This window comes from Streptomyces sp. NPDC021749, from assembly GCF_040640655.1.
Classification (GTDB): Bacteria; Actinomycetota; Actinomycetes; order Streptomycetales; family Streptomycetaceae; genus Streptomyces.
The window spans coordinates 1-57671 of record NZ_JBFACE010000026.1; the positions used below are offsets into that span (position 1 = coordinate 1).

General features: G+C 69.0%; 49 protein-coding genes (1 of these 49 running past the window's edge). 30 read left to right on the forward strand and 19 right to left on the reverse strand.

The window, feature by feature from the left end; all coding sequences use genetic code 11:
• Positions 1 to 607: 607 nt before the first annotated feature.
• Both AB0G35_RS23875 and AB0G35_RS23880 read left to right on the forward strand, forming a co-directional pair.
• A complete protein-coding gene (locus tag AB0G35_RS23875) occupies positions 608 to 1801 on the forward strand; it encodes a hypothetical protein (protein ID WP_360952945.1) in 1194 nt (397 codons plus the stop codon).
• 102 nt (positions 1802 to 1903) lie between these two features.
• A complete protein-coding gene (locus AB0G35_RS23880; RefSeq protein ID WP_360952948.1) occupies positions 1904 to 4645 on the forward strand; it encodes a Helicase associated domain protein in 2742 nt (913 codons plus the stop codon).
• Positions 4646 to 5677: 1032 nt separating this feature from the next.
• Here the strand turns inward: AB0G35_RS23880 and AB0G35_RS23885 are convergent.
• The 3 genes from AB0G35_RS23885 to AB0G35_RS23895 form a co-directional block, all read right to left on the reverse strand.
• Positions 5678 to 6457, reverse strand: coding sequence for a hypothetical protein (locus tag AB0G35_RS23885; protein ID WP_360952951.1), 780 nt, complete (start codon positions 6455 to 6457; stop codon positions 5678 to 5680).
• 39 nt (positions 6458 to 6496) lie between these two features.
• Entirely contained in the window at positions 6497 to 6691 is a 195-nt protein-coding gene (locus AB0G35_RS23890) for a hypothetical protein (protein WP_360952954.1), read from the reverse strand.
• A gap of 89 nt (positions 6692 to 6780) precedes the next feature.
• Entirely contained in the window at positions 6781 to 8187 is a 1407-nt protein-coding gene (locus AB0G35_RS23895; protein ID WP_360952957.1) for a hypothetical protein, read from the reverse strand.
• Positions 8188 to 8293: 106 nt separating this feature from the next.
• Between AB0G35_RS23895 and AB0G35_RS23900 the strand changes: the two genes are divergently transcribed.
• Positions 8294 to 9193, forward strand: coding sequence for a hypothetical protein (locus AB0G35_RS23900; protein WP_360952960.1), 900 nt, complete (start codon positions 8294 to 8296; stop codon positions 9191 to 9193).
• Between the two features lie 562 nt (positions 9194 to 9755).
• Here the strand turns inward: AB0G35_RS23900 and AB0G35_RS23905 are convergent.
• Positions 9756 to 9923, reverse strand: a complete 168-nt coding sequence (locus AB0G35_RS23905; RefSeq protein WP_360952963.1) for a hypothetical protein — start codon at positions 9921 to 9923, stop codon at positions 9756 to 9758.
• A 243-nt stretch (positions 9924 to 10166) separates the two neighbouring features.
• On the opposite strand from AB0G35_RS23905, the gene AB0G35_RS23910 reads away from it, so the two are divergent.
• The gene (locus tag AB0G35_RS23910) at positions 10167 to 11294 is read left to right on the forward strand and encodes a CBS domain-containing protein (protein ID WP_360952966.1); all 1128 of its coding nucleotides are present in this window, start codon (positions 10167 to 10169) and stop codon (positions 11292 to 11294) included.
• 82 nt (positions 11295 to 11376) lie between these two features.
• Here the strand turns inward: AB0G35_RS23910 and AB0G35_RS23915 are convergent, their stop codons facing one another.
• The 6 genes from AB0G35_RS23915 to AB0G35_RS23940 form a co-directional block, all read right to left on the reverse strand.
• The gene (locus AB0G35_RS23915; protein WP_360952969.1) at positions 11377 to 11883 is read right to left on the reverse strand and encodes a GNAT family N-acetyltransferase; all 507 of its coding nucleotides are present in this window, start codon (positions 11881 to 11883) and stop codon (positions 11377 to 11379) included.
• 335 nt (positions 11884 to 12218) lie between these two features.
• Complete coding sequence (locus tag AB0G35_RS23920) at positions 12219 to 13598, reverse strand: hypothetical protein (protein WP_360952972.1); 1380 nt, start codon at positions 13596 to 13598, stop codon at positions 12219 to 12221.
• A 91-nt stretch (positions 13599 to 13689) separates the two neighbouring features.
• Entirely contained in the window at positions 13690 to 14025 is a 336-nt protein-coding gene (locus tag AB0G35_RS23925; RefSeq protein WP_360952975.1) for a hypothetical protein, read from the reverse strand.
• 15 nt (positions 14026 to 14040) lie between these two features.
• Positions 14041 to 14985 (reverse strand): replication-relaxation family protein, encoded by a 945-nt coding sequence (locus tag AB0G35_RS23930; RefSeq protein ID WP_360952978.1) that lies wholly within the window; start codon positions 14983 to 14985, stop codon positions 14041 to 14043.
• An 8-nt stretch (positions 14986 to 14993) separates the two neighbouring features.
• Positions 14994 to 17198, reverse strand: a complete 2205-nt coding sequence (locus AB0G35_RS23935) for an ATP/GTP-binding protein (RefSeq protein ID WP_360952981.1) — start codon at positions 17196 to 17198, stop codon at positions 14994 to 14996.
• Positions 17195 to 17653: a hypothetical protein gene (locus AB0G35_RS23940; RefSeq protein WP_360952984.1), complete on the reverse strand. Its 459-nt coding sequence runs from the start codon at positions 17651 to 17653 to the stop codon at positions 17195 to 17197. The genes AB0G35_RS23935 and AB0G35_RS23940 overlap by 4 nt, the downstream gene beginning before the upstream one ends.
• Positions 17654 to 18390: 737 nt before the next feature.
• Between AB0G35_RS23940 and AB0G35_RS23945 the strand changes: the two genes are divergently transcribed.
• The 23 genes from AB0G35_RS23945 (at position 18391) to AB0G35_RS24055 (ending at position 41608) form a co-directional block, all read left to right on the forward strand.
• On the forward strand, positions 18391 to 19263 hold the full coding sequence (locus AB0G35_RS23945; RefSeq protein ID WP_360952987.1) for a hypothetical protein: 873 nt from the start codon (positions 18391 to 18393) through the stop codon (positions 19261 to 19263).
• Between the two features lie 24 nt (positions 19264 to 19287).
• Positions 19288 to 19581: a hypothetical protein gene (locus AB0G35_RS23950; protein ID WP_360952990.1), complete on the forward strand. Its 294-nt coding sequence runs from the start codon at positions 19288 to 19290 to the stop codon at positions 19579 to 19581.
• A complete protein-coding gene (locus AB0G35_RS23955; protein WP_360952993.1) occupies positions 19581 to 20648 on the forward strand; it encodes a conjugal transfer protein in 1068 nt (355 codons plus the stop codon). The genes AB0G35_RS23950 and AB0G35_RS23955 overlap by 1 nt, the downstream gene beginning before the upstream one ends.
• A complete protein-coding gene (locus AB0G35_RS23960) occupies positions 20645 to 20962 on the forward strand; it encodes a hypothetical protein (RefSeq protein WP_360952996.1) in 318 nt (105 codons plus the stop codon). Before AB0G35_RS23955 ends, AB0G35_RS23960 begins: the two co-directional genes overlap by 4 nt.
• Positions 20959 to 21585: a hypothetical protein gene (locus AB0G35_RS23965; protein WP_360952999.1), complete on the forward strand. Its 627-nt coding sequence runs from the start codon at positions 20959 to 20961 to the stop codon at positions 21583 to 21585. Before AB0G35_RS23960 ends, AB0G35_RS23965 begins: the two co-directional genes overlap by 4 nt.
• Positions 21585 to 24113, forward strand: a complete 2529-nt coding sequence (locus tag AB0G35_RS23970; protein WP_360953002.1) for an ATP-binding protein — start codon at positions 21585 to 21587, stop codon at positions 24111 to 24113. The genes AB0G35_RS23965 and AB0G35_RS23970 overlap by 1 nt, the downstream gene beginning before the upstream one ends.
• On the forward strand, positions 24110 to 26536 hold the full coding sequence (locus tag AB0G35_RS23975; RefSeq protein WP_360953005.1) for a hypothetical protein: 2427 nt from the start codon (positions 24110 to 24112) through the stop codon (positions 26534 to 26536). The genes AB0G35_RS23970 and AB0G35_RS23975 overlap by 4 nt, the downstream gene beginning before the upstream one ends.
• The gene (locus AB0G35_RS23980) at positions 26533 to 27510 is read left to right on the forward strand and encodes an NlpC/P60 family protein (protein ID WP_360953008.1); all 978 of its coding nucleotides are present in this window, start codon (positions 26533 to 26535) and stop codon (positions 27508 to 27510) included. Before AB0G35_RS23975 ends, AB0G35_RS23980 begins: the two co-directional genes overlap by 4 nt.
• Before the next feature lie 417 nt (positions 27511 to 27927).
• A complete protein-coding gene (locus AB0G35_RS23985) occupies positions 27928 to 28365 on the forward strand; it encodes a hypothetical protein (RefSeq protein ID WP_360953011.1) in 438 nt (145 codons plus the stop codon).
• A 490-nt stretch (positions 28366 to 28855) separates the two neighbouring features.
• The gene (locus AB0G35_RS23990; protein ID WP_360953014.1) at positions 28856 to 29449 is read left to right on the forward strand and encodes a hypothetical protein; all 594 of its coding nucleotides are present in this window, start codon (positions 28856 to 28858) and stop codon (positions 29447 to 29449) included.
• Complete coding sequence (locus AB0G35_RS23995; protein ID WP_360953017.1) at positions 29443 to 30414, forward strand: ATP/GTP-binding protein; 972 nt, start codon at positions 29443 to 29445, stop codon at positions 30412 to 30414. Before AB0G35_RS23990 ends, AB0G35_RS23995 begins: the two co-directional genes overlap by 7 nt.
• A gap of 41 nt (positions 30415 to 30455) precedes the next feature.
• On the forward strand, positions 30456 to 31145 hold the full coding sequence (locus AB0G35_RS24000; protein WP_360953020.1) for an SAF domain-containing protein: 690 nt from the start codon (positions 30456 to 30458) through the stop codon (positions 31143 to 31145).
• A 1-nt stretch (position 31146) separates the two neighbouring features.
• Positions 31147 to 32019 carry a hypothetical protein gene (locus tag AB0G35_RS24005; RefSeq protein WP_360953023.1) on the forward strand — a complete coding sequence of 291 codons (873 nt, stop codon included), beginning with the start codon at positions 31147 to 31149 and terminating at the stop codon, positions 32017 to 32019.
• Between the two features lies 1 nt (position 32020).
• Positions 32021 to 33610: an ATPase, T2SS/T4P/T4SS family gene (locus tag AB0G35_RS24010; protein ID WP_360953026.1), complete on the forward strand. Its 1590-nt coding sequence runs from the start codon at positions 32021 to 32023 to the stop codon at positions 33608 to 33610.
• Entirely contained in the window at positions 33607 to 34524 is a 918-nt protein-coding gene (locus AB0G35_RS24015) for a type II secretion system F family protein (protein ID WP_360953029.1), read from the forward strand. Before AB0G35_RS24010 ends, AB0G35_RS24015 begins: the two co-directional genes overlap by 4 nt.
• Positions 34521 to 35414 carry a type II secretion system F family protein gene (locus AB0G35_RS24020; protein ID WP_360953032.1) on the forward strand — a complete coding sequence of 298 codons (894 nt, stop codon included), beginning with the start codon at positions 34521 to 34523 and terminating at the stop codon, positions 35412 to 35414. Before AB0G35_RS24015 ends, AB0G35_RS24020 begins: the two co-directional genes overlap by 4 nt.
• Before the next feature lie 43 nt (positions 35415 to 35457).
• A complete protein-coding gene (locus AB0G35_RS24025) occupies positions 35458 to 35652 on the forward strand; it encodes a hypothetical protein (protein WP_360953035.1) in 195 nt (64 codons plus the stop codon).
• A 57-nt stretch (positions 35653 to 35709) separates the two neighbouring features.
• Positions 35710 to 36120 (forward strand): TadE/TadG family type IV pilus assembly protein, encoded by a 411-nt coding sequence (locus AB0G35_RS24030; protein WP_360953038.1) that lies wholly within the window; start codon positions 35710 to 35712, stop codon positions 36118 to 36120.
• The gene (locus tag AB0G35_RS24035; protein ID WP_360953041.1) at positions 36117 to 36578 is read left to right on the forward strand and encodes a TadE/TadG family type IV pilus assembly protein; all 462 of its coding nucleotides are present in this window, start codon (positions 36117 to 36119) and stop codon (positions 36576 to 36578) included. The genes AB0G35_RS24030 and AB0G35_RS24035 overlap by 4 nt, the downstream gene beginning before the upstream one ends.
• 101 nt (positions 36579 to 36679) lie before the next feature.
• On the forward strand, positions 36680 to 37066 hold the full coding sequence (locus AB0G35_RS24040) for a hypothetical protein (RefSeq protein WP_360953044.1): 387 nt from the start codon (positions 36680 to 36682) through the stop codon (positions 37064 to 37066).
• A 3-nt stretch (positions 37067 to 37069) separates the two neighbouring features.
• On the forward strand, positions 37070 to 40435 hold the full coding sequence (locus tag AB0G35_RS24045; RefSeq protein WP_360953047.1) for a LysM peptidoglycan-binding domain-containing protein: 3366 nt from the start codon (positions 37070 to 37072) through the stop codon (positions 40433 to 40435).
• 20 nt (positions 40436 to 40455) lie between these two features.
• The gene (locus AB0G35_RS24050) at positions 40456 to 40809 is read left to right on the forward strand and encodes a DUF192 domain-containing protein (RefSeq protein ID WP_360953049.1); all 354 of its coding nucleotides are present in this window, start codon (positions 40456 to 40458) and stop codon (positions 40807 to 40809) included.
• Positions 40810 to 40891: 82 nt separating this feature from the next.
• The gene (locus tag AB0G35_RS24055) at positions 40892 to 41608 is read left to right on the forward strand and encodes an A24 family peptidase (protein WP_360953052.1); all 717 of its coding nucleotides are present in this window, start codon (positions 40892 to 40894) and stop codon (positions 41606 to 41608) included.
• A gap of 190 nt (positions 41609 to 41798) precedes the next feature.
• Here the strand turns inward: AB0G35_RS24055 and AB0G35_RS24060 are convergent, their stop codons facing one another.
• Positions 41799 to 43256: a hypothetical protein gene (locus AB0G35_RS24060; RefSeq protein ID WP_360953055.1), complete on the reverse strand. Its 1458-nt coding sequence runs from the start codon at positions 43254 to 43256 to the stop codon at positions 41799 to 41801.
• 422 nt (positions 43257 to 43678) lie between these two features.
• Positions 43679 to 45325: a DUF2637 domain-containing protein gene (locus AB0G35_RS24065; protein WP_360953058.1), complete on the reverse strand. Its 1647-nt coding sequence runs from the start codon at positions 45323 to 45325 to the stop codon at positions 43679 to 43681.
• A 405-nt stretch (positions 45326 to 45730) separates the two neighbouring features.
• Between AB0G35_RS24065 and AB0G35_RS24070 the strand changes: the two genes are divergently transcribed.
• A complete protein-coding gene (locus AB0G35_RS24070; RefSeq protein WP_360953061.1) occupies positions 45731 to 46885 on the forward strand; it encodes a ParA family protein in 1155 nt (384 codons plus the stop codon).
• Positions 46882 to 48069, forward strand: coding sequence for a ParB/RepB/Spo0J family partition protein (locus AB0G35_RS24075; protein ID WP_360953064.1), 1188 nt, complete (start codon positions 46882 to 46884; stop codon positions 48067 to 48069). The genes AB0G35_RS24070 and AB0G35_RS24075 overlap by 4 nt, the downstream gene beginning before the upstream one ends.
• A gap of 171 nt (positions 48070 to 48240) precedes the next feature.
• Here AB0G35_RS24075 and AB0G35_RS24080 read toward each other — a convergent pair whose 3' ends face one another.
• Together AB0G35_RS24080 and AB0G35_RS24085 are read right to left on the reverse strand one after the other, a co-directional pair.
• Positions 48241 to 50325, reverse strand: a complete 2085-nt coding sequence (locus tag AB0G35_RS24080; protein ID WP_360953067.1) for a hypothetical protein — start codon at positions 50323 to 50325, stop codon at positions 48241 to 48243.
• 365 nt (positions 50326 to 50690) lie between these two features.
• A complete protein-coding gene (locus AB0G35_RS24085) occupies positions 50691 to 50966 on the reverse strand; it encodes a hypothetical protein (RefSeq protein WP_360953070.1) in 276 nt (91 codons plus the stop codon).
• Positions 50967 to 51666: 700 nt separating this feature from the next.
• Between AB0G35_RS24085 and AB0G35_RS24090 the strand changes: the two genes are divergently transcribed.
• Positions 51667 to 52287 carry a hypothetical protein gene (locus tag AB0G35_RS24090; RefSeq protein ID WP_360953073.1) on the forward strand — a complete coding sequence of 207 codons (621 nt, stop codon included), beginning with the start codon at positions 51667 to 51669 and terminating at the stop codon, positions 52285 to 52287.
• Between the two features lie 278 nt (positions 52288 to 52565).
• Here AB0G35_RS24090 and AB0G35_RS24095 read toward each other — a convergent pair whose 3' ends face one another.
• From AB0G35_RS24095 to AB0G35_RS24115, 5 genes are all read right to left on the reverse strand, one after another.
• Positions 52566 to 53273, reverse strand: coding sequence for a Pycsar system effector family protein (locus AB0G35_RS24095; RefSeq protein WP_360953076.1), 708 nt, complete (start codon positions 53271 to 53273; stop codon positions 52566 to 52568).
• Positions 53274 to 54012: 739 nt separating this feature from the next.
• Complete coding sequence (locus AB0G35_RS24100; RefSeq protein ID WP_360953079.1) at positions 54013 to 56298, reverse strand: hypothetical protein; 2286 nt, start codon at positions 56296 to 56298, stop codon at positions 54013 to 54015.
• A gap of 84 nt (positions 56299 to 56382) precedes the next feature.
• Positions 56383 to 56889: a hypothetical protein gene (locus AB0G35_RS24105; protein WP_360953082.1), complete on the reverse strand. Its 507-nt coding sequence runs from the start codon at positions 56887 to 56889 to the stop codon at positions 56383 to 56385.
• 2 nt (positions 56890 to 56891) lie between these two features.
• Positions 56892 to 57638, reverse strand: a complete 747-nt coding sequence (locus tag AB0G35_RS24110; protein WP_360953085.1) for a hypothetical protein — start codon at positions 57636 to 57638, stop codon at positions 56892 to 56894.
• Positions 57631 to 57671: the 3' end of a hypothetical protein gene (locus AB0G35_RS24115; RefSeq protein ID WP_360953088.1), read on the reverse strand. 250 nt of this gene lie beyond the right edge of the window; only the last 41 of its 291 coding nucleotides appear in the window; its start codon lies off the right edge, out of view; the stop codon is at positions 57631 to 57633. The genes AB0G35_RS24110 and AB0G35_RS24115 overlap by 8 nt, the downstream gene beginning before the upstream one ends.

The following is a 57671-nucleotide window of genomic DNA, read 5'->3' on the forward strand; positions in this document are numbered from 1 at the left end:
CGCGCGTCCTCCTCCGGAGGAACGACGCACGACCCTACGGGTCGTAAAGACGCTAAACCCCTCCGGGGTTTAAACAATTCCTCCGGAATTGTTTTGTAAATTCCTCCGGAATTTACCGCGAATGCTTTTCGCGGATTCTGCTTGGTTGGCGGGTGCGGGTGAAGTAGTGGTAATGCTTCAAGCGCGCTTACTGTAGGGCGGGGTGGCGGTGTGTGGGTTCCTGGCGGTGCCTCTGGGGAAAGGTGACTGTCTGCCAGGCTCTGACGTGCCATCACCAGATTTCAGGATACCGGCATCGCTGTGAACTCGCAGGCCCGACCCTACCAGAACCACCCCTTCGAGTCCACTCCTCCGAACCTGCTGCATCACTCAGTGATGCAGGGGTAGAGTTTGTGAAACCACGGCACCACCCCTCGGGCCGACATGTCAGGGGCTTCCTCGCCACGGAAGGGTTCAATGATGTCAGTAGAGAGATTATTTGAACCACATTCCCAGCCCTCCGGAGATCATAGCGCCCATACCGAGAAATCACCGGAGCTAGCCATGCAGGCTCGCTCAACCGGCCACTGATCGCGCCCTCTTCACCCTCTCATCAGAAGGAAGTGCAATGGTCTCCACCCGTTGGAATCCTCCGGACCCAAAAGAGCTGCCGGAAATCCGGTCCGCGCTGCTGGACCACTACGCCTCCGAGCCGGCTGCTGCGACGATGCGTGAGGCCCTACGTGCGGGGCGCAGCACGATCACTCCGCAGGTTTCGGGCTTGCCCGCTTCGACTGAGTCGGTGGGTGCGGCGATCTTGGTGGAGTCCGAGCGGCACCGGCTGTTGGGTGCGCAGTTGTACTACGCCACTGCCGACATGACCGCGCTGGCCCTTGCTGCTGCGCAGACTCCGCCGGCTGAGCCGGTGAATGTGTCGCGGCCGCCGTCGGAGTCAGGGTTCATGGTGTTCGCCGAGCCGATCGGCGGATACGTCGAGGACGTTGGGGCCGCGCTCGCGGGCACCTTGGCTGCGCGTCCGGGGGTGGACGCCAAGGTGACGACGCCCATCGTTGCGGTGTCCTGGTCGGTGTGGAGCCCTGATGCGGTGCGGTTGGACCGCGGGCGGGTCGAGTGGCTGTGGAACAGCCGGCAGGGAGGCGGGATCATTCCGCCGCAGTTCCGGGGGCTGTGGGTGACGTTCTATTCGCCTCGGGGTCTGTTCTCGGGGCTGGCTCCTAGCACTGTGATCGGCACCATGCCCGATGGCTCGGTCATGACGGCCGGCCAGATCGCCAGTCACCGTGAGGTGCGCGGCCCGGTGCTGGGCTGGGACAACGAGAGCCTCCTGGCCGAGGGTGCACGGTTGGGTCCAGCCAAGCCGGACACCACGGCCTTGTGGGCGCACGTGCTCTACACCGCGTGGCAGCTGATGGCGTCCGACGGCCGTACGCGGTGGACGGAGACGGAAGAGGTGCCTCGCGCCCGTGCCGGGGCCAGGAGGGATGCCCGCCAGGGCGTCACCGCACCCGGTTCGGTGCGGGTGGTGCGGGTGCACAGCGCGCAGCGCCCGTCCCGAGAAGCCGCGGCCGAGGATGCTGCGGCCAGTACCGGCCGACGTGAGCCGCAGTGGTCCTGCCGGTGGCCGGTGCGCCCTCATCGACGGGATCACTGTATGAACCCCGGCGCACACGCCGAGGGGGGCTGCCAGCACGAAGACCGGATCGTGCGCGGGCACGTCAAGGGGCCGGCGGACAAGCCGCTGCGCGCCAGAAGCACTGTGCACCTGTGGGACCGCCAGCCCGACGACGACGGCAGCGCATAGGGTCCACGGTAAAGCGGCTGGGATTCTCCTCCCGCCGTCCAGGGCGCTGGCAGAATTGCAGATTCTTTAAATTGCTGGATTGTGGAAATGGAGGGGTAAAGAATGGGTGGCAAAGTGGGTGAGATTCCGCTCTTCGCGCATCAGGTGGAGTTTGTTGATGCGGTTATCCCGGGTCTTTCAGGGCCGCTGGACGGGATGATGCCTGCCCGGGGGTTGCGCGGGCAGGTGGTGTCGGCAACCGGGACGGGCAAGACGATCTCGGCGGCCACGGCGGCGCTCAGGATGGTGCCCAAGGGGCTGGTGGGGGTGTTGGTGCCGACGCTGGATCTGCTGACGCAGACGGTGGAGGCGTGGCGGGCGGTGGGACACAAGGGACCTGCGGTGGCGGTGTGCTCCCTGGGGACGGACCCGCTGCTGGAGGCCTTGGACGTGCGGTGCACAACCAATCCGACACAGCTGGCGCTGTGGGCCGGGAACGGGCCGATGCTGGTCTTCGCCACCTACGCGTCGCTGGCCCCCCAGGGCCTGGAGGACGATCTGGGCGGCATCGAGGAAGGCGCCGGCGCCAAGGGGCGTGCGGGGGCACCGGGGGTGCTGGAGCAGGCACTGCGGGGCTCGTATGGCCAGCAAATGGGCACGTTTGACCTGCTGGTGGTGGACGAGGCACACCGAACAAGTGGGGCGATCGGTAAGGCGTGGGCGGCCGTTCACGACCAGGAGCGGATCCCTGCGGCGCGGCGGCTGTATATGACGGCCACACCGCGGCTGTGGGCGCCCGCTGTGGCGCCTACCGGGCCTTCGAGCCGGGAGGGTGCCGGCAGTAGCTCTGAGGGCGATTCAGGGGCTCTGGGCGGGCGTTTGGTGGCGTCGATGGACGACGTCGAGTTGTACGGGCCGGTTCTGTACGAGCTCGGGCTGATGGAGAGTGTGGAGCGGGGCATCCTTGCCTCGTTCGAGGTGGATGTGCTGGAGATCCGCGACCCCGAGGCCCCTGGCGAGGACGCCGATCCCGAGGAGGTGCGCGGCCGGCGGCTTGCCGCCCTGCAGGCGGCGCTGCTCAAGCACGCGGACACCACCGGTGCGCGGAATCTGATGACGTTCCACTGGCGCACGATCGAGGCGATGGCGTTCGCGCGGGCGCTGCCGGAGACGGCCGCTGAACTGCACGAAGTCGATCCGGCGGTGTATCCGAAGCGGGTGGGGGCGGAGTGGCTGTGCGGGGAACACTCCGCGGCGCACCGGCGGGTGGTGCTGGACCGGTTCGCCAACGGCCTGGACGCCGAAGGCTGGGTGACCGACCTGGGCATCCTGGCGTCCTGCCAGGTGCTCGGTGAAGGCGTCGACATCCGCGGCAAGCGCGGCGTCGACGGCGTCGTTTTCGCCGACACCCGCTCCTCGCCGGTACAGATCGTGCAGATCACCGGCCGCGGACTGCGCCAAGCCCCGGGAGAGGGGAAGGTGGCACGGCTGATCGTGCCGATCTTCCTCCAGGCCGGGGAGGACCCCGAGGACATGATGGCCTCCGCCAGCTACCGGCCTCTTGTCGCCGTCTTGCAGGGACTGCGGGCCCACGACTCCCGACTCATCGAGCGCATGATCCTGCGCACCACCACCGCCCGCGGGAAAGCCACCTCCGTCGTCGCCCTCGACCCCGTCCACGAGAAGGACGAACACGAAGAGGACGAGGAAGGCGAGGAGCAGCCGGCCACCGACGAGGGCGGCGAGGCCGGTGAGGGCCAGGACGTCGAGAAGCAGGAAGGCCCGGGGCGGGAGGAGAGTGCCGAGCCCCAGGTCGCCGGCCGTGCCGGCCCCGTCGAGGCGGCCGAGGAGGACAAGGCCAAGGGCAGTGTGCCGCTGCTGCGGTTCTCCCTGCCACGCAACCCCGACGTCATCGCCTCCTTCCTGCGCACCCGAGTACTGCGGCCCGACTCCGAGGTCTGGCTGGCGGGCTACAACGCCCTGCGCAAGTGGGTCGAAGCCAAGGGGCACGCCCAGGTGCCGATGGACACCGTCGTGCCGATCGGGACGACCGAGAGCGACGGTGACTGCGGCAACGGCGGCACCTACGCGCTGGGGGCGTGGGTCAGCGAGCAACGCCGTGCGTTCCGGACCGGGACGCTCAAGGCGTGGCGGGCTGAGCTACTGGACGAGGTGGGTATGGTCTGGTCGGTCGCCGACGCCCGCTTCTACAAAAACCTCTCCGCCGCACGGAAGTACTTCACCACGCACCGGACTCTGGCCGCGCCCAAGGACGCCGTGGTCGACGGGGTTGCGGTGGGCCAGTGGCTGGCCAACCTCCGCAAGACCGGCGGCCTGGGCAAAGACGTCGAACGCGCGACCCAACGCCGCGAGGCACTGGAACGCATCGACCGCGACTGGAACCCGCCGTGGCCGTTCGACTGGCAACAGCGCTACGCCGCCCTCGCCGCAGTGCTCGCCGACGGAGCCACACTCGCCGAGATCCAGCCCGGCGTCACCATCAACGGCCACGACATCGGCACCTGGCTGCACATGCAGCGGCAGGGGTGGGAGCGGTTGAGCAACGGGCAGCGCGAACGCCTGACCGAACTCGGCGTCGAACCCCTACCCGCCGACGCGGTGCAGGGACCGGAAAAGGGGCGCAAGGGCAGTACAGGAGCCTTCGAACGAGGCATCGCCGCCCTCGCCCAGTACAAAGGCCGGGAAGGGCATGTCAAGGTCCCCCGGGCCCACACAGAGCAGCTTGAGGACGGATCCGAGGTCAAACTCGGTGTATTTCTGTCCAACACCAAAACCAGGCGCGCCAAGCTCACCCCCGACAAACTCCGGCAGCTCGCCGAACTCGGACTCGAATGGGCGCAGTAGGAGATCACTGGGCGGCATCGGTCGACTGTCGTCGCGATGTCATGGAGCGTACGCTGGCCACGCCCAGTGCGTCCCCAAACGCCGGAAGCCGCACCCACTGGCCGGTGGGTGCGGCCTCACAGCGGCCAGTGGGACTGGTCAGCTCCCTAGTGCTTTTAGGGAGCTGACCACCCAGTCCCACAACGGCGACTGTGGCAACTCTGTCGTGTAGTAGATGGCGGCTGCCATCTCCGTCCACGCCATCGCTGCCTGGCGCAGTACCCGTAACCAGCCCGGACCGCGCCCACGATGACGCCCCTTCATAGGAACTCACCTCCCCTCACCAGTGCCCGCCTAACGACAGGACCAGCCGACTTCCTGGCCCGCGGGACCAAAAAGGACGAGAAGGGAGTTGCATCGCCGGCGGAATCGTCGCACAGATTCACGCTAGGGTAGCCACCTAGTGACCTTCCGTTACCTCACCTAAGCCACCCAGTCAGCTCGCGGTCCTTAGAGAGCAAATCCAAGGAATATTCGGGATATTGGCACTCAATTAAAGGCAATGTGACACGGAATCGGCGCACGCGAGTCGCACGGCGTGCGCGGAACGTAGTCGCAGGGTGACCGAATGTCGATCTTTACTGGGTGTTAGGTGAACACTAAAATCCACAAGTGACGAGCGTCACATTACTCTTACGCACAGTAGTTACTCTCCGTCGAATCTAACGCATGGTAGTTCTGGGCTACCAAGCACTCAGTCACGCAGGCCGAATGACCCGTGCTCAATAACGCGGCAACGAAGGCCTGTCGGAGCCATCCGTAGGCGAGCGAGACACCCACCTTCTCTGATACATCTGCAGCCTGCAGGATGTCCGCGGTGGTCGTCGGCCAGCCATACCAGGTCGTGGTACCCAAGTCGGCCTGACGACGTTTGAGGAGCCGAGGTTCCCGGCCTACGAAGGACAGGAACATCCGACGGGCCAGAGCCAGCCCCTCTGGACCGCTCAAGGAGCCGTCGCCCGCTACCTCCCGAGGTCGGCATGCGGACAAGCCCTAATGCGTCCGCAACCGCTTGAGGAAGGCTCTGACCAGGGCGTCCAGCTCCGAGTCCTTGGCGGTCTCCTCCACCAGGATGCGTTCAATATGAACGAACCCGCTGTTCCTCCAGTGCCGATCCCGAGTTCCGTCAGCCGCCAGCCGGCCGCGGTGATGAGGCCCGTCAACCTCGATCAGCCCTGCCTTGCCCTCCCGGACGACCAGAAAGTCAGGTGTCCATGTGTTACCGACACCCACGCGCCCCAGTGGCAGCGGAAAGATCGAAATAGTGGCATCGGCGGCAAGGGCGCCCTGGGCGCGCTTAAGTGCCTCATAGACCCGCAGTTCCTCGCGGGAATCAAAGACGAATCCGTCCCGTCGCAACTCGGGGTTCGGATCGGCGACCCGCGCAGCATGATTCGTGGCGGTGTCGGCGGTCAGCCGCCCTTGCAGGGCTGACCGCCAGCCGCCACCCACGTCCGGAAGCGCGGGCCCGACATAGACAGAGTGCGCCTCCACGCCGTTCCGCTCGGCTATCGGAAGAAGCGCCTCCCGGATCCGCGCAAGCGCGTCCTCGGTGAACCGATCCGTCAGCCACCCGGGGACAAGGAGACGAGCATCCATCCAGTCGCCGAACCTGTTGCCAGGGCACCACTCGATGCCCTCAACATCAAGCAGAAGAGCCGCCGCCTGCACGTCCCCCTGATCATGAAGAAACCAGGCCGTTTGAGCGAGGACGGTCTCCTCGACGGAGAGCGCCCCCTCTTCGTTCGAGACCTTGCCGACATCTGAAGTCACCCTCCAACATTAGAACTTCGATCCGACAAGCAAACCCAGTTAGAGGACCAACGGACTCATCGCGCTGGCATGCCTGCCCTCCGCCAGGACCATCCCGGTCGCCGGGTCGTGGTGCACGGGAACGTACAGGCCCCAGTCGGCCTCACCGGCGGTGAGCCAGTCTCCGGTCCACGGGGCGTCGTTGGTCTCCAGCACGCGACCGGCGAGCGGGCCGCCCAGGAGTCGGACGATCACAGCGGTACCTCCATCCCGGCGGGAACCTCACCCGCATTCACCCCTTAGCGGGACTTGGCGGCAGAACGACAACAGCCGTGGAGCCCCGATCAGGGTTGGGCGGGCAGCTGCACCCGAGACGGACCGGCGGGTAGGCGGCCAAGGAGGGTGTCGAAGAAGCCAGCAAGCAGAGGTTGGGCGCGGTCGCGGTCGCGGAGTTCGTCGTGGCCGAACCGGAACACCTCATAGCCGCGGAATTTCAGGTCGCGGTCGCCGGCCATGGTGGCGGCGTACTTCGCGCTGTCGGGCTCGGTGCCGCCGTTCCGGGTGTAGTGCTGCATGCCGTCGACTTCCAGCACCACCCGCCGGGTGCCCGGAAGCAGCATGAGGAAGTCCATCCGCAAGTTCTGCATGGCGTGCGCGCCGCGTTCGCGGAGGGTCTTGGGGTCCCAGTGCAGCCAGATCTCCGGCAGCAGGGCGGGAACGTCGTTCAAGTGGTCCCGGTTGGCGTGGTGGTAGTGCCAGAACAGATTCTTCTGTCCTGGGGACTTTGGTGGCAGGGAAGCCTCCATGCGGCTGTAGAGGGCCCGAGCCGCCTGCTCCTGATCAGTGATGTTCCGGGATTCCTGCCACCAGGACAGGAGGTGCCGCCAAAGCAGTCCCTCTTTGCCGATGGGGCGGTCGTAGACCAGCACCTCGTCGTCGCGTTCGGCTACCTCGATGTCGTTGTCGAGGGCGCTGGTGAAGCGGATGTCGGGCTTGCCCAGGGTGGCGAAGATGAGGTTGCGCGGGCGGCGTGCGGTGCCACGGCCGTGCTCGACGAGCTGGAACTGGGGGTAGCCGTCCGCCTCTGCGTGCTGGCTCAGCTGGGCGCCCACGGAATTCAGGTGCCGGTTGGCCAGTTCGACGAAGCGGCGCTGCGCCGACTCGTCGGGCAGGACAGCGGAGGATGCCAGGCCTTCGAGGAAGTGGCCGAAGCGGGGGTGCGGTGCTTCGAAGGCACCGAGCTGCTCGAAGAAGTGCTCGGTCGTCCAGTCGTCCGGGAACCGGATCACGTGGCGCTCGATCTGGCTGCGCAGGCTGTTGGTCGGGGTGGTCCATCCGCCGAGTGGATCGTTGTCCAGGTGCCACAGTCGGCCCAGCAGAGCCATGAAGCGGTCCGGGTAGCCGAGGTGGTCGGACAGATCGAAGTCTCTGGCCAGCTCGCGCCTGGTCCGGCTCGGGATCTGCACGTGGTGGCGGCCGAGCCACAGAACATCCTGCAGCGCCATCCGTTCGGCCTGGTCCAGCTTCTCCTGCTCAAGAACCGCGTCGGCGACGTCTGGCAGGCGGTCGTCGGGGCAGTCATTCAGGCTGGCCACCAGGCGCTCGTGCTTGGTGCTGCCCTCGCTGGGCACGGGAAGACCGAGGCGCTCGCACAACGCTGGCAGTTCCTTCGCGGTGTAGCGCGTGTACAGCGTGAGGAGCACGCCGTCGATCAGCCTCCGCAACCGCGCCATGTCCATCTGGTCCCCCATCCCATGATGATGAGCGACGCCCGGACACGATTCCACCTGTCCGCTCACGTTGCCCAGCAAGCAAACTCGCGGTGCGCTCCTGCATCACCCCTCTACCTTGATGGGCATGTCGCACGAATCGATCCACGAGCACCTGCTGATATCGGCCCGGAAGTGGGCGCGTACGGCTGTCGACGCGTACCTGGAGGAGCCGATCGACCAGGACTTCGCCGTGCACCACATGGCGGTCGCGGTGGAGCACGCGTCGAAGGCGTACCTGGCGTCGATCGCTCCCGTGCTCCTCGCGTCGGAGAAGCAGCCGAGCGTGGACGACCTCCTGGTCCTGAGCGGGAACGAAGACAAGACGAAGAAGGGCCGCGCCGGCCTCAAGACCATCGGCGGCGAGGGAGCCATCCTCAGGGCAGCTCAGCTCCTCGGCCCCGAGCACAAGGCGCCTGCCAAGCTCAAGGAACTGCGGGAGTCCCGCAACGGCATCACCCACATGGGGTGGGGCCAGCCCGTGACCGAGTGCCGCGCACTCCTGGCCGCGGGCATCGAGCACATCAACGCGCTCCTGAAGGCCCTGTCGGCAGAGCCCGACGGCTTCTGGGGCACCCACCTCGAAGCCTGCACCGCTCTGGTGGCCCAGGCCACCACCGAGATGGAGGTCCGGTACCACGCGAAAATCCGGCAGGCCCGCGAGCGCTTCGCCGAGACCACCCGACGCCTGTCCGAAACTGAGATCACCGAACTCGTCAGCAGTCTCTCCGCGCTGCCGACGGCCGCTCTGGGACCACTGACGATCCCGGCTGAATGCCCCGCCTGCGGACACACCGGTTTCACAAGCGGCCGGGACAAGTCTGGCGAGTACGGGGAGGTCTGGTTCCTCCCCCGGGACTTCGGGTGCCGCCTGTGCGGTCTCACACTCACGAGGTGGGAACTTGACCTCGCTGGAATCAAGAGCCAGATAATCAACGACGACGAAGAGCCCGACCCTGACTGGGAACCCGACTTCGAAACGTACTGAGGACTCAAGCGGACGTTCCTCCGCTGACCGGGCCCCATCCGTCGAGGAACTCGGACACTGTGCGGCTCTGCTGTTCCTCGCGGGCGATCTGCTGTGCGAGGACGTCAGGTCGATGCACGGGGCGACGGCGGCGAGGACCAGGCGCTGCAGCTCGGCCGGTTCGAAGGCTTCGACCTCCCACTGCACGGGGTGCCGGCGGTCGAAGCCGTAGCGGTCGGCGAAGGCCGGCCACCGCGGCGCTCCGCGCTTGCCCTCGGTCGCGGTCAGTTCGTACTCGCGCACCTGGTCGTAGGTGAGCAGCACCCGGGTGACCCGGCTCCAACAGCCGGTGCGCTCCACCCAGTCGCGCTCGATGTCGGCACCCGAGCAATCGAAATCGCCGATGTTTCTCCCGGGGCGCCACGAGTTTACGCAGCTCAGAAGCAGTCGCGAGCACTGTATCTGATGCAACACGTGTGGTGCATGAACTCGCCGAGCCACTCACCCGGAGGCCCTGGGCTTCGCGCTCGCGCTCGGGGAGGGCCGCCGTCAAAGAGCAGCGGCCCTCGAGCTGGCGATGAGGTCAGCGCTGCTGGATCCACCAGATGAGCCATCCCGTCACGCTCGCGCCCATGGCGCTGGCTGCACCTCGGATGAAGCCGTGGCCCGTCGTGCGCGCGATGGTGCGCAGCCAGAGGCGACGCTGCGTGGCCTTGCGCTGGTGCTGCCGGGACTTACGGTTGTCAGGCATCGGTTTCCCTTTCGGAAGCCAGGGCCTGTCATGCGCGCCGTCAACGTCTCATAGCAGGCCTGGGTGCGGCAGAGGGGCGCCGGACGGCGTCCCTCTGTCTATTGGGCAGCCTCGTTGACAGGACCCAGCCTTCGCGTGACGCCTTGCTGCTGAGTGGGCCTCTGACCTGGGCGAACGCGCCCCGTCACGCCGCGAATCTGTGACACTTGCTGACAGTTGCCGTAAGTGGAAACGGAGGGCGCGGTGAGCGCACATCGCCGGGGAGTTCGAGGAGTTGAGCTGCCCTCACTTGAGGAGTTCGCAGCCGGCCCGCGCCGAACCCTGCTGGAGGAGCTGCACGTCCTGTACCGAGCAGCTGGCCCGCTTAGCGTCCGGGCGATCAGCGAGGGAATCAAGGAAGAAGAAGACGACGGCTTCCGCGCGACCATGGACCGCAACCTTGTCTCCGCCCTCCTGAGCGGTAGACGCTGGCCAACTGAATATCAGCTTGAGACCTTGGTGCGCTTCCTGGCCCAACGGGCACTACGTCGCAAGTCGCCTGACGAGGAAGCTAACGAGTTCGCACGGCTGCACCGAGCTGCAGCGAACGACCGAACCGAGCGCGTATCCCCCACACCTCATCCCGAGGTGGAGCCTCATCAGATCAAGCTTGACGACACTCTCATCCGGGACATCATGACGCCTCGTGCCGATCTTGTTGCCATCGAAAGGTGGAGGACCGTGCGACAGGCCTGCGTCGCTGCGCTGCGCAGCGGGCGGTCACGAATCCCTGTCACGGACAGCGAGACGGACAACATCATCGGCATCGTGTATCTGAAAGATCTGGTCAGACACCTCTTCGTCGTCAATCACGACCAGCCCCAAGCCGATCTGCTGGACGTTGTACTGCGGGGTGTCGACTACGTGCATGACACGCAAAAGGCGGGTGACCTGTTGCGCAGGATGCAGCGGAACCGCAGCCATGCGGCAGTCGTCATCGACGACCACGGATCGGCGGTCGGCATTGTCACGATGGAGGACATCCTGGAGGTGATCGTCGGCTCGATCGAGGACGAGCACGATAAAGACCCGTCGATCCCACCGCTTCGAGATCGCACGTTCCGAGTTCCGTATCGGCTCGGCGTCAGCACAGTGGCGAGCTTGTACGGTCCCTTCAGTGTGGTGGCAGGGGAGGCAGCGAACGTCGGTGACCTGATCGCTGAGGCACTCGGCCATTCGCCGGTCAGCGGTTCTGTGGCCGAAGTAGAGCTTCGAGGCCCTGGGAGGGACAAGCCTGCGGCACTGCGTCTCACCTCAGAGTCTCATCCCCACGACCAGCATCGTCTCGCCACGGTGCTGGTCGAACTGGTCGAAGCAACAGCGAAGGAGTAGTCGGGGCCAGCCCTGCAGCGAGGCCGCTTTGCCAGCGAGTACCAGCCGATCGAGTCCGCCACCGGCCCGCCCACCGTGCGCATCACGCACAGGGAGGCTGGGGCAACGGCAATGCGTACACCTGGTACGGCACAGCAGCGGTTCCGTCCTCGGCGGGCCGGTCAGATGTGCCGATGCGGGTGAACCCAGCTTTGGCCAGGACGCGGCCGGAGGCCGGGTTGGCGGGGTGGTGCATGGCCTCCAGGCGCTCCAAGCCGGCGGTGGTGAAGGCGAAGGCAACGACGTGCTTGACCGCTTCGGTGGCGAAGCCGTTGCCCCAGGTCTCCTCGCGGAGGATGTAGCTGAGGGTGCCCATGGACGGGGACCGTCGCCGCAGGGAGATCAGGCCAATCATCTCGCCGGAGGCGACGATGCCCCAGCTCCACTGCGCACGGGGGGTCTCGGCGGCTCTGGCGAGGGCCGTGCGGATCTTCTCGTGGGCCTGGTCGAGGGTGAGGGCCTTGCCGGTGGTGTGCCGGATGGAGGCGCCGCTGTAGATGCGGGTGAGCGCGGTGGCGTCGCCGGGAGCCAGGGCGCGCAGAGTCACCATGCGGTGGTCAGCTCCTTCGCGGTGGGGCGGTCGGCGGGGTCGGGGGCCAGGCACGCGGTAATGGCGTCCTCGAACTCAGCGAAGGGCCCTGGCCGACCGGACGGCCGTGACAGGGCCCGCGCGGCATATCAAACAAGGATTCTCTTCCTCCGGCTACCGCGTAGGAAGAGATGTCCGCGCGGCGAAGGGGCCTGCCCACCGGGCCTGACCTGCATCAATGAGGCCCGGCGTCAAAGCGGGTTTCCCACCCTCGGTCCAACCCTCGGTCACACGATGAAACCAACCGTGGAGCAAACCGTGGAGCAAACGATGAAACCTATCCTCGGTCCAACTCGTCACCGGCCGGCTCGCTCGTCCAGTTCGGCACGCAGGGCGGCGAAGGCGCGCTCGGCTGCCTGCTGGTCGCGCAGGGCTTCCATCCACCCTTCGCGTGCTTCGGCATCCGGCTGTCGCGGTGGGCACGCACCACGAGTGCGTCGCCGGTACGTTTCGAGCGGAGAGACGGTGTGCGGGGCTGCGAGCGACTGCCAGAAATGGCTCTCCGGTTCGCGCAGGCGCGCAGTGTGCCGGGGCGTCTGCGTCGGCACTTCGGCGCGGCGGGCTGCGAGGGCTTTGCGCAGGCCGGGGCGGAGCGCGGCCTCGTAGTGCTGCCAGGCGGGGGTGTTGGTGCCGTCCAGGGAGCTGAGCAGGGCGGTGTAGCGCTCGGCGGTCTCGTCCGCGACAGGGGTTTTGGTGGGCTGAGGCGCCGGTGCATGGGTGGGGGGAAGGTCTCCGGTGTGCTGGCGGCGTGCCAGCTCGTGGTGGACGTAGGCGATGGGGTTGCGGAGGTGTCCGGGGACGCCCCAGGTCCGGAGTTCGGCGGCCAGACTCTGGGCGGTCCAGCCGGCGTCGAGCAGGGGGCGCAGGGCGTAGGCGAGTTTGCGTGAGCAGGTGCGGTGGAGCCACCAGATCTCTGCCTGGAGCTGTTCGGTGGCGGTGATGTGCCGGGCGCAGCGGTGCGGGCTGATGTGGTGGTGGGAGGTGGGGGTTTTGCGCCTCGCGCGCGTGCGCGAGGTGTAGTTAATACCCCCGTCTACCTGCACCTGTAGGTGGTCTGTAGAGACCACCACAGAAGGGGTGCAACGCGTCCGGTCGGTCTGGGTGGCCTTGCGGCGGGCTTCGGCGATGGCGTGGTGACGGCCGTGGGAGGTGACGCCGATGATCCAGGCGTGGTAGCCGTGTCCGGACAGGCGGCGGCCGCGGGCTTCGTCGTACGCGGGCGGGGCTACGGCGGCGAAGATCGTGGCGGTGGCGCGGTATCCGTCGCCGGGCTTCCAGGTGCCTTTGGTGCGCAGCACGTTGGCTTTGGTGCCGTGTTCGACGTAGGCGATCAGGCCGAGTTCGCGCAGGTGCTTGGCGGCGTACATCACGGTGCGGCGGGAGACGCCCAGGGCGCGCGCGGTGGCATCGGCAGCGAAGGCGAAGTGGCCGTCGCGGCTGTGGCGCATGCGGGCGGCGAAGAGCTTCGCCAGGCGCAGCGTGGTGGCGCTGGCCTTCGGGTGGTAGCCGCTGGTGATCATGTGGTGGGCGGCCGCGAGGAAGTCTTGGCCACGGCGCAGCCGACGAGAGGCGGTGGTGCGGCATTCCTGGTCGTCCGGGTCGAGAACGAGGGTGAATTCTGGTCGTGCCGGGCCGGTTTCCTCGGTGCGGTGGTCGCCGGTGGGGTGGTCGGGCATGATGAAAATGCGCGCTTTCCTAGCAGGGAGTGCTGACGCCGTGAGGCGTGTGGTGGCCGCGGAGGTGATGACTCCGCGGCCACCGTCGTGTTCAGTGCGGGAGGCCGGCTCTGTCCGTGTCCGGCGGGGCCGTGGCGGGGGTGCGGGGAAGCAGTAGAAGGTCGTCGATGCATCCGCGGCCGCCGGTCTGCTGCTGCCAGCCCTCGTAGATGTGGTGGATGACTGAGCGGGCGATCAGCCGGTACTCCTCCGCGGACTGTTCCTGTCCGGCGAGCATCCCTATCGGGCGGGTGTGGCAGTACAGGGCGAGCATTTCGGCGATCAGCGGGGTGTGCGGCCGGGCCGTTGCGTCAAGGTCGGCGCAGGCCGGCTGGTGGGGCTGCGCGGGCTCGGAGACCGGGAGGTTGGGTGTGGTGAACCAGAGCATGGGGGTCCTTGTCGGTCAGGCCGCGGTGGCGGCGGGCGCGGTAGTGGGGGCGAGCCAGATGTCGGTGGGGGTGGCTGGGCCAAGTACGGGGGTGACGATGGGGGCGAAGGGGCCGTGGTCGCGCAGTGCGTCGAGGGTGGTGATGCCGGCCTTGATGCCGGCGGTGGGCAGGCGGGGGTCGGCTGTGGCGAGGCTGCGCAGGTCGTTGATGCGGCTTTGGAGTCGCGCGCTGGTGGCGCCGGTGAGGACGAGAAGGACGCGGGGGTAGAGGGGGTAGCGGCTGCGCCATGCCGGCTGGGGCTTGGCGGCGGTCGTGCGTGCTGCGCGGGTAGCCGGCTGCGGGGCGTAGGCGTGGTAGGCGGCGTAGGCGTGGAGTTTTTGGGCGAGGCGGCCCACGTTCATCTGGGCGCGGTCCACCTCGATGAAGAAGGTGAGCAGCGTGCGCCGGTCGGCTTCGGTGTGGACGTAGTGGAGGACTGCGTCGGGGACCAGCGACAGCTCCTCGCCAGGGCGGTCTTCGGCGCGGTAGTAGTGGGCGATCTCTGGGGTCCAGTCGAGGGGGCCGCATTCGTGGCCGAGGCGGGCGGCGTGTGTGACGAAAGCGGTGCCGGTTTCGACGGTGGCCAGGGTGTGCTCCTGAAGGGGGCCGGCGGCTGCCTGACGGCTCATGCGGTAGGGGCGTTTGAGCAGCAGGCCGGTTGCTTCCACGGCTTCGGCACCGTCTTCGGTCAGCCACCACAGCAGTTCGGTCTGGCCGTGGCGGCGGCGGTTGACGCAATCGGCCAGGCCGTCGCTGCGCAGGCTCTGGAGTTGGCGGCGGAGGTATTCGGAGCTGTTGTTCTGGGGGGTGATCAGGCGGTGGAGTTGGCCGGTGGAGACCAGGCGGTGCTGGTAGAGGGCGTTGAGGGCGTGCTGGCCGGTGACGCTGACGCCGGCGGGGACAGGGTGGGGGTAGGGCATGGTGGCTCCTAGCCGAGGTGGGTGTGCTGGTCGTCGTCTGGCCCGCCTGTGCCCTGGGTGTTGGGGGCAGGAGGGGCGAGGCGTGCGGTGAACAGGGCGCGGATGTCCTCGTCGAGGTTTTCGAGGGCATGGAGGATTTCGCCGACCGGGCGTCGGCGGGTGTTGGTGTCGATCGCCTGCCGGAGTGCAGGCAATCCGTCGGGGTTGTGGTATTTAGCGAATATTTCGTCGACGGGCAGGCCGCGGACGCGGAAGGGTTTGGTGGGGCGGCCGTCGAGGGCGATCGACATCACGTAGTTGTATTTGGGCAGTTCGGTGATGGTTTCGGCGGTGACGTGTCCATTCCAGCGGCGGGCGACGAAAGCTGCTTCGTCGTAGTCGGCTGCGCAGGTCGAGAGCATCGACTGGTTCTGCAGCAGCGCCTGCCGGGTGGTGGCGGACAGGCGCAGCGCCATCTGCGTCATGCCGATGAATCTGACCTCGTACTTGCGGAGCTGTTCGGCGATGGCGGCGAGGAAGCCCTTGGAGCTGCTGTCCAGGGCGGTGAGTTCGTCGCCCCAGGCCCAGAACGTCTTTCGCCCGTCGCGGGGGGTGTCCTGACGGGAGAGGCCGGCGCGGTGCAGGTCGTGGATGAGCAGACAGGAGACCAGCGCATCGGATTCGGAGCCGGAGGGGCAGATGAACACGATGCGGCCGGTGTCCATGGCGGTGCGGACGTCGTAGCCGGAGCGCGGCGAGCCGAAGAAGGCGCGCAGCGACATAGAGGTGTCGATGCGGTCGATGGCGTAGGTGACAGTGGGCACCGCGTTCTCCGCCAGCTTGGGGAACGTTGTGGTCCAGTACTTCTGCACAGTGGGCGGCAGGTGTGGCACCAGGGCGTCGCGCCAGTCGTCGTCGGTCAGCCAGGTGCGGATCTGGAAAAGAGTGGGCTGGAGGTCTGGGCGGCCGGCGGCCACGGCCTTGAGGCTGATGAGGGCCAGGGCCTGGACGGTGCGCGCCAGGATGGTGCGGGCGCGTGGAGCCTTGTCGCCCCAGTCTTGTGCGGCGGCGATGCCCTCGGTGACCGCGCGGACGACCTCCTGGACGTAGGCGGCGTCGCGCCCCTCCATCGATAGCGGGTTCCACGACACAACCGGTTGGTCGGGGGTGGGGGTGGCCAGGTTGATTTCCCACACCCGGTCTTGCAGGTGCGGGTGCGCGAGGTAGGGCTGCGCGCGTGTCCATGCTTCGCCGTGGGGGTCGAGGAACCAGGTGCCATGGCCGTTGTGGGCCAGGGCGATGGCCTGGACGAGGCCGGCTTCGGTCTTGCCGTGGCCGGACTTGCCCAGCTGCAGGGCGAACAGCAGGTCCTTGGCGCGGGCTGCACCGATGCGTTCGACGCCGTCGGGGTAGATGACGGCGCCCAGAGGGACAAGGTCGGGCTGCCCGGTGTAGACGGGCAGGGTGGCCGGGGCGGGCGGGACGATCCCGCCGGAGCGCATGACGTTGCTGCCCGAGCAGCGGGCTGTGGGGGGCTTGAGGAAGCCGGCGAGTTCGGGGGTGGTCAGCCACTGACGGCGGTGGGGTGCGAACTCGCCGGTGGCCATGCGGTGGTCGAAGCGGGCGATGGCGCGGCGGGTCTTGGGGCGGCGGGGCCGGAGGAAGTTTTCGCCGCTGGTGGAGGAGAGGGCGGCGAGCAGCTGGTTCATGCGGGCGTGGGCGGTCTGGGGATGGCGGGCGGTGGTGCGCAGCAGGAGCTGGACGGCGAAGACGGCGCTGCCGGGGGTGAACTTGCCGACGCTGTCGCGGACGTCGCTTTGTCGCGGTACCCGGCTTCTTCCGCTCGCGTGTGCGGAGCGGTTGCCGTTCCAGTCGGAGGTCAGGCCGTCCATGAGGCTGGCCCCGAGGCCGGCAGCGCTGCCGGTGGTGAGGCTCTCGCCGTAGGCGGAGGGGCCGCGGCGGCGGGCGGTGGCGAGCAGGGCGCGACGGCGGCGGGCGAGGCGGCGCTCGCTGACCGGGATCAGATCCAGGCACATCTCGGCCTGCTCGCCTTCCTCGCTGCGGACACCGGCGAGGGCGGCGGCCAGAGACTGCAGCGGGTCGGGATTCAGTCCGAGGGATGCGAGGGGCTTGGCGTCGGGGAGCGCTAGGACGAGTTCCGCGCGCTCGGTGTACTGCGGCGCGTCCGGGTCGACCGCGGGCGAGGACGGCTTGGCCAGATCGATGAGGCTCACCGCTGGGCCTCCTTGGCCAGGGAGAAGTGCACGGGGTGGATGTCGGCGCTGGCGTGCGGGGTGCGCACCTCGACTTCCGCGTAGGCCGGCATGCGCAGCACCGCGGCCGCTTCGCCTGGGCCTTCGAGGTAGCAGCGCATCTGGCCGTCGGTGACCGTGTAGCGCAGGCGGGCGGCGGAGCCGCGGGCCGGGGCGCCTGCCGCGTGATGGATCCGGGCGAAATGGTGGGCTGCCCGGCCGACCTCTTCCAGGCCGGGGTTGAACGTGGACGTCGGCACCAGCTCGACACAGGCCCGGTGGGCCAGGGCTGCGTCTGCCTGCCGGCGGCGGCGCAGGCCGACGATCCCGGCGGCGATGGCGCCGATGAGGATGAGGGCTGCGAGGTAGGGGGAGCTCGCGGCGATGACGTGTGCGGCGTCGAGGGCTGCTGCCGCGGCGGGCAGCTCGGCGCTCATGCCCGGCTCCGGTCGGGGTGGTTGTACTGCTGCATGGGTCCTCCAGCGGTTGCGGTCCTTTCACCAGGACCAAGTGCGGCTGGAAGGCCGGTTCGGACAGCACCCCCTCGACTTTTCTTTTTCTTTACCTTTGGGGTCGGCTGCCTTTGACGGCGAGGTGTCCGCTGCGGGCGGCAGGCCAGGCCTTCCGCTCATCAATCGCGGCGACCGGCGCTCATCTCCTTGTCGCGTTTCGCTGATGTCGTCGAGGCTTGAGCGGTTGCCCGCGGGGACGTGGTGGCCGATCGGATGTCTCGGCTGGCCGATCGGCCACGGCCTGCCGATCGGTCATCGGCCATGACCGGTTGAGCGCTGTCGGCCATCGGCCATGACCGGGCCGCGCGAATCGGCCACGGCCCCTGTGACCCCTGCTCCGTCCGGATCGGCCACGCCTCGCCGGCCGCCCGCCGGGGGCACGCGGCCGTCCTCCGGGGCATGCCCAGGGCCACAGCAAGTGGCGGGAGCAGGCATGCCCAGCCACAGCTTCGCCACAGCACTGGGCTGCCCTGGCACACCCTCGTTACCCGAAGGGCATGCCCAGGGCCAGCGGCAGGCCCCGCTCGGGACCGCCCCAGGGTGGGAGAAGGCATGCCCATTCAATGGGCATGCCTCCCACCTGCTGTTTTAGGGCTGCGGGCATGCCTTTGGGCAGGCCCCGCTGAGGAGAGTTCACGGCACGAGCTGAAAGGAGCGGTGCCGTGAACACGACCCCCGGGATCTTCCGTCGTCTGGACGCGGAATGGGCTGAGCTGTGCGCAGACCCTGGCGTGCGAGGCGCCGTCTACGGATGGCTGATGACCGACAGCCTGGCCTTCGACGTCGCGGCCGTGACCGATTCCTGGGTACGCGCCCTCGGTCCCGAACAGCTCCTCGCCGCGCTGCGTCCGACCGGATCGGCCACCGGCGACGCCCTGACCGATGCGGTGCTGCGCGCTCTCCTCGACCGGGCGGCCGGCCATGGCCGATCGGCCATCCTGGCCGCGCGCATCGTGGTGCAGGCGATGATCCCGGCCGCGGTGCGCATCACACGCGGACAGCTCCGTCCCTTCGGTGGCCGCACCCTCGACGACGTCGGCCACATGGTCATCGCCGCGCTCTTCGAGATCGCACGCAGCGGCAAAGTCCACCAGCGCCCCGGCCGCCCGGCCGCGAACCTCGCACTCGATGCACTACGACGTGTCCTTGCCGACCTGGCCGCCGACCGCGAACCCCGCGGATCGGACCTGACCATCGCTGAAGATCTCGCCGCCCCCCTCGACCTTTTCGACCCCGCATGCGCCTGCATGGTGCGCTGCGCCGCGGTCACCGCCGGTCTCGACGAGACCCCTGCCGAGGAAGAGCTCACCACCGCGCGCCTGCAACTGCTGGAGCTGGTCCTGGACGCGATGGACGACGGCACCCTCAGCGAGGCCGACGCCCGCGCCATCGCCGGGCACTACCGCAGCACCCCAGCTCCCCTGCCCGACCGCGACGCTGCCCGTGCCGCCGGAACCAGCGTCAGCACCTGGCAGCGCCGCCGCAGCCGCGCCGTCGCGCGTCTGAAGTCCGCCACCCGATCCACCACTTCCTGAGCACCCGGCCCGAAGGAGCCAGATATGTCCACCACCCGCCCACCCGTCCGCTCGAAGGCGGCCTTGCCTCTGGACGAGGACGAGGTACGCGTCACTACCGCCCAGCGCCGGCTGATCGCTTTGGGCGCCGCTTTGGTCACCACCCCGTTCGACACTTCCGTCCACCAGCGGCTGCTGCGCTTTCTGAGCCAGGACATCGGCGCGGTGCTGGCGTCCTTGCGCACACTGCAGCAGCGGCCCGAAGCACAGCTGCGGGCCCGCATCGCCGAGCTGACCCCGGTGTCCGCGAGCGTGACCGTTGCCGGGCGGCATCGGTGATGCGGCTGCGCCGGAACAGGCCGGCCTCCGGCATCTCCCCCGAACACTCCGCCGCCGACCTCGCCTCCATCGAGGCCGTGGACACCGGATGGGCGACCACGCCGATGTCCACCGGAGCCATGGCCAACTGGACAGCAGTGGCGCGCTGGAGCGCCTGGGGCCTGCTGCTGTCCGGTCCACTTCTCGGCGGCTGGGCGCTGGCCTCTACGACGCAGCCGGTGACCGTGCCCCCACGAGCAGAGGCACCGAAGGCGCAGCCCGCATCCTCGGACGCAGTGGCGCCGTCCGGGTTCGCGGAGGTGTACGTCGCCGCCTATGTGAAGGCCGGTGACAGTGACGCGGACGCGGCGGAGCTCGCGGCGTTCTACCCGGCCGCGCGGTCCCTGTCGTGGTCGGTAAAGGGCGGATCGAAGGAGCGAGCGGAGTCGGCGTCGGCGGTCCAGGTTCGGCAGATCTCGGCCGGCTACTGGTCGGTGACGGTGGCCGCGCGGATCACCGGCTCGGCGAAGGGCTCCGACAGCGTCCGCTACTTCCAGGTACCGGTGCGGGCCACGGCCGGCTCCAAAGGCGCGGCCTCGGGATGGACTGCGGCAGCGCTGCCTGCTGAGGTCGCAGCCCCGAACGGGTCCAAGGGCGCGGCTGTTGAGCTGTCGTACGGAGCAGCGCACGCGCCCCTGCCATCCGACCCTGCGGCGCAAACGGTCCAGGACTTCCTGGCTGCGTACCTGACGGGCCGGGGTGAGCTGGACCGCTACCTCTCCCCCGGTACGGAGCTACACGCGGTGCGCCCGGCTCCGTACACGGCGGTGACGGTGACGCAGATCGCCGACCACGGACAAGGGCCAGCCGAAGGTGCAGAGGCCCAAGTCCCGCCCGACGGTGTCCAGCGTCGGCTCCTGGTCGACGTCGAGGGCGACGGCAAGCACGCGAGCGGCCGGCCGATGACGTACGCGATCGAGCTGCGTGCCCGGGACGGACGGTGGGAGGTCGTCGCGCTCGAAGACGCACCCGCTCTGGCGACGTCCGACAACTCTTCTGCAGATTCTCCAGAAAGGCAGGGCTCATGAACGGGCTCATGCAGATGGCAGGAGCCATCTCCGACGCAACCACCCTCGTCAACCAGCTCAAGACCTTCTTCCTCGTGGGCGTGCTGGGGCTGATGTACGTCGTGTTCATCGTCTTTGTGTGGGGACAGACCAAGTCCGTGCTCAAGGCCGGAATCGCGGCCATCGGCGGGGCGGTGGTCCTGGCCATCGTCGCCAACATGACCGTGTTGAGGGACAAGATCGGCGAGGATCTCAAGAACCCCGGCGGCACGGCGGCCTCGGCTGCGGTCCGCGTCGTCGACCACATCGGCCCGGCCGGCGGTGACCGGCGATGAGCACCACCGCTGCGGCGCCGGAGCCCCTGATCGGCCGCTGTTACACGAAGGCACGACGACACCAGAACGTCGTGGGCACCTGGCCTGGCGGCGGCCGGATCTGGGGCGGCCCCTACACATGGCCGCAGATCATCGTGGCGGCGGCCACTTTGGCGGTGCTGGTGCTCACCGCCGGGCTGTGGGCGCATCACGGCCTGCTCGACGCCCTGCCGTTGCTCGGTGTGCCCTACGCGCTGGCACTGGTGGTGGGGCGGGTGCACGTCGATGGCCGCAACCCCTTCGCGGTGGCAGCCAGTGTCCTTGGTCTGGCGGTGAGCGGATCGTCCGGTCGGATGGACGGCCGCCCCGTAGGCCGACCTCGACGCGGTGCGGCGGTCGGTGTTTGCACGCTGACCTGGCAGCCGGCCAACGACGACGCGACGGCTCAGGCAGAGGCCGGCTCCCCATCCGCCACGCCAGTGCACGCCGTTGCCGCGTCCGACGCCCCGGAGATCACCACGGCCGCCGGGCGGCCGGTGGCCGACGCGCCCGTGGTGCGGGTGACGTCGGGCGTGGGCGCGCTGCTCGCCGCCCGCACTGCAGGCCAGATCACCACGACGACCAACAACGAGCGGGGGAAGTAATGCGGATTCCCGTCCGGCACATCGCCGGAAATGTCATCTGGACCCGTCACGGCACCTGCTGGGCGCTGTGGCGGGTGGAGGGAAGCGGGCACGCCCAGTCCTCCCGCACCGTCAAGGAGCGGCGGCTGCGCGCGTTGGAGACTTTGGTCAAGCAGCTGCACGGCGAGTCGATGATGCTGTCCTTGTGCCCGCAGGTCGACCCGGCCTCGGTGGTGCGCAAAATGACCGACGGCGTCGACCTGGCCGCGAGCGAGCGCTACGAACAGCTGGCGGCGCGGGTGTGGGACCAGCTGGAGCGCATGGAGCTGACCAGCCGCGCGGACTGGTTGGCCGTCCCGCTTTCCGCCAGCAGCAAGAAACAGGCGGCCGGCATGGCGTTCGATGCGGCCCGCGCGGAAATGGCCCTGCAGCTGGGCCTGCTGCCGGCGCCGGTCAGCGCCCGTGAAGAAAAGCGCCGGCTGAAGCAGGCCCGTGCGCTGGCCGGGACGTGGCCCTCGACCATCGCGGTGCGGCCCGCCACCGAAGCGGAAATCCTGTGGATCTACGGGCACAGCGCCCGACGGGGAGTGCTGGAGCCTTTGCTGCCCGAACCCGAGCAGCGCACCGGCCGCAGCCGCGGAGCTGCCGCTCTGGGCCAGGTCATCCTCGCGGAGAGCAGCGCCCCCGCGGAGGCCGGACAAGAAGAAGACGACGCCGGCAAGGGCCGATTCGGGCGGCGCTGGCTTCAGGTCTCCACTGAGTGGGGCGACTCGTACCAGACGTTCCTGTCGCTGTCCGAGATGCCCGAGCGGTTCCTCTTCCCCGGCAGCGAATACCTCGCGAGCCTGGACGATTTCGGGTTTCCGGTGGACTGGGTGATGCGCCTGAAAGTCACCCCGGGTTCTGTCGCTGACGCCAAGGCGCGTCGGCAGGCCAATGAGCTGGCGAACCAGCCCGGCGAATACGAGGGCGAGGTCTCCGGCGTGCCGCCACATGTGCACGACGCCGCCGACGACGTGGAGGACTTCCGCAGTGCGGTAACCCGGACCAAGTCCGAGGTCGAGGTCCAGGCCATGGGAACGCTGTGCGTGTGGGGCACCACACCGGCAGAGGCCGAGGCCCGCGCCGCAGACCTCAAGACCCACTTCGGCGAGGCCGACTACGCCTTCACCCGCCCCGTGGGCGAGCAAGAGCGGCTGTTCTACGGGATGCTGCCGGGCGCCCGCACACCAAAGGTGATGCTGTCCTACGCGCAGGTCCTCCTCGCGAAGGACTTCGCGATGGCCGGCGCCTTCTCTGGATCGGCGCTGGGCGATGCCAAGGGGCCGCTGTACGGCCTGCAACTGGCCGGTGGCGGCACCCGGCCTGTCCTCACAGACTGGTCGCTAGGCCCGCAGAAATCGGCGTCGGCCAGCGCAGCGTTCATCGGTGAGCTCGGCGGCGGCAAGAGCGTCGCGATGAAGACCGCCGCCTACAACATCCTCGCCGCCGGCCGAAAGGTCGGGCAGCCGCAGAGCCGAGGCCGGGCGGTCATCGTCGACCGCACCCCGCAGCAAGAATGGCGCCGTTTCGCCAAGGCCTGTCCCGGCACCACCCAGGTCATCACCATCGACGACCAGGCACAGGTCTCTCTCGACCCGCTGCGCACGATCCGCGATCGGGCACAGGCGCAGCGCCGCACGGAGTCGTTTCTGACGCTGCTGCTGGGCATCGGCCCCATGAGCGACCAAGGCATCGTGCTGTCGGAGGCGATCGAGGCAACGCTGACCGGGTCAGCGCCGTCCATGGCAGCGCTGGTCAGCGAACTGCAGGCACGCGGCAAACGCGATGCGACCTCGGCCGCGGTAGCACGCAAGTTGGCCTCGGTGGCCCGCAAGGACCTGTCCCGCACCATCTTCGACCCGTCGTTGCCGGTGGTGGACACGTCGAAGGCCGACACAGTCGTCTTCGCCACCGCCAACCTGGTACTCCCCAAGGAACACGAACTCAGTGCTGACCGGCTGTCGACGCTGGAGTACGAGAAGACCTTCGGCCGGGCAGCGCTGTATCTCATTGCGGCGCTGTGCAGGGAAATCTGTTTCGCCAACCCCCACGAGTTCTGCGTAGCGGTGTGGGACGAATGCTGGTGGCTGACCTCCTCCCCCGAGGGCATGGCCCTGCTCCTGGAGTTGGTCCGCGACGGCCGCAAGCACAACGCCGGCTGCCTGGTGGGCAGCCACGACGGCGAGGACATCGGCCCGGAGGCATCTGCCACCGGGCAGGTCATCCGCGGGCTCTTCCCCAGGAAGTACCTGTTCCGGCAGACCGACGTCGCCCTCGCCAAGCGCGGCCTCGCCTTCCTCGGCCTCGACCCCGACGATGCGGACCTGGTGGAGCTGGTCACCACCGGCCTGTCCCCCATGGACGTGGCCGACGAGGTCCGCGCGCAGCGGGCCGGTGAGTGCCTGCACCGGGACCTTTACGGCCGGATCGGTGGGATGCAGATCGTCATTCCGGCCGACCCCGAGGCTGCTGCCGCGATTCACTCCGACCCGGCGCTCGCAGCATGAGGTGGCTGCGCCTGGCCGGGCAGACGGCATGGGTAGGGCGACGGGCAGCCTGGCAGCTGGTGTTGGTGCTGTGCACCGCGGCGGTCCTCACCACCGGGCTGGCCGCGCATGCGGCTGCAGCGCCCGCGCCCACCCCGTCGGCACCCACCAGTGCGCAGCCCAGCCCGACCGAATCCACCACTCGCGGAAAGCCGGCGCCCGGTGCAGCCGGCGGCGTGGCGTACGAGGACACCGCTCAGGGCAAGGCGGCCGCGAAGAAGGCACAGAGGGAGGCCAAGGAGTCGCTGCGCAAGAAGCTGCACCGGATGGGCATCGGCAAGGACGACCTGCTGGACAGCTTCCATGTCACCGATGAGCACGGCATCCCCGTCAGCGCGTTCAAGGTGGACTCCGAGAGCGGCGAGTGGTCCGACTGGGACCTGAAGGTCGACGAGTGGCTGACCAGCTTGTTGTTCATGTGCACCAAGTGGCTGGTGGCCTTCGCCTGCTGGCTGCTCACCTGGGCACTGGGCTTCAAGCTGGCCTCTTTGCTCCTCAAGCCGGCTCTGGCGGTATCGGATTCCCTCTACAGCAGCGTCGTGGTCCAACTCGGCTTGCCGACCCTGTTCCTCGCTTTCAGCGGCACCGTCGCGGCGTGGCACCTCTTTTTCGGTGACCGCTCGCGCGGCTGGGGTGAGCTCACCGCGTCCCTGCTGATCTCCGCGCTCGCGGTCACCAGCCTCGCCTCGCCGCCCCAGACGCTGCTCGGCCCCGACGGCGCGGTGGGAAAGGCGCGTGACCTGGGGGTTGCCGTGGCTTCCATCGTCATGGGCAACGAGGACCCCACCGGACGGTCGACCGACGCCGTGGCCGACATCACCGCGCCGATCACCGACGAACTCGTCAACGCCTTCGTGGTGCAGCCGAGCATGGTGCTCACCTATGGCCAGACGTTTACCGACGACACCAAGGACAAGTGCGCGTCCCAGTTCACGGCCTCCCGCATCACGACAGCATTCGTCAACCAGAAGGTCGCCGAGCAGGCCAAGGCGCTCAAGGACATGCCGGGCGCCGGGGACATCCTCGCGCCCGGCATCGGCGGCAAGATCGATGATTTCGTCCGGGACAAGGCAGCGCAGTGGGGCGTGGACACCTTCGGGACCAAGCCGGACGCCAGGTTCGAGAAGGCCTGCGTCAGCGGTAACGCCAAGGAGGCGAAGAAGGCCTCCGGGGACAAGCTCGCCGGAGCCGTCTTCATGTTCCTGGCAGCGCTGCTGGTCTGCGTGCTCATCATCGGGCTCGCCGGCAGCTACCTGGCCGCCCAGGCCTGGCTCGCCGCCGAGGCGATGCTGCTGCGCTGCGCGCTGATCGTCGGCACCCTGCCGGGGCCCGGCCGGGCATGGCTGTGGTCGCGGGGCGCCGCGATCGCCCGCGGTCTGGCCCTGCTGGTCGGCCTCGTGGTGGCGCTGGGCGTTTTCGTCGTCGCGGTCACCGCCGTGGTCTCCGCGCCCGCCAAGGAGGTTCCCGGCGGCATCGTCGTCCGCTTCGTCACCGTCGACATTCTGTGCGTCGGGGCGATGATCTTCCGCAAGCGCCTGGTCAGCCGCTCGCGCCAGATGGCCGCCCGGCTCAAGACCCGCGTCGGAGCGTCCAAACTCGGCGGCGCAGCCGCCCCCTCCGACCTCGGCTCCGGTGGCCGTCGGCGCGGCACCCTGGGCAAGGTCGGTGGCGCCACGCTGATGCTCGGCCTGATGGCTGCCACCGGCGGCACCGCCGGTGTGGTCGGCGGCGGCCTGGGCCGCGCGGGCAGCGCCCGCACCGTCCGGAATCTGGCCAAGGGCGCTGGGCGTCTTGCCCGGGGCGCCGAGAAGACGGTGCGAGCGGGAGCCCGGACGGGCATGCGCGTGGGCCGCTTCGGGCTCAAGTACAGCGCCGGGCTACCGATATATGGCCCGCGGGCCGCGCACCGTGCGGTTGCCGCGGCTCAGGCTGTGCCCGGCCAGGTCACCACCGCGGCCGCCCAGCTCAGAGACCGCCTGGAGACCGCCCGGGATCTGTACGAACCGCGGGTGTACAACTTCGCTGACGAGTACTGGCGCAGCATCGGCGGCCGCTGGGTCAGCAACCGGATCCGCGCTCGTCGCGGTCTGCCTCCTGTGCTGTCTTCCCGCTGGTCGCGGCGACCGGCCGCCCCGTCTCCACGCCGCACTCCGGGCCAGCCGCTCCATCCGACGCCCGCAGCGTCGCCGCGCCGCAGCCGTCGGCCGCAGATGGTGCCGCATCGGCCGTTGACTCCGCCAGCGTCCAGCCGACAGGCGAGCCTGCAGCAGCGGTTGCACCGCATCCGTGCCCGGGGGGCCGCGGCCAACCAGCCGGCCTCGCCGCCCGTGCCGCCTCGCCGTCCCGTGCCGCCCCGTGCCAGGCAACCGAGGAGGCGGTCATGAAGCGGCCGCTCGTCGCTGCCGGTGTGGGCCTCGGCGCGGGGGCTTTCGCACTGATCGGTGTGCTGGTGCTGTTCGTAGCCGCCGTGGCCAACGGCGTTGCCGGCCACCAGCAGGAGCAGGAAGCGGCCGGAACGCAGGTCTCGGCGCGGGGTGGAGCGGTGGGTGACATCCCGCCGGCCATGCTGGCTCTCTACCGGGAGGCGGCGCCGGCCGCCTGCCGCGGGTTGGACTGGTCGGTGCTCGCCGCGGTCGGCAAGGTCGAGACCGACCACGCCCGCTCCCCCACGATGCGGTCTTCCGCAGGAGCGGTCGGGCCGATGCAGTTCCTGCCCTCCACGTTCGCGGGCTACGCGTACCCGGTACCGCCCGGCGGCGCCACCCCGCCCAGCCCCTGGGATCCGACCGACGCTGTGTTCGCCGCGGCGCGGATGTTGTGCGCGAACGGCGCCGAGTCCGGGACACAGAAAGGAATCTATCGGGCGATCTACTCCTACAACCACGCAGACTGGTACGTGCGCAAGGTCCTCAGCCAGGCGAAGGCCTACGCGGCGTCACCCAGCGCGGGGGACGGGAGCGGTGGGGCGGCTGCGGGCTCGTCCAGTGCGATCGTGCGGGCGGCGATGACGCAGCTCGGTGTCCCCTATGTATGGGGTGGCGGCGACATCCACGGCCCGACCGGCGGCGGGCTGGACTGCTCGGGGCTGACCTCCTTCGCCGTCTATAAGGGGACCGGTGGCCGCGTCGTACTGCCCCGCACCTCACAGCAGCAGCGTTTCGTCGGCGTTGCGGTCCCTCGCGATGAGATGCAGCCTGGCGACTTGATCATCTTCAACAAGGACGGCTGGGGGCATGTGGGGATTTTCGTTGGTGACAACACCATGATCAATGCGCCGCGGCCAGGCAAGGGGGTCGAGACCACCACCCTTGCCGGGTACTGGTCCCGTTACGAGTGGTCGGTACGGCGGGTGACCTGACGGCCGGGCAGGTTCCCATCACGTTCGTCCTTCGTTCCAGCGGTTTGTCGGAGATCTGGCGTCCGCACCGAGAAACTGCAGGTCACATGTCTCATCGTTCTGTCCGACGTGCGCCAAGCACCGTTTGGCCCCAAGGAATTCGACACTTCGGTGAGACAGACGGCGCCGACAATGCGATGGGACGCCGCGGAACGTCGCAGCTCTGCAGCGCGCCCTGCGGCAAGTACGGCGAGAACCTACAGGCCCGTGTAGTTCCGATTTCACTTGTCATCGCCCGGCGGTCTGGCATCGGTCGGACACAGGCGAGCGCGCAGGCCGGCTGCCCTGTCGTATGGGAGCTGTCCGATTCTCACTCGCTCTCATTCGCGTTGCCGGATTCGGAACTAAGATCATTTGCTCGTCTACAAGGGGGGAAGTTTGCGCAAGATCATCAGCGGGACGGCTCTGATCCTGACCGCGGCTCTACTGACTGGTTGTGGCAGCGACGGCGGCCCGTCGACGGCCCACAAGTCTGCGAACGTGAACGCGAAGGCGAAGCCCGACAGCGGGAGCGGTGCGATCAAGCACGAGGTCACCCTCGAAGTTCTGGGCCACGGCACATCTCAGGTGTACTACAACCTCGACACCAACAAGTTTGAGAAGGTGAAGCTTCCCTGGAAGAAGACCTCGACCGTCACCTTGACGACCGACGCCGAGAAGAGGATCGGCACAACGGTCTCCGTCGTCCCCGGCTCCGTATACAACGCCGACGGCACACTGCGCGCGGCGGCCTGCGTCATCACAGTCGACGGGAAGAAGGTCGCGGACAACAAGGGCGGCAAGTCTGACAAAATGTGCAAGTACGACGTGAAGTGAGGATTCGCGCTACGCGGATGCCCCAAGCGGCGGCAGGGCGCACACGAATTCCGTGAAGTCCATGTCGTCTGGGAATGCCGTGGACCAGCGTTCTCAGGCGACATGGCACCCCAGCAAGGCAGTAGCCCACCGGCTGCCAAATGGACTTCGACAGGACACGGCCGCCCGAGAGGCCTGTGCTTGGGTGAGGAATTCGCCAAACCGGCTGAACGAAGCCGCCGACAAAGCGGCGACCCATGCTGAAGGCCGGACGGAATCCGCGGACGAGTCGCACGGCCGGGAGGCGGGCGATATCACTTGGGCGGTATGCCGGAGTTGAGTCAACTGCCCCAGAAAACAGACTCCACGGTCTGCGAAGCGGGCGGTAAGGTGCAAGCTCGGCCACTCATATGGCCCATAACCGTCCTTGCGGTGAGCGATCAAGAAAATCGTCTCCACCGCGACAGACCCAGAAAACTGCCTGTAGTTCGAACCCTCGGGGGGAGCACGGATGCGAACCGCATCATGCCGGAGCCGCTACCGCAGCAACCTGCTCAAGAACAGCACGATCGTGCTGTTTGCCACCGGCTTTGCGGCTCTCACGGTCGTCTCGTGCAGCAGCGGTCCCGGCGGCACAGATGCCAAGCCCACGCCCTCGAAGTCTGCGTCCACGAAGCCGGCGTCGGATGACGCAGCGGCCCGCAAGGACGTTTTGGCGGCCTACTCCGGTATGCGCACCGAACAGGTCAAGGCGTACGCCGCGGGCGACGCCAACGGCACGAAACTGGAGAAGTACGCCGCAGACAAGGCCCTTGCCACGGTGGAAGGCAACCTCTTCCGCTATCGCCAGGGCGGCATCATTTTCAAAGGAAAGCCGAAGAGTTCGGCGAAGGTGACCGCGCTCAGCCTCACCACGCATCCCAAGACAGCGACTGTCACGGAGTGTTTGGACACCACGCATTGGACGCCGGTGGTGAAGTCCAGCGGCAAAGAGGCGGCCAGCGGCAATCAGCCGCGCCGCTACACAGTGACCGGCACTGTGCGCACCATCGGGAAGACCTGGATGGTCGTCGGCCTCACCGCAGACAAGGACCACCCGTGCTGAAGGCAACGGCCGCCGCTGCCGTGACGCTCGGCGTCCTGGCCGCAGCAGCCCCCGCCTACGCGGACGTCACTCCTCCTGAGGACTGCGGCGGCCTGGAGGTATGCGTCGGCGCATACGATCCGGCCAGCCCCGAGCACCACGCTCCCAAGCAGCATCACGCTGCCCGCAGCAAGGCCGGCGGCACGAAGCCGGTCTGCAAGGTGTGGGGCGACGGCCAGAACACCAGCACCGGCGACGGGCCGGGCGATGCAGCACCGCCGACCAAAGTCGAGGTTCCCTGCCAGGATTCCAACCTCGGTTCGTTCTCCGGCGGCTGCTACTACAAGCCCGCCCCCGCCCCGCCCGCCGATGATCCCGTGTGGAAGGGCCACAAGCCGGGCGACGGCGCGATCTACCAGAAGACCTGCCCGCTGGGCTCCAACAGCGACCCGTTCGGCACCAACGGCAGCGGGCTGGTGTGGATGGCCAAGCCGCCCGGCGGCGCCGCTGCCGACCCCGCCGAGCTCGCCCGTCAGGCCGTCGACAAGATGACGCTGCGCGGCGCGGACATCGGCATCGTGCCCAAGCCGGGTGGCAAGGGCGTCGTCGGCATGCCCGTCTACATGTGGACCAGGAAGAGCGCAGAGACCTACGGCCCGAACACGGCCACAGCCAGCGCCGGCGGTGTAACGGTCTCGGCCACCGCGAAGGTGTCGCGCATCGACTGGACGATGGGCGACGGGCACACCGTGACCTGCACCTCGGCAGGGACTCCCTACCGGGCGCAGTACGGCAAGAACCCCTCCCCCAACTGCGGATACCGCTACGAGCAGCCGTCCACGAGCAAGCCGTCCGGCAAGTACCACGTCACCGCGCGGTCCACCTGGACCGTCGACTGGACCGGTGGCGGCCAAAGCGGGCAGCTGACCGAGGTACGCAACAGCGCGGTGGACATCACCGTCGCCGAGGTCCAGGTCCTCAACTAACCCTCGCCCCATCGCACGCCAGCACGACCTGAGAGGCCGCCATGGAAACCCCCGCCTCGGCATCGTCCCTGCCCCGACCCGGCACCGGCCGCCCCGACATGCCCATCACCACGGCTCCGCCGGTCAAGCGGGAACGCCGCTGGTCCGTGGCTGCCCTGTGCATCGTCCTTGCGGTCCTCGCCGGTCTGGGCGCGGCCGCGGCCGTCTCGTCGGCCAGCGACCGCGCCAAGGTGCTCGCCGTCGCCCGTGACGTCCCCGCCGGCCAGGCGCTGACGGAGGCTGACCTGACCGTGGCCGAGGTCTCGGCAGATGCCGCCCTCTCCCCGGTTCCCGGCAGTCAAATGAGCCGGATTGTGGGCAAGCGCACGGCCGTTGACCTCCGCAAGGGCGGGCTGCTGACCACCTCCCAGCTCACCGCCGGCTCCGGCCTGGGGGATGACCGCCAGCAGGTCGGCGTCCAGGTCAAGCGCGGCCAGGCCCCGGACGGCACGCTGATGGCGGGTGACAAGGTCCTGGCCGTCCTGACCCCCGCCGCCGGCGACAGTGGTTCCTCCTCCAAGAGCAGCGGCCCGCCCCCCACCATCTCGGCGTCCGTCGTGTCCGTCTCTCGGCCCGATGCCACCGGCACCGTCGTCGTCAACCTCGCGGTGGAATCCACCGACGGCCCGACGCTGGCGACTCGTGCCGCCGCCGGACGCATTGCCCTGGTCCGTGAGCCGCGGAGCAGCTGACATGGCCGTCACCGCTCTCGTTTCCGCCAAGTCGTGCGGCGTCACCGCCTCCGGTCTCGCGCTGACTCTGGCGTCCCGCCGGACTTCGTTGCTCGCCGAGTGCGATCCCGCGGGCGGCACCGTACGTGCCGGGCTGCTGAGTTCGACTCCTACCCGAGGTGTTGGCCTCTACCATCTGGCGGAAGCGGAACGCACCGGCCCGGAGGTGTTCGCGCAGGCTGTGCCGTCGCATCTGGTAGGTCTCGACGGGGCTGGCCACCGCAAGGTGCTGCCCGGCCTGACCGACCCCACCCAGGCAGCGGCCCTGACGCGTACGTGGCCTGCTCTGTCCCAGGTGCTGCACATCCTCGCCGCTGATGCCGGCTATGACGTCTACATCGACGCCGGGCGCCTGGCCGTGGACGCCGGGCGCCTGCATCCCACCCTGTCCTGCGCCCCGCTGATCTACGAGGCAGACCTGGTGCTGCTGACGGTTCGCGGCACGGAGCAGTCGCTGGCCCTGGCCCGCCATCTGGTCCGGCCGCTGCGCGCCGAGCTCGATGCGCACGGTTCGGGTGCGGACGCGTTGGGGTTGCTGCTGATCGAGGGCGGCTACCGCGCCCACCAGGTCTCCGAAGCGCTTGAGGTGCCGGTCCTTGCCGCTCTTCCGTGGGACCCGGCAACGGCGGGCTATCTCACCGAAGGCGGCAGCCCGCCCCGCGGCTACGGCGGTCGCCGGAGTCCGCTGCTTCATCGTGCCCGTACCGCGACCGAGCAGATCGAGGCGGCCGCGCAGCGACGCCGCGTGCAGCGCCAGTGGCCGCGCCCGGATCATCCGCAGATGGCGGGAGTTTTGGACCGTCTGGCCGCCCAGGCCGCCGAGGGAGGAGCCTGACGTGTCCGACCCTCAGCACCGGCCCGGCACCACGAACGGCCACCCCGTGGCCGGCGACCGTGATGCCCTGGCGCACCTGCTCACGCAGCGCTTCAACAAGGCTGTCCACCCACCCCAGACGCCGCCGAGTCCGGCTGCTGTTCCGCCGCCGCCTGCCTCCCCCATGCCTCCCGCAGTGCCGCACAGCGCGGCCACAACGGATGCGGCGGCGATCCCGCGGCTGGCCGGTCTGCCCGGCCAACTGCCGGTGGCGTGGGAGGTGATCGAGGCGCTGCAGGCGCAGGTCTCCACCACGTTGAGCAAGCGTGATCCGCAGCGCCTGCTGGGCAACGAGGACCGGCAGATGCTGGCCCGTTCGCTGACCACCGCGGCGGTTGCGTCGTGGTCGGCCACCTACGCCCAGGGCAACACCCCGCTCACCCCGGAGCAGGAATCCGCTATCGGCGACGCGGTGTTCAACTCCATGTTCCGCGGCGGGCGGCTTCAGTCGCTGCTGGACGAGGACGGTGTCGAGGACCTGATGGTCGACGGCACCACCGCGTGGGTGGAGTACTACGACCGTCCCCGGCGGACGATCGAGCACGTCGCCGACAGCCACGACGAGCTGATCACGTGGGTCAACCGCATGGCCAGGTTGTCCGGTCACGGGGAGCGGGCCCTGACCCAAGCCACCCCCAGCGTCGGCTTCCGCATGCCGGACGGCTCCCGCGTCACCGCCTCCCTGCTGACCAGCCGGCCCTCCGCCGTCATCCGTAAGCACCGGATCCAGCAGCACGGCCTGGCACAGTTGCAGGAATGGGGCTCGCTGAACCCCACCATCGCCGCGTTCCTGACGGCCTGCGTCCGGGCCCGTATGAACCTTCTGGTGGTCGGGGACATGGGTGCCGGGAAGACCTCGCTGTTGCGCGCGCTGGGCCGTGAAATCCCCGCCTCCGAGCGGCTGGTGACCCTGGAGTCGGACCGTGAACTTTATTTGGATGAGCCCGGCCCCGGGCCGCTGACGTTCGCCTTCGAGGCGCGGCAGTCCAACGGCGAGCGCACCGGCGACAACCGCGCGGCCGGTGAGGTCACTATCTCCGACATGTTCGCCACCGCGCTGCGCTACAACGCCACGCGCGTCATCGTCGGTGAGGTCCGCAGCACCGAGATCGTCCCGATGCTGCAGGCGATGTCCGCCGGCGGTTCGGGATCGATGTGCACGATGCACGTGCGTCGCCCGCATGCGATCGTCAGCCGCCTGGTGCAGCTATGCACCGAGGCCGGCATGACCGACTCGGCTGCCCATCACCTCATCGCCTCCGGCATCGACGCCGTGGTCTACCTGACCTACCTCGATGAAACCCCGATCGGCGGCCGCAAGCACCGCTTCGTTTCCCACATCTACGAGGTCCACGACGTGGTCGGCGAGGGCGGGCGGCCCACCACCACCGAGTTGTTCGCCCCCACTGCTGGTGAACGGCGCGCGGTCTACCAGAACATGCCCTCCTTCATCGAGGAGCTGGAGCTGCACGGCTTTCACCGGACCTGGCTCACCGACAACCCGAACGCCCACTGGCTCACCCCGCTCCAAACGGTCAGGAGCACGCGATGACCACACAGCAACTCGCCCTCGCTGCCGCCTGCTGCGCCGTCCTCGCGCTGCTCGCCGTCGTCGCGCTCGTGCGTGAACTGCGCGGCCGCGTCCCCGATCCGGTCAAGCCCCCCTCGCGTCTGGCCGCCCGGCTGCGGCGTGCCCGCAGCGAGCTACCGGAGAGGTGGCAGCGTCGCTGGCGGCATCTGGTGACCGCCGCGGCGGTCGTCACCCTGGCCGTATGGGCCTATACCGGATGGCCGGTGCAGGGCCTTCTCGCCGGGGCGGCCGTCCTCGCCCTGCCCTACCTGCTGCACCCCGGGGATGCGGCCATGCAGCGCATCGAGCGTCTCGAAGCGGTCGCGCAGTGGCTCAATCACCTGGCGGGCGTGCACACCGCCGGCATCTCGCTGGCCCAGACGATCCGCACGTCGGCGAAGTCGGCGCCCGAGCCGATCGCTGCGAACGTGCAGAGGCTGTCGGACCGGCTGCGGGCCGGGATGGACGCCCAGCAGGCGTACGCGCTGTTCGCCGACGAACTCGCCGACGGCGTCTCGGACCACGTCGTGCTGCTGTTCCAGACGCACTCCGTCTACACCGGGCCGGGGCTGGCCACCGCCTTGGAGGCGCTGGCCATCACCATCCACCAGCAGGCCGCCGACGCCCGCGACATCGAGGCTGACCGCCGCAAGGTCCGCAAGGCCGCGCGGCAGGTGTCGGTCATCGTGTGCGTCGTGGTCATGGGCTGCATGCTCAACAAGGCCTGGTCCGCCTGGTACGGCACACCTGTCGGCCAGATCGCGCTGATAGTGCTGGGAGCGGCGGCCGCCTGGACGCTGGCCTGGCTTCGGCGTATCGCCCGTACGAAGCCCGATCCGCGTCTGCTCGAAGCCCTGCCCGCTCGCCCCGGGCCGACCGCCGGAGGATTCCGATGATCGAGATGCAGGCGGTGCTGCCCGCGGCCGCCGCGGGCGCTTTGGTCGGCCTGGCCGTACGGGCGGCATGGCCGGCCCGCCCCGACCTGGCCAGCGCCCTGGACCGCTTCGATGGCCCGGCCCGTTCCGATGCGGGGCCCGCGGAGGGGCTGGCGCGTACCGGGTCGCTTCCGGAGCGGATCGGCGTGCGTGTGCTGGCGGAGTTCGGTGACCGGCTCACGCTGCCGTACCAGGACCTCAACCTGCTGCGGAAGTCGCCGGCTGAACACCTGGGACGCCGCGTGCTGTTCACGCTGTACGGATTGCTGTTGCCCCAGCTGTTGCAGGCGGTGCTGTTGCTGGCCGGCGCACCGATGCCGTTCACCTTCCCTGCGGTTGCTTCCCTGGGCCTGGCCGCGCTGTTCTGGGTCAACCCTGGACGTGAGGTCAAGAAGGAAGCGGCCGCTGCGCGGCTGGTGGTGCGCCATGCGGCCGCCTCGTATCTGGAGCGGGTGGCGCTGGCGCGGATCGCCAACAGCGGTGCCGCGCAGGCCCTGACCCGTACCGCGGAGGTCGGCGACGGGTGGATTTTCGAGCGGATGCGCCAAGCCTTCGATCACGCCGAGCTGTCCGGTGCCACCCCGTGGGAGGCCCTTAAGCGGCTGGGCGAGGAGCTCGACATCCCGGAGTTGTCGCGTCCAGCCGACACCTTGGCGCTCGCCGGTGACGGCGGCGCCGTCTATACGACGCTGCAGGCGCAGGCTCGTCAGCTGCGCGTCGCGCTGCTGGCCGATGCCAAGGGCGCTGCCAATGAGGCGTCTACCGCGATGATCCTGCCGGTCACCGCAGGCGTCATCCTCATGATCATCTTTGTGATGGTGCCCATGGTCAACGGCATCCTCTCCAGCTGACCCCCGGCCCTGGCGGGCCACCCAACACCTTACGGAGGAACCGATGGACATCCGCACCCTCACCGTCATGATTCAGAGCCGCTGGCAGCAGCTGCAGAACGCCTGGCGGCGTGACGAAGGACAGTCCAGCACCGAGCTGGCCGTCATCACCGGTGCGCTGCTGCTCGGCGCCGCACTGCTGGTCGTCGCCATCAAGAGCAAGCTCTTGGAGAAGATCGGCATCATCAACGGTGGCTGACCCCAACGAAACTGCGCCGCCCCATCCAGAGCTGCGGATATTGAGGAGAAGCACGGCGTGAGAGCACGCATGCGCGCGCTGGGGGCCCTGGCCCGGCTGCGTGACGATCGCGGCCAGGCCAGCACCGAGCTGGCCGTACTCGCCCTGGTCGTCCTCATGCTGGTCTTCACCGCGATCCAGGTCGGCCTGTATTTCCATGCCCGCAAGGTGGCTCAGTCCGCCGCGCGGCAGGGAGTTGAGGCAGGTCGCCGGATCGGCGCCTCCGCCGGCGACGGTGTCGCTCAGGCCGAGGAGTTCGTCAGCCGCTACGGCAACTCGGTCCGCGGCGCCCAGGTCTCCTCAGCCGGCAGCACGGCCGGGCGGATCCGCATCACCGTGACCGGCACGGTCGCCACCCTGGTCCCCGGCTTGGACCTGGACGTCAGCCAGTACGCCGAGGCTCCCCACGAGCGGTGGACCAACCCGTGAAGCCCTGCACCCCCTACTTCCCCGGCCGTCTGCGGCGCCTGCTGGCCGCGGACCGCGGCAGCTTCGCCGTGGAGACGGCGATCCTGGCCCCCGTCCTGATCATGGTGCTGGGGCTGATGGTCGCCCTGGGCCGTGTCATCGATGCCGAAGGCTCCGTGGACATCGCTGCCCGCGCCGCAGCTCGCGCCGCCTCCCTGGAGCGTGACCCGGCCAGCGCCCAAAGCGCGGCACAGAGCGCCGCCGCTCAGAGCCTGTCCGGGGAAGGGGTCACCTGCCGCTCGTCCAGGGTCAGCGTCAACACCGGCGGGTACGCCACCGCCGTGGGCCAGGACGCCGAGGTCACCGCCGACGTCACCTGCACCGCAGATCTGTCCGACATCGCCCTGCCGGGCCTGCCAGGGGTCAAGGAGCTCCACGCCTCATGGACCAGTCCGCTCGACACCTACCGCGCACGGTGACCCCCTCCCACCGGCGGCTGCGAAACGGCATGCGTGGGCTCGCCCGCCGCTGCCGCACACACCTGAGGGGGCATGATGCGTGCGGGAGCGACCGCGGCTCGATGTCGGTGTTCTTCGCCGTCGCCACCATCGCCGTCCTGCTGGTGATGGCGCTGCTCGTCGACGGCGGCAAAGCCCTCAATGCGGCCAACCACGCCACCTCCCTCGCACAGGAGGCAGCCCGAAGCGGCGGCCAGCAACTCGACGCCGCCCAAGCCATCCAAGGCACCGCCATCACAGTCGACCCGGGCGCCGCCCAGGCAGCCGCCGAGGACTACCTCGCCCACAACGGCGTCCAGGGCGACGTGGAAGTCACGGACAACGGGCAAACCCTCCACGTCACCGTCCACAGCACCTACCGCACACTTTTCGGGTCACTCATCGGCAAGAGCAGCATCGCCGTGACCGGTACCGCAAATGCGCATCTGCAGACCCACGCTGGAGGCTGAGCGATGGCCCACCCCACCCCCGGACCCGTGCGTGCCACCGGCAGGCTGCTGCGCGCACTGCTCGGCCTCGTCGTGCTCCTCGCGCTCGTCGGCGGCGTTCCCTTCCTGCTGCTCGCCCTCGGCCACCAGCCCACCGAACTCATTGGCGGCCTCGATGCCCTGCTCCGCCCCGACGACGGCACCCTCTTCCTCGTCGTACTGACCCTCATCGGCTGGGCAGGATGGGCCGCCTTCACCCTCTCCGCGGTCATCGAACTCGTCGCCGTGCTCCGCCGCCGCTCCGCTCCGCGTCTCAAGGGCCTGGGCGGCCTGCAGTCGTTCGCGGGATTCCTGATCGGCGGCCTAGTGCTCCTGGCCCCCACGGCGGCTTCCGCGGCCACCCCGCAAACGGCCACCGCGGCCGTCACCGCGCCCCACACCACGGCCGAAGGCCACCAGGTCCACCGCGCCGACGCCCCTTCGACGCCGGAGGCCGCCGCCAGCGCACACGCCGGCCCCCAGCACACCGTCACCGCCTCGCGTGAAGAGCTGTGGGACCTGGCGGAGCGCTATCTCGGCCGTGGGGAGCGCTGGCGTGACATCGCCGCCCTCAACCCGCAATGCCCTCACCTGGCCACCAGCGGCGCGCACCGCGGCATGGTCCTCAACCTGCCTGCCGACGCCCGCATCTCCCCGCCGGCGCAGGAGAAGACAGCGGCTTCGCCGGCCTCGGCCCAAGGCGGCCAGCACGCCGAGGACCGCAAAACGACCTACACCGTGAAGGCCGGGGATTCCCTGTCCGGCATCGCCGACGAGCAACTCGGTGACGCAGACCGCTGGCACGACATCTACACCCGCAACCGGGACACGATCAGCGATCCTGACCTGATCTACCCGGGCCAGCACGTCGACCTGCCCGGCCACCAGGCCCAGCCCCCGCACGCAGACCGTGACGACTCCCCGCCGCCCGCCCCGGACAAGCCGGCCCCGCACAAGGACCACAGCGCTGCGCCGACCGCCCCGCACACGGACTCCGGCGCACCCGACCGTCACGCACCAGAGCACCACGGCACCTCCAGCACGCACCACCAGGGCGCCCGGCCGGACCACTCCTCCCCCACCGCGCCTGCCCCCTCGTCCCCCGCCCCCTCAACACCCCAGAGCCCGGCACCACATGGCTCCGCGAAGACGACGCAGCCGGCCGCGCAGACCCCTGACGACGACCAAGCGCTGGCACCCGCCACGGTGTGGGCAGGGGCTGGGGTGCTGGCCGCGGCCCTGATCGGCACGCTCGCCACCCGCCGCGTCCTACAGCAGCGCCGCCGCAAGCCCGGCCACCGCATCCCCATGCCCGAGGGAAGCGCCGCCGAGACCGAGCGCCGGCTGCGCAGCGTCCAGCACAGCGGCTTCGACCTCCTCAACGCAGCTCTGCGGGCGCTCGCCTCCCACCTCGCCGACGCCGGGCGCGACCTGCCCGATCTCGACGCGGTGGTCCTGCACGAAGCCCGCCTCGATCTCCACCTGGCCCGACAGGCCCCGCCGGTCGCGCCGTTCACAGCCATGCCCGGCCAGCCGCACGTGTGGACCTGCACCGCCGCCCATCCCTCGCTGTCCGAAGACCACAGCGACATGGACGCCCCCTACCCCGCTCTGGTCTCGCTCGGCTGGGACGACGCGGGCCGCCTGGTCCTGGTCGACCTGGAGCGCATCGGCGTACTCAACCTCACCGGTGACCCTCGCCTCGCCCAGAGCGTGTTGCAGGGCATCGCAGTCGAATTGGCAACCGCCAGCGTCCACGGCCCCCTAGACGTCACCGTGATCGACGGCACCGCGCCAGGCCTGGATGACGTCGTGCCCGAACGCGTCGCCCGCAGCGAAAGCCTCGCGCAGATCACCACGCAGCTCACCGCCCACGCCACCGACCAGCGCCGCAGCCTGGCCGACCTCGGCGCACGCGGTCTGGGAGAGGCTCGACTGCACGAGGACTCTGGCGGCGCCTGGACACCCCACGTTGTCCTCGCCCAGGACCTCACCGGCGACACCGCCGCGCTCTTCGACGCTCTCGAAGCCGCGCCGCGCACCGCAAGCGCCGTCATCGTCGCCGCCCCCACCGACATGCCCCTGCCTGCCACCGCCTGGACCCTGAACTGCGGCGGCCCCGAGCAGAGCGTCACCCTCCCAGGCTCCGGCCTCACCATCCACATCCAGGGCCTGGACGACGCCACCTACGCGGACGCCGTTGAGCTGCTGCGCGTCGCCGCCACCTCCACCACCCTGCCGCCCTCCCCCGTCGCCGACGAGGACGACAGGGACGACGAGCAGACCGCGGCTGTCTCGAAGGAGGAGCATCCGGCGAATGCCTGGGGAGCGGACGGGGCCGGCCTGCCCGCCGAATACGCCGACGACGAGGACGCAGACAACGAGCCGGACAACTCCGAAGAGCACACCGCCGCCGGCCCTCAGTCGGCCACGGATGTTGGCGATGCCGGCACTACCGTCGCAGCGGGCCCGACTGACACCGGACTGGTCCGCGCCACACAGACCTGCACCGCTGCCCCCGCGCACGTCACCGTCCCCCTATCGACCGAGACAGCCTCTGCGGCACAGAGCAGCGAAGTCCCGGCGGCCGCGGCCCCGGACATCCTGCTGCTCGGCCCCGTCTCCCTCACCGGTGCGACCGGCCGATACGACTCTGCCCGAGAAGCACCCAGCACAGAACTCGCCGTCTTCCTCTACCTGAATCCCGACGTCGACCACCACGCCATCGACGCCGCGCTGTGGCCCACCAGCACGGTGAACAAGTCCATGCGGACCTCCGTCGTCTCTCGCCTGCGCAGCTGGCTCGGCCAGGACGCCGACGGCCGCTACTACTTCCCGCGCCTGCAGGACACCGAAGGCCACCGCTACCGGCTCAGCGGTGTCACCTGCGACTGGACCCGCTTCCAGCGCTTCGCCGCCGCAGGACTCCACGACGTGAGCGAGGACGGGGACCTGGCGTTGCGCCGCGCGCTCTCCCTCGTGCGCGGCCGCCCGTTCTCCGCCGTCGACCGTCAGCGCTACTCGTGGGCCGAGCCCCTCATGCAGGGGATGTGTGAGGCCATCGTGGATGTCGCGCTGGAGCTGTCCGATCGTCTGCGGGAGGCCGGCGACATCACCGGCGCGCTGTGGGCGGCGAACCGGGGACTTCTTGCCGCTGAAGAGAGCGAGCCGCTGCACCGTGCCGTCTTCCGGGCCCACCACAAGGCCGGTGACACCGCCGCCCTGCGGGAGGCCGCCGCCAGGCTGGTCCGCATCAACGATCAGATCGGCGGCGAAGGAGTCGACATGGACACCGAGACCGCACAGCTCCTGCGGGAGCTGCTCCCCCGCACCCGCCAAACCGCACGCTGAACAGGACGAGGACCGGACACTTGGGACACGAGCTGAAGGACGGCTTCGCCCGGCTGGGTATCCCTGTGGGCGGCGCCGTCCCTCTGGAGGTCGCCGCCTCGCGCCGAAGTCGTACCCGCGGCCTGCTCGGCCGCGACGGTCTCGATGGGGCGCTGCTGCTCAGCCCGTGCAACAGCGTGCACACCCTGCGCATGCGCTTCCCCATCGACGTCGCCTACCTCACCAAAGACCTGCGCGTCCTCGACGTGCACACCCTGGCAACTAACCGCATCGCGCGGCCCCGGTTCCGTGCCCGCCACGTCCTGGAAGCCACCGCTGGCGCCATGGCCGCCTGGGGCCTCACGCCCGGCGCCCAGTTGCAGATCAGGTGCTGACCAGCCACCACGACGGACCGGCCGTCACCGGACGGCGGGCATCCCGTACGACGCACTCGGGCAACGCAGGGAGAGGAGGCGCGTGTTCCATCAGTTCTTGATGCCGCTGCTGGGTCTGGTGGCCGGCTCCGCCCTGCGTCCCGTTGTGGTCGCCCTGGCTGTTCCCGCCGGGCAACCGCCGTCCGGCACCTGCCCTACCTGCTCCCCTCTCCCGGCCGGGGGCCTGCAGGCGCTGGTGCTGCTGTCACCGGATGGCAGGTGCCGGGCCTGCCGGACTCCTCTGAGCGCGGCGTGGCTTCCGGAGGTGACCACCGCGGCGGCGTTCGCCGCGGTCGCAGCCGGCGGGGCGGGCGGCTGGTACACCGTCGCCCAGTACTGGCTGGCCCTCCTCGGCTCCGCACTGCTGTTGATCGACAGCGCCGTCCAACGCCTCCCGGACACCCTGACCTTGCCAGCCGCCGTCGGTACCTTCACGCTGCTCACAGTCGCCGCAGCACACCACGAGCCCGGCAGTCTCGGGCGTGCCCTGGCCGCCTCGGCCGCAGTCGGCGTGCTGTTCCTCCTGCTGGCCTTGAGCGGTATGGGCATGGGAGATGCCAAGCTCGTCATCTCGCTCAGCGCGCTGCTCGGATGGCACAGCTGGCAGGCGGTGTTCTGGGGGCTCGTGGTGAGCTTCCTGCTCGCGGCTGCCGTGGCGGTCTTCTTGCTCGTGGCCCGACGCGGCACCAGCAAAAGCATGCTGGCCTTCGGCCCCTTCCTGATCATCGGCACGCTGGCCACCTCCCTTGCCTACAGCTGAATCCCGTTGACGGCGCTTCTGCTGTGGAGCTGCCCATGGAACTGGTGGTGGCCGGACGTTGGCCGATCAGTTGGTACAGGTGGCCGTGGCCGATGGCCGATTCCCCGAACCGGCCATGGCCGATGGCCGGCCACGGAGGCCGACCGGTCACAAGAGATCGGCCATGGCCGGTTCGGGAAGGGAGGGCCGGTCAGCGGCCGCGCAAACGGTTCAGCCAGCCCCGCACGCGCGACGGGCGCGGCGACGGCACGACAGGTGGGTAGGGCGGAGGCGGCGGAGCGGCCGGACCGCTGGATGGAAGCGAGGCCTCGGCCTCGTGCTCCGGCGCCTGGGACCGGTCACCGTCGGCCAATGGATCGGCGCGCTCAGGTGTCTGGGGCTTTGGGGCTGATGGCAGTTCCTCAGCGTGCTGCGTACGGCTGGCCTGGCTCGTGTCCGTCCGGACGCCTTGCTGGGGCGCAGCGTCTGCTGCCAGCCCGGCTGCATCGGGAGTCGCAGGCGCAGGCGCCGGCTCGGCCTGCTCGGTGGGGTTCTGAGGAGGGGTGCTGGGAAGTGCGGGCGGACGGTCTGTCTCCTGCGGCTGAGGGGCGGGGTGGGGAGGCTGGGCCGGCGTCGGGCGGTCGGTGCGGGATTCGGGTGCGGGGCCGGGTCCCGGCTTGGGTGGTGCAAGCCGGGCGGGGCGCTTCGGGCGACGAGTGGCAGTGCCGTTCGTGTCCCACCGCTCGACCTGCCAGGGCTCCTTAACCCAAAGCTGAAGCTCGACCCATCCACGCTCGGCAGCCTCGTGTGCCCAGTCCGCGCCCTTGGGGAAGGGCTCCCAGTAGCCATAGCCGAGGAACATCCCAGAGGACGTGTCCGCGCCGATCCACTCCCCCACCTTGCAGCGCACCGCGACGTTGACCTTCACCCGCCTGCCCTCGATGAGGACCGGGTGACGGGCCGCATACATCACGACGTGGCTGGCGCCCCGCTGCCCGGCCGGCCCCGCCGTGCTCGCTGGCCCCCACACCGCGTGCGGAATCTGCCCGACGGTGCCGTCGACCAGCTTCTGCGCCAATTGGTGAGCTGTTGCCGGACCCAAACAGAACTCGTCCCAGGGGATGTTCCGCCGGCCGCTCGGAGCTACGGCAGCGAACTGGGCAACCGTCTCGGGATCGTGCTTGAAACTCTCCAGGAGTTGCACGATGCGCTTGGCGGAGGCGATGGCCGGCCCCCGCAGCTTGCTGACGACGGTCTTGCCCCCACCCACGGTGGTACGCGCCGGCCGCGGTGGGGCGTTGCCGCCCTTGGCTCCGCCTCGGGTGCCGGGACGAGCCAGGGGCGGGCACTTCAGCCGCCACTGGCCCTCACGCCGGACGATGGTGCCCTGCGAGGCATTCACCAGTTCCTTGCCGCGTCGTGGGAGATCAAAGTTGCACGTGGCCTTGTGCTTGCGGCCCGGCATCGTGAAGTAGTGCGAGGCGCGAGAATCTGGGTCATCGGCGTTCGCTGACCGCGCCGAGACCTGGACCCCGCAGCCGCCGCAACTCAGCGGGATGACATATGGAGGGTGGGGCTTGATGTCGATGGCCGACCGGTCGTAGTCGTCACCCCGTGCGTCCCGGACCCACGGGATCCTCACCCCTGGCTTCTTCTGCGGCTTCCCCACCCGCTCCCCCACTCCTTGACGGCTGCTCTCACCCGATCTTTCCCCAGTCTTTCGACGCGCGCCGGTCGACGTGGGGTTTCTTGCGGCCGGTGTGCCACCAAGCGGGTGCGGCGGTGAGTAGCTAACTGGATGGCCGGCGGGTACATCAGCCTGCGCGATGCGCAGAGCGGATACCCAGATGCTCACCCCCTCGGATACTCCGCAGGTGCGCCGCGGGATGAAGTTTGCCGCGCGCGGGTGGTGACCGACCGCGTGGCCGACTCCGACACTTCGGCCATCAGCCATCGGCCATCGGCCACGACGCTGATCGGCCATGGCCGATCAGGTGGAGCCAGTCCCGTCGGCCAATCGGCCACGGCCCCCGTTTCAGCTGTGGCGTGCGCGGGTGACCGATGCCTTGGCACGGCGACGCGTCCGACCGGTCACGTGCGGTGGGTGACCGACCTCAGATGCGACCGGCCCTGCTGTCGCTCGCGAGCGTCCTTGACCTCTCTGGCCGCGGCGATCACGCGCTGGCCCGTTCGCGGGGCTACGTCCAGCCGACGAGCAACCTCTGCACCAGACAGGCGCTTGCCGGTGGCCTCCGCCTCGATCAGCCACTGCACCACTTGCTCGATCCTCTGCTCCTCGGGATCGAGCTCTTGTTGCTGTGGTCGTGGCTTTCGCGCCGTGGCCTCACCAGTGTCCTGCGAAGCGGTTTCCCACAGTTCAGGCTGGTCGGCAGTGTCAGGCACGCGCGCGGGCGGGATCGACGGTCGGGCTGAGGCCGCAACGTCCGTCTGACCGGCCGCGCCCTGTCCGATGGCCGAGGAAACCGAATGATGGGCACCCTGCCTGCCGGTGGCCGACGCTGCGGCCACCGGTTCCGGAAGCGGGGTCGTAGGAGCCGTCGCGGGGCCGGCCGACTCGCTTTCGGTCACGCTGCTGTAGGTGGGCTGGCCGGTACCGGCTGGCTGCCACTGCTCGGGCTCAGGCTTGGGGTCGACCACGTCCATGGCATCGCCCGCTGCGGCGGGGTGGTGCTGGCACAGCTCTTGCAGGGCGGGACGGAGCGTGGCTTCGGGGAGCGGGCCCCCTGTCTCTGGGTCGGTGATGCCGACGTCGGCAAGGTACAGGGCGAATTGCCGGGAGTTCGGGGGACTGCCATACAGCGCGAGGTAGGCGTGGAAGGCGTCGGCGAGCTCAGAGGCGCCGACTGCCCGCTCGGTGGTCTCCTGCGCGCTGACTCCTGCAGAGGCCCGGCTGGTCTCGTCGTCCCGATGACCGAACAGTTCAGTGGTGCCTTCTGTTCTGCCGGGCGAGTGTTGGGGGCCGTCGGCCGACGCCAGCTCGGCGGGAGCTGGGTCCGCCAGGGCCTCGATGGGAGCCTCGATGCCTGCCGCGGCGAGGCCAGCTGGCGCGGTCTGCGCCAGCGGTACGCCGTACCGGGCGAGCCGCAGCGGCATCAGGGACTCCACCGGAGCCTTACGACGCCAGGCGCGCCCGAAGCGCGACCGCAGGTGGGCCTGGTAGACGAGGCGTTCCTGCTCCAGCTTGATCACCGCGTCGTACGACCGCAGTTCCCACAGCTTCATCCGCCGCCACAACAGGAACGTCGGAACGGGGGCCAACAGCCAGCGGGTTATCCGCACGCCCTCCATGTGCCGGTCGGCCGTGATGTCCGCGATCCGCCCGACGGCGTGCCGGGCGGCCTCGACGGCCACCACGAACAGCACCGGGATCACCGCGTGCATCCCGACACCCAGCGCGTCCGGCCAGGCCGCCGCGCCGTTGAAGGCGATGGTGGCGGCCGTCAGCAGCCAGGCGGTCTGCCGCAGCAGCGGGAACGGAATCCGGATCCAGGTCAGCAGCAGGTCCAGCGCCAGCAGCACCACGATGCCGGCGTCGATGCCGATCGGGAAGACGACCGAGAAGGCGCCGAAGCCCTTCTTCTCGGCCAGCGCGCGCACCGCCGCGTAGGAGCCGGCGAACCCGATCGCGGCGATCACTGCCGCACCGGCGACGACCACACCGATCAGGATGCGGTGCTCTCGGCCTATCCGTGATGGCCGCCCGGCCCCCTCTGCCACACCTCTTCCTTTCTTTCACACTGCTTGACGCGCGTGTCCTTCACGTTCTCACGACTGCGCGCCGGTGACCTTGTTCCGGCCGGATTGTCTCCGGGATCAGCCGCCCAAAGCGCTCTCTGGCGCTGGATACGGAGAGGCGGTGTGCCGCTTTGGCTGCGGCGGCCTCACTGCCGCCCTTACCGCAACCCACAAGGGTTCGCGGAGTCCAGCAGGTACTTAGTCATTGGGGGCAGCGGAGCGCAGACCTTGCGCCGTAGGTGTTGGTACGAAGTCGTGTGAGCCATTGCCTGGTGTTGTTGCCCGGGGCTGGAGTGTCGTGGTCCAGATGTGGACGGGCGCTACTGCAGTTCGCCGACACGCCTGGGGGGTACGCGCTTTCATCGCTCACGGTACTAAGGTAGCGCCATGACAGCTCCGTACAACCCGGATGACCGGGAAAAGGTAGTTGCCAAACTGCCTGTCGACCTGCGAAGAGAGCTCAAGGTGCGCGCCGCCGAGCTCTCCACCGACATTCAGGACGCAGTCACCGCTGGTGTCACCGCCTGGCTCGGCCGGAAGAGCCACCCTGCCGTAGACACTGCTGGCGGCTCTTCGTTCTCGACCTACCTGCCCACCGGGCTGTACGAAAAGCTCAAGCAGGCCTGCAAGCCGCGGAAAATCTCCTATAACCAAGGGGTAGCGCAGGCCATCCGCCTCTGGCTCGATACGCATCCCTCTCCTCGTCCCACTCCCCCACGGGTCACTGGTGCTCGCCGCATCATCTTCGGCAATCAGAAGGGCGGTGTAGGCAAGACCTCCGTCTCGGCCGGCGTCGCGCAGGCCCTCGCCGAGATGGGTAAGCGCACGCTGCTCATTGACTTTGACCCCCAAGGGCACCTCACCAAGCAGCTCGGTTACGACATGCTCGATATCAGCGAGCCCAGTCTGGCCAAGCACATGCTCGGTGATTCCGAGGGGGACATCCGCAGTCTTCTGGTCCCCATAGAGGGCGGCGACTTTGAAGGCCGGCTGTGGCTGCTGCCGGCCTGCCGTGACGCCTTCCTCCTTGACGCCAAGCTGGCGACCACTCGCGCCGTGCGCATCAAGGAGACCGCACTGGAGCGCGCACTATCCGCTCTTGAGCAGGAGTTCGACTTCATCGTGGTGGACTGCCCGCCCAGCCTCGGGTACGCCATGGATACGGCGCTGTATTACAGCCGGACCCGGGAAGGTGAAGAACCCAGTCAGTCCGGCATCGTGATCCCTGTCCAAGCCGAGGACTCGTCAGCCGACGCATACGACATGCTGGCTGACCAGATGGAGGACCTCTCTGAAGACCTGAAGGTCGACATCGACCTGCTGGGCTTCGTCGTCAACCTCTACGACAGTCGCAACGGCTACATCGCCACCTCCTCCCTGACGCAATGGGAGTCCATCGGCGATGGCCCTGTCCTCGGCGTCGTCCCCGAACTCAAGGAACAGCGCGAAGCCGTGCGCCTGAAGAAGGCTCTGCTGGCCTACGAACCTGACTGCGAGCAAGCCACCGTGCTGCGCAACATCGCCCGGAGGATCCACGGATGAGCATCGCCGACAAGGTAGGCGAGGGAGCCAGCTTCAGTCGGGCCCGACGCAGTGCCCGCGGCCGCGCCAAGGCAGTGACCGAGGGCAGCGTGCCCTCCTATGAACTGGTGCGGTTGCAGCTGGATCAGGTCGCGCCCACTCCGCTGAATCCACGTCGGAACTTCGGCACGGACGAGGACAAGACGCGCTTCGGCGAGGAGCTGCGCCAGGCGCAGCTGGCTGCCTGCGTCGCTGTCTCTCGTGAGGCTTACCTGGCCCTTTGGCCCGATCACGCAGAGCGGATCGGCGATGCCCAGCATGTGCTGGTCAACGGCGAGCGGCGCTACCACAGTGCCGTGCATGTCGGCCTGGAAGCCCTGGACTTCGTTGTCCGGGACGATCTGGCAGCGTCCCGCGAGGAGTTCATAAACCACCTGCTTCAGGAGAATCTCGCACGTGAGGACTTCGATGTCATCGAACGTGCCCGTGGCGTGAAGCAGCTCGTGGCGGTGTGTGCCGAGCAGGCGGAACGAGGCGCACGAGCCCGGGCTGCTGAGCGGCTGGGCAAGGACAGGTCGTGGGTGACCAACCAGTTGGTTCTTCTGGATCTTCCGGAGGAAATCCAGGCCATGCTGAGTTCGGGGAGTCTTCCTGAGCGTGACGGTCGGGTCTTGGCGCGGCGCGTCAAGGATGTCCCGGAGTCCGATGCGGCTGGCCTGCTGGAGTTCCTGAAGGCGAGCAAGGAGGCTCAGGCTGAGGCCAAGGCCCAGGAGAAGGCGGAGATCAGCGCGCTGCGGTCTGCGGCTGAAGACGGTTTGTTGTCCGCGGACAACATTCAGAGCGGGATCAGGTCCTCAGGCGAAGCTGAAGCGCGACCGGACCATGGTGGTGGCAGGCAGACGGATGAGTTGTTGTCCGCGGACAACAACTCGGACGAAGGTGACGCCGCTCTGGTTCGGAACGGTTCCAGTGGGGAGGCGAACGGTTCAGCGGACGCTGGTTTGTTGTCCGCGGACAACAAACCAGCACGGAAGTCAGCCGCCGCCTCGCCTCGCGTACCAGCCCAGCAGGGCCTTGCCACAGATGTCACGTTGGTCCTTCGCGACCCGAAGCAGATCGCGGCTGACCTTGCGCGGCACCTTTCGTATGAGGACCTGGCGGCTCTTACCGACCACCTGGTGGAGCACGTCTCCACCAAGGCGTGATCGAGGGCGTTGCCCGAAACGCAAGGAAGGCCCGGTAGCCAAGAGTCTCTGTGCTACCGGGCCTTCCTTGTACTGCGACCTCGGTGTGCTGCGTGGCTCCCATGCTCCCAGGTCGCTACAGCTGCAGCATGCTACTGCCGGGGATCCGTGGCGAGCGTGTAAGGCGGCATCTCACGCCTCCCGCCGGTCTGCATCCCGGAACCGTGCTGGCCCGGTCTCGGCCGGGGGGCGCACGTCAAGCAGTGCGTACTCAAGTCCACGCAGGTTTCCGTGGACTTGAGTCCAATCTGCCAGACCACCCATCGGATGTTCCGTCAGCGGGGAGGGAAAGTCACGGGCTTCCACCGTGAGGCGGTCGACGACAGCACGGGCTTCGCCGATTGTGTTGAGGAGATCGATGCGGCTCTTCTCATTCCGTTCCTCCCGCGTGATCTTCTGCTCTGCCTCCCGCTTCACCTTTTCCTGGCGGCGCTTCTTCTGCTCGTCGGCAACACGTTCGGGGTTGGCCTGCGTGAACAGGTGCTTCTCGAGGAGAATCTCGTGGGTGGCGCCGTCCGGAATTGGCTCGCCGGCCTCATCGACATGGGCGTAGGTGTAGTGAGCCTGAACGGACTTGCCTTCGCCGGTGCCGCCAGCTCTGTTCGGGTCGAAGGTCTCCACCACGGTCTTGGCCTGCCAGCGACCCCGGACGGTTGATGTCCACGGGGCGAGGACAACGGGCGGAGTTGCCCGGTACGGCACACGGCCATCGTCGACCTTACTGCCGGTGTCCCGCGTAAGCACGGCGTCTGCCATCAAGGCAGTGCCAGCGAGCACCGTGAGAGTGTGCTGCGCGTTGGTGTCGCCGTCGTCGGCGAGCTTGCGCAGCCGCTCGGCACTGGCCGGTACGGGCTTCCACTCGTCAAAGACGCCCGGGTACAGGACGCCTCCGTTACGCCAGGCTCGGCGGGCCACGTCTGTGGTGGCTGGCTTGGCCGCCCGCCAGGACATGTCGATGAGAACACCGAGGAACCCGGCGTAACGGTCATCACGCACCTGCCCGAAGCCGCGGTCACTGCGGATGAACCGCTTGGCCTCATCGAAGACCTTGTACCGCGTCAGGGTGTGAACAATCAGCACGGCCCGCCACAGAGGGTGGATGCGGCCGTCAAGCCCGTACATCGCATCGCTGTCGCAGCCGGGGACGAGGGAGGAGATCTGCTCGGCCGTCAGTTCCTCGTCGGCGACCAGCGCGGCGAACTCCGGGATGACCAACTGCCTATGCAAGAGATGGTTGACCATCCGACGGGCAGTCATGGCGTCCTGGGCTGCATCGCTCCAGCGGTTGACGCTGATGTGCCGGGAGCTCTGTGCCGTAGCGACGGCAGCTGCAAGCACGTCGTCGGCCTCGTCCTCGGCCAGGACCGCGCCCACGATCAGTCGCACTGGTACAGCGCGGGTCTGGAGCTGGCGCAGGGTAGCCATTGTCAGGCCATCGCGCGCCAAAGCGGCGTTGTGGCGCTCGGCGTCGCGGTTGTACGCACGGCGGCGCGCGGCTCGGGATGCAGTGAAGTTGTCGCCGAAAGTACTGGCGACAATACGGGCTTGCGCTGCGGGAGTCGCGTCCGGGTCGTAGTGACGGGCCGCCGCCGCGCTGACGCTGCGCGAGGAGCCGTCGATCAGCGCGGCGGTCAACGTCGCCGAGCTGTCATCGGCATAGCGGACCTCGGTGAGCACTGCCTCGACCGGGGTCATGACACCGTTGCTGAGGATGGAGTCGCTGTAGTCGGCCCCCTCCTGGCGCAGCGTCTCGCGTGCCACGTCCTCGACGACTTTGCGCGCATGGGCAGGGCTCTCGAACTCAACCTTGAGCTGTGACAACAGCTCACCAAATGCGTTCCGGACACCGGTGGGAGCTGGCGCCGGCGGGGCCTTGACCTGACCGGACAACCGCGGGTTACCGAGGGCCGTAGAGAGGCATTCGGCGTCGAAGAGCCCCTCAAGTACCAGGAGTTGGGTGACTCCCGCATAGAAGGAGTTGAGGCCGTCGACATTGTTCTTGTGGGTGGCCAAGACGGTCAAGCGCGGAATGTCGAGGAAACCGCCGACCGCCACCTCAATCGCCTCGTCCGAGAGGTTGATCCGCGGATTGTTGCGCATGGCCCGGCGGAGCTGACCGAGCTCCTTGGCCTCCGCAACCGGAAGTGGGCCGGGGACGCGATCAATCTGGATGAGATCGCCGTTTTCGTCCGTCAGCTGTACAGATGTGCGACTCACTGATGAGACCTCGCTCGTCAGGTGCCCCGCCGCCTTGAGCGCGGGACGTTGGAGACCGCACGTGACATTCCGGGGACGACGAGGCCATTGAGAGACGGGATCGGATTCCAACCGGCTGTCTCAGGACCCCCTGCAGATCTGCTGCCAGCACACCAACCTGTCGTGGTGTGCCCCGTCCGTTCCTGATCACGCACTCTGCTCAAGACGCAAGATAGTCGTATCCCATGGCACGCAGGGATGAGTTGACGAAAGTTCCATCGGGGACTTTGTGGTAGCCGCGCTACTCAGTTCAGCGAAGCCCGGGCCGGGCGGCCTGTCCCGTCCCCGCGCCCGGAGCGGGGCGGGGGCGAGGCAGGCAGCCCGGCTCATCCGTGGAACTTGCTACGCCGGAAGACCGCCTTGCGGATGTTGACCGTGGTGCCGCCCCCGCCGTTTCCCCGCGAGGCTCCGCGTACGGCGAGCGCCAGGAAGATCAGCACGAACAGGCCTGCCACGCTCATCACGGCCTGGCCAGTCGCCGTGAGGATGGCGTGCAACTGCGCGAGGGTCGGAGCGGCAGCACCGACGCCGACACCGGCGAGCGCGATGCCGCCGCCGGTCGACAGAGCGATGGCGCTGTACTTCCAGACGAACGCCGGCACCGCTCGCTGCGGCGCGGCCGGGGGAGTGGGAGATAGAGCTGGTACGGCTGGACCTGCCGCAGGTGGGGGACTGCTCCTGGATCGTGATGTCCTCCGCCTCCAGCACATCGCCCGCCTTCGACTGCAGGTCGCGCTGAGGTAGCGGATCCCTTCACCTTCAGGAGCGCCGCTCTTGCCGATAGGCGTCGTCGGCTAGTGGCGGTGCGCCATCCGTAGCGCTCGCACGGTCACGCGATCGGCGCTGTCGGTGGGAGCTGATAGCAATGCAGTCATGATCAGCAGTGATGACATAGGCGCCCTTGCCCAGAAGTTGACGAGCCGTTTTGTTGGTCTGCTCTGGAGCGAGGCGGATATGCGCAGCCTCATTCGAGGGCTCGGTTGGGAGTGGACTGGTGCCCCTGGCGGCCCGGTGGGCGCGGTGACTGGGCTGCCGGGAGGGGACGCGACACTCATCCCTGTCGGGACCGCTGAGAGGGAGTGGGCCCCGCTGGAGGAGTACCTGGAGCTCGTGGTGCCGTTGAGCCGGCCCGCCCCGGAACCGCGGGCGCAGGCCGAGGAGTTCCGACGCGCGGCGGATGCAGTGCGCCGAGTGCTCGGGGAGGCAACGTATGCCGGCAGTCATGGGAGCACCGGTCCGTACGGACGGCGCGAGGCGCGGCCCCTGTGGGGCAGCCCGTTTCTGCGCTGGCGCACGGAGCGGGTGACCCTGGAACTGCGGGCTGGGGCGGACGGGCCGGAGCTGGTGTTGCAGCCCAGCGAAGCGTGGGAGAGGTGGTACTCACTGGCCGGGCGGGGCTTTGTCGGCGTCCTGGAGGACTGCGGAGCGCCGTTGCAGCACCCGCGGTGGGAGCTGGCCGGCGACTGGGACACCCTGCGGGTCTCGCTCGGTGCATTCTTGCGGACGCTGCCCTCGGAAACGGTCGCGACCGGGGTGTCCCAGTGCCTGCCCCTGTACGGCCGGGTCAGTGAGGCCTGCCCGATCATGTTCGACATCGTCTGCGACGACCGCCTCTACCTCGGGTACTGCGAGTACATGGTCGAGGAGGCAGCGCGCGGCGAGAACGCGGCCCAGCTTGGGTGGAACCGCCGGGAGTCGCTGCCGGAAGGGCGCATCCGCCCCGAAGACGACGGTCAGCCGCCGTGGCGCATCGACGCGGGCGGTCCCGGAGAAGTGCGTGCCTCGGAGATGGCGGCCCTGATCGTGCGCACTGCCCAAGCCGCTGGAGTCACCAAGGCCACCGACCTGATCATCGGCGGGGAGGGCGAGTGCCGGGCCCCGTACCGGCTCCATTTCGCGGAGCTCGCAATGGCCACCGGCTGAGAGGGCCGACCGTCACGGACGACTCAACGACGTTCCGGCCGCCGAGGTACCACGGGAGAAGACATCGACGGCACCTTCACCTCGCTGGACTCGCCGACGGCGTCCTCGCGTCCGACGGCATCGGCCTTACCCCCGGGGGAACAGTCAGCGTAGGGGCGGCCAGGCGTTGAAAAGCAGTACCCCGCCCGGGAAACTGTGGGGCTCCGCCTCCCAGAACGCAAAGAAGGCCCCTGTGTGCCGCATTGTTGCGGCACACAGGGGCCTTCGCGTGGGTGGTGTCACGCACCGGCGGCGCCGGTGATCGCTGCGAGTGTCAGAAGGCCGAGGCCGCTGATGATGCAGTCGACGGCGATGCGGATGCGGCGGTACTTGGTGGCGGCAAGCTGTGACAGGACACCGATCTGTTGGGCGCGGCGGTCTTCGGCGAGCTGGATACGGATCTGGTCGGCGGGCAGGCGTGCCCAGTGGGGCCAGGAGGCGCGGTCGTCACCGCGGGTACAGGGCCTGACCGCCAGGAGGAGCAGGAACGTGGCGGCCAGCACAGCGGCAATGCCCGGCACGCCGATGAGGGTGGCGACCGTGGGCGGTTGGAGGCTGGGGGCGCTGGTGGCGAGGCCGGCGAGCAGCGCGCCGGTGAGGGCCAGGAGCAGGGAGGCTTTGCTGTCGCAGCGGCCGAGCTGGCTTTCCAGGGTGGTGACTTGGGCTGTGAGGTTGGCATCGGCGCGGACAGCAAGCGATAACGGCGTCGGCTGAGGCATGTCCTCGTGGCAAGGGCAACGCGGGTCGTGCGGGCTTTGGTTGCCGAGGCGGCCGCTGCCGCCGCAGCTGGTGCACGAGCCGTTGGCGCCCGGATCCAGGGACCAGGAGTGGCCGCAGGTGCGGCAGCGGGCGCAGTCGGCGCTGTCGTCGGTATGCGGGATGGGCTGGCCGTAGTCCTCGGTGTCGGGGGACTGGCAGGCAGGGCAGCTGCGGATGAAGACGGTCATGGGGCCTCGTTCCGTTGAGTGAGCTGGGTGCGGACGTGGTCGAGAACGTGGGGTGGGGGGCGCCACAGGCCGAGGGCGCCGGTGCAGGGCACGGGCAGCGGCAGGGGCTGGATGTCGTTAAGGAGCCAGTGGTGGTGGCCGGCCATGGCCCACGGTGTGCAGGGCCCGTCGTCGGGGTGGGATCCGGCGAGGCGGGCGTGGAGTGCGGCGAGCGGCCCGAGGTCGGCGTACCAGCGACCACGGCGGTCGACTTCGCCGTCCTTTTCACCGTCGGGGGGAGTGGCCGCCGTGGAGCACCCGGCGGTGGCTTTCGCCCTCGGCCTTGAGCCCTGCGCGCGTCCGGCAGAGGGGGCTGGTGGTGCGGCAGACGGGGCAGCGGTAGAGGTCCCGGCGCATGATCGTTTTCTCCTGGGTGGGCGGAAGCCGGCGCTGTGCGGCGGCGTCGGGAGTGACGTTGAGTAGCGGCCCCTGGGTGGGTGCTTGTGGGTGTTGGCCTGGCGTAGGGGTGGCCGCGATGGTGCGAGGCCGCTGAGGGCCCTTCTTTGGCTTCTAGGCGGTGATCCGGTCCTCTGCCGGGGGGCCCGGCTGCTGGCCCGCTCTACCCGCTCGATCGCAGGTCAGAGCAGTGCCTGCCCCGCTCGTAGGGCGCTCGCTGGGCGCTCAATACCCGCTCGCCGGGGTTGCGCCGAGCGGGTATCGAGCGGGTGCAGAGCGCCCTTGGAGCGGGTGCCGAGCGGGTTTATTCGGCGCTGTTCGCGGCGTCGAGGGCGCCCTGGAGGGCGGTGCGTTTGTAACCCTTCGCGTTCTTGAGGTTGTCGACGGCGCCGATGCTGACGGCGTTGCCGCAGCCGGCTTTGCGTAGCAGTGCGCCGAGCTGGGTCTTGTCGATGTCCTCGAATTCGTCGCCTGCGCCGATGGTTTCGGCGAGGGTTTCGGCGAGGGTTTCGACGCGGGCGCGGTCGGTGTCCATCTCGTCGAGGGCGGCGAGGCAGGCTCGGACGGCGCGGATTTCGCGTGGTTCGGTGATGCGGGGCTGTCCGGCGGCGTCGCCGGTGAGGGTGCCGGCTTGCTCGCGCATCTGGCGGGCGCGCTCGCAGACGGCTGCGAAGTCGGGCAGGCTCAGGAAGTCGCACGAGAGGATCTCCCAGCGGTGACCGGTGGCCGCGACGACGACGCCGACGTGGTTCTCGGTGAGGACCGAAGCGTCGGCTCCGGCGTCGGAGGCCAGATCGCCCAGGCTCATGCGGCTGGAGCGGGAGTCCAGGCAGCGCACCGAGACGCGCACCCCGAACAGGTCGCGGAAGCCGGTGGGGACTTCTTCGCCGTCGGGGCGCTGGGTGCCCACCACGAGGAAGACGCCGGCGGCCGGCCCGGCCCTCAGCAGGTTCTTGAGCTTCTCCAGGGCCCGTTCGCGGCGCTTGGGGGGTAGAGCGAGCAGGTAGAGCTGGAGTTCGTCGATGACGGCAAGCAGGACCGGCAGGCCGTGCTTGCGGGCAAGTTCGGGGGTCAGTCGCCCGTCGGGGACCAGATGCAGGTCGAGGTCGCCGAGGTCGCGGTAGCGGGCGTTCATGTCGTCGACGAGCTCTTCGAGGAGGTCCTCGAAGGCGGTCAGGCTGGCCTCGTCGGTGCCTTGAGTGAAGCGGTGCGCTACCCCGACTGTGGCATTCCAGTCCGTGCCGCCCTTGCCGTTGGCCAGGTACAGCCGCACGCCGGGGTCCAGGAGGCCGGCGGCGACGTCCAGGCGCATCGCGGCGGTTTTACCGAACCGCATGATCCCCGAATAGAAGTGGCTGGTGAAGCCGCCTGCGAACTCGGTGGGGATGGTCTTGGCTTCGCCCAGGATACTCTGGCCCAGCGGGATGCCGGCCCAAAAATCCCAGCTTTCGGCGGTGGCGAGGGGGCTGGTGGCGTGGCCCACGGCCAGGTAGGGGTCCTGCTCCGCCTCCCACACGTGCATCCGGCGCCCGTGGCCGCCTTCTGCGGCCGGCACTTCCCGGATGACCAACTGCATGGGTGGGATGCCGAGTTCGCCGGCGAGGACCTCGGTCTTGGCGATGACGTCCTGGACCAGTTTTCCCCCGCCCTTGGGCAGGTCGGCAACGAGCGTGTAGCCGTTGCCGACGCTGTAGTCCGGGCCGTCGAGCACCTCGATGCTCTTGGCAGAGTGGAGCAGGCTGGCCGCTGTCAGGGCGGCGTTGAGCCGGATCACCTCCTCCGGCAGCACGTCCGCCTCGGGGTCCGAGGCGATGATGGCGTCCTCGGTCGTCCCGGGCAGCGGCTCCAGCTCCCGGGGGCCGACAAGCTCAGCGGGCAGGGCCCGCTGCGTCAGGGCCAACGGATGACGTCCCAGCCACCAGGCAGCCCCGGCCAGGACCGGCACCGCCACCAGCCCGGCCAGCGGAGCTGCCAGGATGGCGCCGAGGGTGGCGGCCCCCGCGGGGAGCAGCACGCCCACGAACCTGCCCAACGCCCGCACGGAGCGGTACCGGCGCACCTGCTCAGCGTTGGGCTGTGCTCCTGCGACGTCGAACGGGATCTTCGTCAGCGCCTGACCGGCGCTGCGGCGCAGCTTCAGCTCGGTGCCAACGTCCTTGAGCCGGCGTACCTCCTCGGCGGTCAGGCCGAAGTCGACGGCGTCCCGGGTGAGCTTCTGGGCCTTCTTGCCCAGGCGGTTGATGTCGGCGGTGATGTCCTCGCGCTGCTCGATGTAGGTGTCGAGGTGGCGCTTGACCAGGCGGCGTCGGATCTCCTCGTCCGACATGTAGCCCAGGGTGGTCCAGTGGCTGGTCGCGGCGACGAGATGGCGCAAGCCGGGGCCGGTGTGGCCGGCGAGGGCGCGCAGGACGGTGGCCGCAGCCCGTACCGCCGCGCGGCCGTGCGCGCCGCGGCGCGTGCGGGCGCCGGTGGGCTGCTCCTGGTCCTCCTCGGGGCGGGGGCCGGGCTCGTCGTCGACGATTTCGGCCCAGACGTATTCGCCTTCGTAGGGGACGACCTCGCCCCCGGCGGTGTGGTGGGTGGTGCTCACTTCTGTCCTCCGTGGTGGGCGGGTGGTCCGGGCTGGGGCGGCCCGCCACACCCTCAGTGGGTGTGGGGGACCGTCCCGGCCCGGTCAGCCGCCAACGAGCCACAGGCCGACGTTGTTGGCGGCCAGCACCGCACCGGCGACGAAGAACCCGGTGAACCCCAGGCCGGTGCCGTAGCAGATGCCGACACCCGCGCCGACGATCATTTCCTTGAGGTCCTTGGCCTTGCCCTTGGCTGCGAAGAGCTTCACGACATACCAGGCGATGCCGCACAGGCCGATGACCGCGCCCCCGGCGGAGACAGGGGTGATGGTGGTGTGCGGCGGATTCGGCGTGCTCTTGGCGCCGGAGACGCCCTTCACAGCTGCTTCCCCACCGAAGTTGAGGACGTGCCGCAGGGCTCCGGCGATCTCACCAGCGATGCCGCCGGAGTTGACCGTCACGAGCAGCATGAACACCCCGACCAGGATCACCGTCCACTTCGCGCGCAGCCACTTGAACTTGAAGCCGGCGACGATGACGACGGTGCCGATCGCGGCGCAGGCCAGGGTGCCGAAGCCGGCGTTGGCGCCGGGGTTGTCGAAGAGGTTCACGGTCAGACTGCTCCTGTCAGGCGGTAGACGACGAAACGCCAGGTGGCGAGGGTCAGGCCGCACAGGGCGGCCCAGATGGCGGGGCGGGTGATGACCCATCCCAGCGGTGAGGTGATCTGGCGCCAGGTGGCGCGGGCGGTGGCCGTGGCCAGGCCCCAGGCGGCCTTGCACACGAAGCCGACTGCGCCGGATGCGTGCTTGCCGACGAACACCGGCACGACGAAGGGCAGGGCCATGCCGGCGGGCACGAACACCGCGTTGACGGTGTAGGTCTTCAGGGCCTCGGCGACCCAGACGGTCGCCGTGTGATCGCCCAGCGGCACGGCCGTGGCGACGGCGATGCACAGCAGGTTGCGTTTGATCTGCAGGCGGCCCCAGTCGACGCGGTTGCCCTCGGAGTCCCACACGGCGCTGCGCTCGATGAGGGCGGTGGCCAGGTCGGTCCAGCCGAACCCGAACGCACCGGAAATCGCGGCCTCCACGCCACGGCTGGCGACCTCGGTCACATCGAACCGCCGCTCGCTGGCCGGCTCGTCCGTGTAGGCGTCGGCGGCGGTGGGCTGGGCGGGGATGCGAGCGGGCGGGGCCGGCGGAGAGACGCTGCCGGTGATGGGGCACACGACGTAGGTGTCGGCGGCGAGCGCGCAGCCAGAATGGATCGGGCAGCTGGCGCAGCAGCCACCATCGGGGGCACCCAGCGGCCAGCTGGTGGTGGCGGGTTTGGTGAACGAGTACGCCGGGTCAGCCATCGTTAGCCTCCGGGCCAAGGGTGTGGGGGCGGC

Excerpts from the sequence above, each read along its gene's own strand:
- AB0G35_RS23875 (WP_360952945.1), top strand. The coding sequence starts at position 608 with ATGGTCTCCACCCGTTGGAATCCTCCGGACCCAAAAGAGCTGCCGGAA.
- AB0G35_RS23880 (WP_360952948.1), top strand. The coding sequence starts at position 1,904 with ATGGGTGGCAAAGTGGGTGAGATTCCGCTCTTCGCGCATCAGGTGGAG.
- AB0G35_RS23895 (WP_360952957.1), bottom strand. The coding sequence starts at position 8,187 with ATGGGGGACCAGATGGACATGGCGCGGTTGCGGAGGCTGATCGACGGC.
- AB0G35_RS23900 (WP_360952960.1), top strand. The coding sequence starts at position 8,294 with ATGTCGCACGAATCGATCCACGAGCACCTGCTGATATCGGCCCGGAAG.
- AB0G35_RS23905 (WP_360952963.1), bottom strand. The coding sequence starts at position 9,923 with ATGCCTGACAACCGTAAGTCCCGGCAGCACCAGCGCAAGGCCACGCAG.
- AB0G35_RS23915 (WP_360952969.1), bottom strand. The coding sequence starts at position 11,883 with ATGGTGACTCTGCGCGCCCTGGCTCCCGGCGACGCCACCGCGCTCACC.
- AB0G35_RS23920 (WP_360952972.1), bottom strand. The coding sequence starts at position 13,598 with ATGCCCGACCACCCCACCGGCGACCACCGCACCGAGGAAACCGGCCCG.
- AB0G35_RS23925 (WP_360952975.1), bottom strand. The coding sequence starts at position 14,025 with ATGCTCTGGTTCACCACACCCAACCTCCCGGTCTCCGAGCCCGCGCAG.
- AB0G35_RS23930 (WP_360952978.1), bottom strand. The coding sequence starts at position 14,985 with ATGCCCTACCCCCACCCTGTCCCCGCCGGCGTCAGCGTCACCGGCCAG.
- AB0G35_RS23940 (WP_360952984.1), bottom strand. The coding sequence starts at position 17,653 with ATGAGCGCCGAGCTGCCCGCCGCGGCAGCAGCCCTCGACGCCGCACAC.
- AB0G35_RS23950 (WP_360952990.1), top strand. The coding sequence starts at position 19,288 with ATGTCCACCACCCGCCCACCCGTCCGCTCGAAGGCGGCCTTGCCTCTG.
- AB0G35_RS23955 (WP_360952993.1), top strand. The coding sequence starts at position 19,581 with ATGCGGCTGCGCCGGAACAGGCCGGCCTCCGGCATCTCCCCCGAACAC.
- AB0G35_RS23960 (WP_360952996.1), top strand. The coding sequence starts at position 20,645 with ATGAACGGGCTCATGCAGATGGCAGGAGCCATCTCCGACGCAACCACC.
- AB0G35_RS23965 (WP_360952999.1), top strand. The coding sequence starts at position 20,959 with ATGAGCACCACCGCTGCGGCGCCGGAGCCCCTGATCGGCCGCTGTTAC.
- AB0G35_RS23970 (WP_360953002.1), top strand. The coding sequence starts at position 21,585 with ATGCGGATTCCCGTCCGGCACATCGCCGGAAATGTCATCTGGACCCGT.
- AB0G35_RS23975 (WP_360953005.1), top strand. The coding sequence starts at position 24,110 with ATGAGGTGGCTGCGCCTGGCCGGGCAGACGGCATGGGTAGGGCGACGG.
- AB0G35_RS23980 (WP_360953008.1), top strand. The coding sequence starts at position 26,533 with ATGAAGCGGCCGCTCGTCGCTGCCGGTGTGGGCCTCGGCGCGGGGGCT.
- AB0G35_RS23990 (WP_360953014.1), top strand. The coding sequence starts at position 28,856 with ATGCGAACCGCATCATGCCGGAGCCGCTACCGCAGCAACCTGCTCAAG.
- AB0G35_RS24000 (WP_360953020.1), top strand. The coding sequence starts at position 30,456 with ATGGAAACCCCCGCCTCGGCATCGTCCCTGCCCCGACCCGGCACCGGC.
- AB0G35_RS24005 (WP_360953023.1), top strand. The coding sequence starts at position 31,147 with ATGGCCGTCACCGCTCTCGTTTCCGCCAAGTCGTGCGGCGTCACCGCC.
- AB0G35_RS24015 (WP_360953029.1), top strand. The coding sequence starts at position 33,607 with ATGACCACACAGCAACTCGCCCTCGCTGCCGCCTGCTGCGCCGTCCTC.
- AB0G35_RS24020 (WP_360953032.1), top strand. The coding sequence starts at position 34,521 with ATGATCGAGATGCAGGCGGTGCTGCCCGCGGCCGCCGCGGGCGCTTTG.
- AB0G35_RS24025 (WP_360953035.1), top strand. The coding sequence starts at position 35,458 with ATGGACATCCGCACCCTCACCGTCATGATTCAGAGCCGCTGGCAGCAG.
- AB0G35_RS24040 (WP_360953044.1), top strand. The coding sequence starts at position 36,680 with ATGTCGGTGTTCTTCGCCGTCGCCACCATCGCCGTCCTGCTGGTGATG.
- AB0G35_RS24045 (WP_360953047.1), top strand. The coding sequence starts at position 37,070 with ATGGCCCACCCCACCCCCGGACCCGTGCGTGCCACCGGCAGGCTGCTG.
- AB0G35_RS24070 (WP_360953061.1), top strand. The coding sequence starts at position 45,731 with ATGACAGCTCCGTACAACCCGGATGACCGGGAAAAGGTAGTTGCCAAA.
- AB0G35_RS24075 (WP_360953064.1), top strand. The coding sequence starts at position 46,882 with ATGAGCATCGCCGACAAGGTAGGCGAGGGAGCCAGCTTCAGTCGGGCC.
- AB0G35_RS24095 (WP_360953076.1), bottom strand. The coding sequence starts at position 53,273 with ATGACCGTCTTCATCCGCAGCTGCCCTGCCTGCCAGTCCCCCGACACC.
- AB0G35_RS24110 (WP_360953085.1), bottom strand. The coding sequence starts at position 57,638 with ATGGCTGACCCGGCGTACTCGTTCACCAAACCCGCCACCACCAGCTGG.